This window comes from Stenotrophomonas testudinis, from assembly GCF_024499815.1.
Lineage (GTDB): Bacteria > Pseudomonadota > Gammaproteobacteria > Xanthomonadales > Xanthomonadaceae > Stenotrophomonas.
Map to the genome: position 1 here is coordinate 1 of NZ_JAMOKY010000022.1, position 55,812 is coordinate 55,812.

The 55,812-nt window shown below is 67.8% G+C and carries 50 protein-coding genes; 19 read left to right on the forward strand and 31 right to left on the reverse strand.

What is annotated here, in order from left to right; genetic code table 11:
* Positions 1–70: 70 nt before the first annotated feature.
* On the reverse strand, positions 71–1,525 hold the full coding sequence (locus NQ204_RS12735) for an MATE family efflux transporter (RefSeq protein ID WP_256644046.1): 1,455 nt from the start codon (positions 1,523–1,525) through the stop codon (positions 71–73).
* A gap of 62 nt (positions 1,526–1,587) precedes the next feature.
* Between NQ204_RS12735 and NQ204_RS12740 the strand changes: the two genes are divergently transcribed.
* From NQ204_RS12740 to NQ204_RS12750, 3 genes are all read left to right on the forward strand, one after another.
* Complete coding sequence (locus NQ204_RS12740; RefSeq protein WP_108768216.1) at positions 1,588–1,824, forward strand: hypothetical protein; 237 nt, start codon at positions 1,588–1,590, stop codon at positions 1,822–1,824.
* Between the two features lie 9 nt (positions 1,825–1,833).
* Entirely contained in the window at positions 1,834–2,241 is a 408-nt protein-coding gene (locus NQ204_RS12745; protein ID WP_108768217.1) for an RNA-binding S4 domain-containing protein, read from the forward strand.
* Positions 2,242–2,403: 162 nt separating this feature from the next.
* Positions 2,404–3,597 (forward strand): glycoside hydrolase family 5 protein, encoded by a 1,194-nt coding sequence (locus tag NQ204_RS12750; protein WP_256644047.1) that lies wholly within the window; start codon positions 2,404–2,406, stop codon positions 3,595–3,597.
* Between the two features lie 94 nt (positions 3,598–3,691).
* Here NQ204_RS12750 and katG read toward each other — a convergent pair whose 3' ends face one another.
* From katG to NQ204_RS12770, 4 genes are all read right to left on the reverse strand, one after another.
* The gene (gene katG / locus NQ204_RS12755; protein ID WP_256644048.1) at positions 3,692–5,932 is read right to left on the reverse strand and encodes a catalase/peroxidase HPI; all 2,241 of its coding nucleotides are present in this window, start codon (positions 5,930–5,932) and stop codon (positions 3,692–3,694) included.
* 146 nt (positions 5,933–6,078) lie between these two features.
* Positions 6,079–6,687: a DUF937 domain-containing protein gene (locus NQ204_RS12760; protein ID WP_256644049.1), complete on the reverse strand. Its 609-nt coding sequence runs from the start codon at positions 6,685–6,687 to the stop codon at positions 6,079–6,081.
* Between the two features lie 127 nt (positions 6,688–6,814).
* Positions 6,815–9,406: a DNA mismatch repair protein MutS gene (mutS, locus tag NQ204_RS12765; protein WP_256644050.1), complete on the reverse strand. Its 2,592-nt coding sequence runs from the start codon at positions 9,404–9,406 to the stop codon at positions 6,815–6,817.
* Between the two features lie 115 nt (positions 9,407–9,521).
* On the reverse strand, positions 9,522–9,914 hold the full coding sequence (locus tag NQ204_RS12770; RefSeq protein WP_256644051.1) for a barstar family protein: 393 nt from the start codon (positions 9,912–9,914) through the stop codon (positions 9,522–9,524).
* A gap of 146 nt (positions 9,915–10,060) precedes the next feature.
* Here NQ204_RS12770 and NQ204_RS12775 point away from each other — a divergent pair, with 146 nt between their 5' ends.
* Both NQ204_RS12775 and NQ204_RS12780 read left to right on the forward strand, forming a co-directional pair.
* The gene (locus NQ204_RS12775) at positions 10,061–10,423 is read left to right on the forward strand and encodes a glycine zipper 2TM domain-containing protein (protein ID WP_116864213.1); all 363 of its coding nucleotides are present in this window, start codon (positions 10,061–10,063) and stop codon (positions 10,421–10,423) included.
* Between the two features lie 146 nt (positions 10,424–10,569).
* Positions 10,570–11,946, forward strand: coding sequence for a hypothetical protein (locus NQ204_RS12780; protein WP_256644052.1), 1,377 nt, complete (start codon positions 10,570–10,572; stop codon positions 11,944–11,946).
* On the opposite strand, the gene NQ204_RS12785 is transcribed toward NQ204_RS12780, so the two are convergent.
* From NQ204_RS12785 to NQ204_RS12805, 5 genes are all read right to left on the reverse strand, one after another.
* Positions 11,915–13,051 (reverse strand): ABC transporter permease, encoded by a 1,137-nt coding sequence (locus tag NQ204_RS12785; protein WP_116864215.1) that lies wholly within the window; start codon positions 13,049–13,051, stop codon positions 11,915–11,917. The genes NQ204_RS12780 and NQ204_RS12785 overlap by 32 nt on opposite strands.
* The gene (locus NQ204_RS12790) at positions 13,048–14,235 is read right to left on the reverse strand and encodes an ABC transporter permease (RefSeq protein WP_256644053.1); all 1,188 of its coding nucleotides are present in this window, start codon (positions 14,233–14,235) and stop codon (positions 13,048–13,050) included. The genes NQ204_RS12785 and NQ204_RS12790 overlap by 4 nt, the downstream gene beginning before the upstream one ends.
* Positions 14,220–15,233: an HlyD family secretion protein gene (locus NQ204_RS12795; protein ID WP_116864217.1), complete on the reverse strand. Its 1,014-nt coding sequence runs from the start codon at positions 15,231–15,233 to the stop codon at positions 14,220–14,222. Before NQ204_RS12795 ends, NQ204_RS12790 begins: the two co-directional genes overlap by 16 nt.
* Positions 15,226–16,587: a TolC family protein gene (locus NQ204_RS12800; protein ID WP_488192363.1), complete on the reverse strand. Its 1,362-nt coding sequence runs from the start codon at positions 16,585–16,587 to the stop codon at positions 15,226–15,228. The genes NQ204_RS12795 and NQ204_RS12800 overlap by 8 nt, the downstream gene beginning before the upstream one ends.
* 138 nt (positions 16,588–16,725) lie before the next feature.
* Entirely contained in the window at positions 16,726–17,619 is an 894-nt protein-coding gene (locus tag NQ204_RS12805; RefSeq protein WP_116864219.1) for a LysR family transcriptional regulator ArgP, read from the reverse strand.
* Positions 17,620–17,724: 105 nt separating this feature from the next.
* Here NQ204_RS12805 and NQ204_RS12810 point away from each other — a divergent pair, with 105 nt between their 5' ends.
* Positions 17,725–18,339, forward strand: a complete 615-nt coding sequence (locus tag NQ204_RS12810) for a LysE/ArgO family amino acid transporter (protein ID WP_256644054.1) — start codon at positions 17,725–17,727, stop codon at positions 18,337–18,339.
* On the opposite strand, the gene map is transcribed toward NQ204_RS12810, so the two are convergent.
* The 9 genes from map to NQ204_RS12855 all read right to left on the reverse strand — a co-directional run bounded on the left by map (position 18,336) and on the right by NQ204_RS12855 (position 26,031).
* A complete protein-coding gene (gene map / locus NQ204_RS12815; RefSeq protein WP_256644055.1) occupies positions 18,336–19,118 on the reverse strand; it encodes a type I methionyl aminopeptidase in 783 nt (260 codons plus the stop codon). The two genes, NQ204_RS12810 and map, sit on opposite strands and share 4 nt — an antisense overlap.
* Positions 19,119–19,128: 10 nt before the next feature.
* On the reverse strand, positions 19,129–19,341 hold the full coding sequence (locus NQ204_RS12820; RefSeq protein WP_116864221.1) for a ParD-like family protein: 213 nt from the start codon (positions 19,339–19,341) through the stop codon (positions 19,129–19,131).
* A 67-nt stretch (positions 19,342–19,408) separates the two neighbouring features.
* The gene (locus NQ204_RS12825) at positions 19,409–19,768 is read right to left on the reverse strand and encodes a bleomycin resistance protein (RefSeq protein WP_256644056.1); all 360 of its coding nucleotides are present in this window, start codon (positions 19,766–19,768) and stop codon (positions 19,409–19,411) included.
* Between the two features lie 33 nt (positions 19,769–19,801).
* Positions 19,802–20,923, reverse strand: a complete 1,122-nt coding sequence (locus tag NQ204_RS12830; RefSeq protein WP_256644057.1) for a metallophosphoesterase — start codon at positions 20,921–20,923, stop codon at positions 19,802–19,804.
* A 139-nt stretch (positions 20,924–21,062) separates the two neighbouring features.
* Positions 21,063–23,225, reverse strand: coding sequence for a TonB-dependent siderophore receptor (locus NQ204_RS12835; RefSeq protein WP_256644058.1), 2,163 nt, complete (start codon positions 23,223–23,225; stop codon positions 21,063–21,065).
* A 66-nt stretch (positions 23,226–23,291) separates the two neighbouring features.
* The gene (locus NQ204_RS12840; protein ID WP_116864224.1) at positions 23,292–23,591 is read right to left on the reverse strand and encodes a DUF3325 domain-containing protein; all 300 of its coding nucleotides are present in this window, start codon (positions 23,589–23,591) and stop codon (positions 23,292–23,294) included.
* Entirely contained in the window at positions 23,588–25,174 is a 1,587-nt protein-coding gene (locus NQ204_RS12845) for a PepSY-associated TM helix domain-containing protein (protein WP_256644059.1), read from the reverse strand. The genes NQ204_RS12840 and NQ204_RS12845 overlap by 4 nt, the downstream gene beginning before the upstream one ends.
* Positions 25,171–25,506, reverse strand: coding sequence for a hypothetical protein (locus tag NQ204_RS12850; protein ID WP_256644060.1), 336 nt, complete (start codon positions 25,504–25,506; stop codon positions 25,171–25,173). Before NQ204_RS12850 ends, NQ204_RS12845 begins: the two co-directional genes overlap by 4 nt.
* A gap of 96 nt (positions 25,507–25,602) precedes the next feature.
* Positions 25,603–26,031, reverse strand: coding sequence for a winged helix-turn-helix transcriptional regulator (locus NQ204_RS12855; protein ID WP_256644061.1), 429 nt, complete (start codon positions 26,029–26,031; stop codon positions 25,603–25,605).
* Between the two features lie 81 nt (positions 26,032–26,112).
* Between NQ204_RS12855 and NQ204_RS12860 the strand changes: the two genes are divergently transcribed.
* Positions 26,113–27,282, forward strand: a complete 1,170-nt coding sequence (locus NQ204_RS12860) for an MFS transporter (RefSeq protein ID WP_256644062.1) — start codon at positions 26,113–26,115, stop codon at positions 27,280–27,282.
* A gap of 12 nt (positions 27,283–27,294) precedes the next feature.
* Here NQ204_RS12860 and NQ204_RS12865 read toward each other — a convergent pair whose 3' ends face one another.
* Entirely contained in the window at positions 27,295–28,218 is a 924-nt protein-coding gene (locus NQ204_RS12865; protein WP_256644063.1) for a hypothetical protein, read from the reverse strand.
* A gap of 220 nt (positions 28,219–28,438) precedes the next feature.
* On the opposite strand from NQ204_RS12865, the gene NQ204_RS12870 reads away from it, so the two are divergent.
* Positions 28,439–29,398 carry a cation diffusion facilitator family transporter gene (locus NQ204_RS12870; protein ID WP_116865437.1) on the forward strand — a complete coding sequence of 320 codons (960 nt, stop codon included), beginning with the start codon at positions 28,439–28,441 and terminating at the stop codon, positions 29,396–29,398.
* A 74-nt stretch (positions 29,399–29,472) separates the two neighbouring features.
* On the opposite strand, the gene nfi is transcribed toward NQ204_RS12870, so the two are convergent.
* Positions 29,473–30,162 (reverse strand): deoxyribonuclease V, encoded by a 690-nt coding sequence (gene nfi / locus NQ204_RS12875; RefSeq protein WP_256644064.1) that lies wholly within the window; start codon positions 30,160–30,162, stop codon positions 29,473–29,475.
* Positions 30,163–30,255: 93 nt separating this feature from the next.
* Between nfi and gpmA the strand changes: the two genes are divergently transcribed.
* The gene (gpmA, locus tag NQ204_RS12880) at positions 30,256–31,005 is read left to right on the forward strand and encodes a 2,3-diphosphoglycerate-dependent phosphoglycerate mutase (RefSeq protein WP_256644065.1); all 750 of its coding nucleotides are present in this window, start codon (positions 30,256–30,258) and stop codon (positions 31,003–31,005) included.
* Positions 31,006–31,134: 129 nt separating this feature from the next.
* Here the strand turns inward: gpmA and NQ204_RS12885 are convergent, their stop codons facing one another.
* A complete protein-coding gene (locus NQ204_RS12885) occupies positions 31,135–31,593 on the reverse strand; it encodes a DUF4262 domain-containing protein (RefSeq protein WP_256644066.1) in 459 nt (152 codons plus the stop codon).
* 189 nt (positions 31,594–31,782) lie between these two features.
* Between NQ204_RS12885 and NQ204_RS12890 the strand changes: the two genes are divergently transcribed.
* Positions 31,783–33,876, forward strand: a complete 2,094-nt coding sequence (locus tag NQ204_RS12890) for a M13 family metallopeptidase (protein ID WP_256644067.1) — start codon at positions 31,783–31,785, stop codon at positions 33,874–33,876.
* A 79-nt stretch (positions 33,877–33,955) separates the two neighbouring features.
* Here the strand turns inward: NQ204_RS12890 and NQ204_RS12895 are convergent, their stop codons facing one another.
* The 4 genes from NQ204_RS12895 to NQ204_RS12910 form a co-directional block, all read right to left on the reverse strand.
* Positions 33,956–34,546, reverse strand: a complete 591-nt coding sequence (locus NQ204_RS12895) for an HD-GYP domain-containing protein (RefSeq protein WP_256644068.1) — start codon at positions 34,544–34,546, stop codon at positions 33,956–33,958.
* Between the two features lie 95 nt (positions 34,547–34,641).
* Entirely contained in the window at positions 34,642–38,106 is a 3,465-nt protein-coding gene (gene mfd / locus NQ204_RS12900) for a transcription-repair coupling factor (RefSeq protein WP_256644069.1), read from the reverse strand.
* Positions 38,107–38,211: 105 nt separating this feature from the next.
* Positions 38,212–38,757 (reverse strand): GNAT family N-acetyltransferase, encoded by a 546-nt coding sequence (locus NQ204_RS12905; protein WP_079221197.1) that lies wholly within the window; start codon positions 38,755–38,757, stop codon positions 38,212–38,214.
* A 128-nt stretch (positions 38,758–38,885) separates the two neighbouring features.
* Complete coding sequence (locus NQ204_RS12910) at positions 38,886–39,743, reverse strand: 23S rRNA (adenine(2030)-N(6))-methyltransferase RlmJ (RefSeq protein ID WP_256644070.1); 858 nt, start codon at positions 39,741–39,743, stop codon at positions 38,886–38,888.
* A 35-nt stretch (positions 39,744–39,778) separates the two neighbouring features.
* Here NQ204_RS12910 and creB point away from each other — a divergent pair, with 35 nt between their 5' ends.
* The 5 genes from creB to NQ204_RS12935 all read left to right on the forward strand — a co-directional run bounded on the left by creB (position 39,779) and on the right by NQ204_RS12935 (position 45,506).
* Entirely contained in the window at positions 39,779–40,507 is a 729-nt protein-coding gene (creB, locus tag NQ204_RS12915; protein WP_116864164.1) for a two-component system response regulator CreB, read from the forward strand.
* Positions 40,508–40,510: 3 nt separating this feature from the next.
* Positions 40,511–41,971 carry a two-component system sensor histidine kinase CreC gene (creC, locus tag NQ204_RS12920; protein WP_256644071.1) on the forward strand — a complete coding sequence of 487 codons (1,461 nt, stop codon included), beginning with the start codon at positions 40,511–40,513 and terminating at the stop codon, positions 41,969–41,971.
* An 81-nt stretch (positions 41,972–42,052) separates the two neighbouring features.
* The gene (creD, locus tag NQ204_RS12925) at positions 42,053–43,372 is read left to right on the forward strand and encodes a cell envelope integrity protein CreD (protein WP_256644072.1); all 1,320 of its coding nucleotides are present in this window, start codon (positions 42,053–42,055) and stop codon (positions 43,370–43,372) included.
* A gap of 10 nt (positions 43,373–43,382) precedes the next feature.
* Positions 43,383–43,793, forward strand: a complete 411-nt coding sequence (locus NQ204_RS12930; protein WP_116864161.1) for a hypothetical protein — start codon at positions 43,383–43,385, stop codon at positions 43,791–43,793.
* A gap of 162 nt (positions 43,794–43,955) precedes the next feature.
* Positions 43,956–45,506 (forward strand): M20/M25/M40 family metallo-hydrolase, encoded by a 1,551-nt coding sequence (locus NQ204_RS12935; protein ID WP_256644081.1) that lies wholly within the window; start codon positions 43,956–43,958, stop codon positions 45,504–45,506.
* Positions 45,507–45,560: 54 nt separating this feature from the next.
* Here NQ204_RS12935 and NQ204_RS12940 read toward each other — a convergent pair whose 3' ends face one another.
* Positions 45,561–46,205: a hypothetical protein gene (locus tag NQ204_RS12940; protein ID WP_256644073.1), complete on the reverse strand. Its 645-nt coding sequence runs from the start codon at positions 46,203–46,205 to the stop codon at positions 45,561–45,563.
* A 484-nt stretch (positions 46,206–46,689) separates the two neighbouring features.
* Between NQ204_RS12940 and gltX the strand changes: the two genes are divergently transcribed.
* Together gltX and NQ204_RS12950 are read left to right on the forward strand one after the other, a co-directional pair.
* A complete protein-coding gene (gene gltX, locus NQ204_RS12945; protein WP_256644074.1) occupies positions 46,690–48,093 on the forward strand; it encodes a glutamate--tRNA ligase in 1,404 nt (467 codons plus the stop codon).
* Positions 48,094–48,127: 34 nt separating this feature from the next.
* Entirely contained in the window at positions 48,128–48,619 is a 492-nt protein-coding gene (locus NQ204_RS12950) for a Fur family transcriptional regulator (protein ID WP_079221204.1), read from the forward strand.
* A 425-nt stretch (positions 48,620–49,044) separates the two neighbouring features.
* On the opposite strand, the gene NQ204_RS12955 is transcribed toward NQ204_RS12950, so the two are convergent.
* The 4 genes from NQ204_RS12955 to NQ204_RS12970 all read right to left on the reverse strand — a co-directional run bounded on the left by NQ204_RS12955 (position 49,045) and on the right by NQ204_RS12970 (position 54,931).
* Positions 49,045–50,211 carry an HlyD family secretion protein gene (locus tag NQ204_RS12955; RefSeq protein WP_256644075.1) on the reverse strand — a complete coding sequence of 389 codons (1,167 nt, stop codon included), beginning with the start codon at positions 50,209–50,211 and terminating at the stop codon, positions 49,045–49,047.
* A gap of 10 nt (positions 50,212–50,221) precedes the next feature.
* Positions 50,222–51,895, reverse strand: a complete 1,674-nt coding sequence (locus tag NQ204_RS12960; RefSeq protein ID WP_116864157.1) for an MFS transporter — start codon at positions 51,893–51,895, stop codon at positions 50,222–50,224.
* Positions 51,895–52,461 (reverse strand): TetR/AcrR family transcriptional regulator, encoded by a 567-nt coding sequence (locus NQ204_RS12965; protein WP_256644076.1) that lies wholly within the window; start codon positions 52,459–52,461, stop codon positions 51,895–51,897. Before NQ204_RS12965 ends, NQ204_RS12960 begins: the two co-directional genes overlap by 1 nt.
* 268 nt (positions 52,462–52,729) lie before the next feature.
* Positions 52,730–54,931 (reverse strand): TonB-dependent receptor, encoded by a 2,202-nt coding sequence (locus NQ204_RS12970; protein WP_256644077.1) that lies wholly within the window; start codon positions 54,929–54,931, stop codon positions 52,730–52,732.
* Positions 54,932–55,066: 135 nt separating this feature from the next.
* On the opposite strand from NQ204_RS12970, the gene NQ204_RS12975 reads away from it, so the two are divergent.
* On the forward strand, positions 55,067–55,486 hold the full coding sequence (locus NQ204_RS12975) for a MerC domain-containing protein (RefSeq protein ID WP_256644078.1): 420 nt from the start codon (positions 55,067–55,069) through the stop codon (positions 55,484–55,486).
* A 110-nt stretch (positions 55,487–55,596) separates the two neighbouring features.
* A complete protein-coding gene (locus NQ204_RS12980) occupies positions 55,597–55,776 on the forward strand; it encodes a 30S ribosomal protein THX (RefSeq protein WP_079221211.1) in 180 nt (59 codons plus the stop codon).
* Positions 55,777–55,812: the final 36 nt, after the last annotated feature.

The following is a 55,812-nucleotide window of genomic DNA, read 5'->3' on the forward strand; positions in this document are numbered from 1 at the left end:
CCCCCCCCCCCCCCCCCCCCCCCCCCCCCCCCCCCCCCCCCCCCCCCCCCCCCCCCCCCCCCCCCCGGCGCTACCGGGTTACCGCATCCGGATCCGCCACCGGTGACGGCGGGCACGCCGGAATTTCCGACGGCGTGGCCACGTGTTCTGCCGGCGGCGGGGTGATCATCTTGGCCTTGCGCCAGCCACCCCAGCGGTAATACGCCAGCGACAGCAGCATCGACACCAGCGAGCCGGCAGGGAAACTCCACCAGATCGCATCCGCGCCCCAGTACGGCTGCAGGAACTCGGCGAACGGCACGCGCACGCCCCACAGCGAGGCGGCCAGGATCAGCAGTGGCGGAATGACCGCGCCGGTGGAGCGCACCACGCCGGAAATGACGAAGCTGACGCCGAAGAACAGGAACGAGCCGATGACGATGTGGTTGAGATGGCGGGCGATCTGCAGCGATTCGCTGCCCTGCGGCAGGAACAGCGCCAGCGAATACTGATCCAGCAGCACCAGCGGCAGGATCAGCGCGCCGGTCAGCAGGAAGTTGAACAGAATGCCCTGGCGCGCGGTGCCGCGGACGCGGTCCCAGCGCTGCGCACCCACGTTCTGCGCGGCCATCGACGAACACGCCGCACCGATCGCCATCGCCGGCATCTGCACGTAGTTCCACAGCTGCAGCGACGCGCCATAGGCGGCGCCGGTGGCCGTGCCGTACTGGTTGACCATGGTCATCAGCAGGATGACCGACAGCGAGATCAGCACCATCTGCAGGCCCATCGGCACGCCCTTGACCACCAGCGCACGCAGGATGGTCAGGTCGAGCTTGAACAGGTGCATGTCGGCACGGCCCAGCCACAGTGTGTGCCGCTTGTGCCGCATGTACAGCAGCAGGCCGGTCAGCGACAGCGTCTGCGACACCAGCGTCGCCCACGCCGAGCCGGCGATGCCCAGTGCCGGGAACGGGCCGAGGCCGAAGATCAGCACCGGGTTCAGTGCGATGTCCAGCAGCACCGACACCAGCAGGAAGCGGAACGGCGTGCGCGAATCACCGGCACCGCGCAGGGCGGCGCTGAGGAAGGCAAACGCGTACAGCGTGGGCATCGCCAGGAAGATGATGCGCAGGTAAGCCTCGGCCAGCGGCAGCGAGGCCGCCGGCGTGCCCATCGCCGCCAGCAGCGGGTGGGCCAGGAACCAGCCGGCGACGGCGATGATCACCGACAGGCCGATGAAGAAGGTGGCGCTGGTGCCGACCACGCGCCGCGCCTGGGCGATATCACGCGCGCCGATGGCCTGGCCGATCAGGATGGTCGAGGCCATGCCGAAGCCGAACACCGAACCGATCAGGAAGAACATGATGTTGTTGGCGTTGGCCGTGGCGGTCAGTGCCGCCTCGCCGAGGTAGCGCCCCACCCACACCGCATTCACCGAACCGTTCAGCGACTGGGCGATGTTGCCCGCCAGGATCGGCAGCGCGAACAGCAGCAGGTTGCGGCCGATGGGGCCGGAGGTGAGGTCAAGCGGCGCTTTGGCCATGGGCTGGTGATCGATTCACGGGAGGCGCACACTAGCATCAAGCCGGTTTGCGGGGTGTGGCAATGCATCAACGACGACAGCTGGCGCGGCACTGCGTGGGGGCCTTGATCGTGGCCACGCTGGCCGCATGTTCGACGGGTGACCGGCTGGGCGATGCCCAGGTGCGGCCCGCCGACCGCGCTGAGTGCCTGGTCGGCAACCAGCGCCAGGACCTGGCGGGCACGCCGACGTTGATGGGGGGCAGTGGCTGCCGCACCGACCCCAGCAACCCGCGACCCCTGAACAAGCGCACGGAGTAGTACCTGCCGATGTCAGAGCTTTCCCCGCTGTCGCCCAGTGTCCGCCTGGATATCTGGTTGTGGGCGGCCCGTTTCTACAAGACCCGCAGCCTGGCCAAGCAGGCCATTGAAACCGGCAAGGTGGCCGTGGCAGGGCAGCGCCCGAAATCCTCGCGCGCGGTGCGCGTGGGCGAGCAGCTGCAGGTGGACCGCGGCGAGGAGCATTTCGAGCTGCAGGTGCTGGGCATCAGTGACCAGCGCGGTCCGGCGCCGGTGGCGCAGCAGCTGTATGCCGAAAGCGAAGCCTCCAAGGCGCGCCGTGCCGAGCAGCGTGCGCTGCGCATCGCCGCCCGCGATGGTTTCCAGCCGCCGGAGCACAAGCCGGACAAGCGCGCACGGCGATTGATCCGTGCGTTGGGTGATCTGGACGCGCTTTGACGGAGAGCGTGCGAACCAACGGTTCGCACCTACCGGAGCGGGCGGGTTACGCCCGCCACAGCGAGCGGTAGCGCCGGGCCATGCCCGGCGAACAGGCCGGCACTCAGCCAGCATTCGGTTTTCACCCCGCACGTTGGATCTTCCTCTTCATGGAAGACCCTCATGTTCCTGCGCCGCAGCCTGCTGTGCCTGGCCCTCGCCACCGCCGCCCCGGCGTTCGCCGCCGACATCACCTTCTGGGACACGCCGCAGCGCGGTGGCAACAGCTTCAACGAGAATCCGCCGGACCGGGCCTACTTCCAGGCGCTGCGCGACACCGGCGCGACCTGGGTGCGGCTGACCCCGGACAAGTGGAAAGGTGCCGGCGGCAGCGACTTTCTGATGGGCGATGCCGACCACTACCAGGGGCTGGTGCCGGCCGACGTGGCAACCCTGCGGCGTGCGCTGGATGACGCGGATGCCTCGGGCCTGAAGGTGGTGCTGGTGCCGTTGTCGCTGCCCCTGCTGCGCTGGAAACAGAAGAACAATGACGTGGTCGACCAGCGCCTGTGGCAGTCGATGAACAACCACCTGCCGGCGCAGCGCTTCTGGCACGACCTGGCCACGGCGTTGAAGGGACACCCGGCGCTGGCCGCCTACAACCTGATCAACGAACCGGCGCCCGAGTACGGCACCTCGCTGGCCGAGCATGCGTCACGCGCGGCGATGCAGCAGTGGTACGCCAGCGTCGAAGACGGCCCGCGTGATCTGCGCGCGCTGTACCGGGGGCTGATCGCCAGCGTGCGTGCGGTGGATGCGGACATGCCGCTGATGCTCGATGCCGGCTGGTATGCGGCGGCCGATGCGTTCGATTATTGGCCGGCGCCGCTGGACGATACGAAGCTGCTGTACAGCGTGCACATGTATGAGCCGTACGCGGCGACCAGTGCGCCCAACCAGAAGCGCGCCACGCCACACCGGTACCCGGCCGAGGTGCCGTTCGGCCCCGGGAAACAGCGTTGGGATGCGGCGCGCGTGCGCAGTTACCTGCAGCAGCCGATGGACTGGGCGAAGACCCATGGCATCGGCGCGAACCGGATGGTGATCGGTGAGTTCGGCTGCATGCGGCGCTGGCCGGACTGCGCGGCCTATCTGCGCGATGTGCTGGCGGTGGCCGAGCAGCAGCAGGTGCACTGGGCGTTCTATGCCTTCCGTGAGGATGGCTGGGACGGGATGGACTACGAGCTGGGCGACAAGGCGCTGCCGGGGGCGTACTGGCAGGCGGTGGAGAAGGGCGAGGCGGTGCCGCCGCCACGGTCGCTACAGGCGCCGTTGTTTGCGCCGATTTTGCAGCGGTTGAAAGACGGGGTGCGTTGAAACTTCAGCGGCTGCGGAGAGCGTGCGAACCAGCGGTTCGCACCCACGATAGCGGGGTAGCGCCGGGCCATGCCCGGCGACCACCCGCATCACCTCAACCGTGCAGGTCGTAGCGGTCCAGCTCCATCACCCGCGTCCAGGCGGCGATGAAATCCTGCACGAACTTCTTCTCGCCATCGGCGCTGGCATACACCTCGGCCAGTGCACGCAACACGGCATTGGAACCGAACACGAGGTCGGCACGCGTGCCAGTCCAGCGTGCGTGGCCATCGCTACGGCCGCGGCCTTCATAGCTCTCGCGGCCCGTGGCCTTCCACTGCGTGCCCATGTCCAGCAGGTTGACGAAGAAGTCGTTGCTCAACGTGCCCGCGCGCGTGGTGAACACGCCGTGCTTGCCGCCATCAGCATTGGCACCGAGTACGCGCAGGCCACCGACCAGGGCGGTCATCTCCGGTGCGGTCAGGGTCAGCAGCTGCGCCTTGTCGATCAGCAGCGCCTCGCCCGGCACGCTGTAGGCGTCCTTGAGGTAATTGCGGAAACCATCAGCCGCCGGTTCCAGCACCGCGAACGATTCGACGTCGGTCTGTTCCTGGCTGGCATCGGTGCGGCCCGGGGTGAACGGCACGCTCACCTCATGGCCACCGGCCTTGGCCGCCTGTTCGACGCCCACGCCACCGGCCAGCACGATCAGATCGGCCAGCGACACCTGCTTGCTGCCAGCGCCATTGAACTCGGCCTGCACCTTTTCCAGCGCGGCCAGCACCTTGGCCAGCTGCTGCGGCTGGTTCACCGCCCAGTCCTTCTGCGGGGCCAGGCGGATGCGCGCGCCATTCGCCCCACCACGCTTGTCCGAGCCACGGAAGGTCGAGGCCGAGGCCCAGGCGGTGAACACCAGCTCGGCGACGCTGAGACCGGTCGCGGCGATCTTCTGCTTCAGCGCGGCGATGTCCTTGGCGTCGATCAGCGGGTGCTTGGCTTCCGGCACCGGATCCTGCCAGATGAACGCTTCGGCCGGAATCTCAGGGCCCAGGTAACGCGCACGCGGGCCCATGTCGCGGTGGGTCAGCTTGAACCAGGCGCGGGCGAAGGCATCGGCGAAGGCCTGCGGATTCTCGAGGAACTTCCGCGAGACCTTTTCATAGGCCGGGTCCATGCGCAGCGACAGGTCGGTGGTCAGCATGGTCGGGCGGTGCTTCTTCGACGGGTCGTGTGCATCGGGGATGACCGCGTCGGCGTTCTTCGCCACCCACTGGTGGGCGCCGGCCGGGCTCTTGGTCAGTTCCCATTCGTTGCCGAACAGGATCTCGAAGAAGTCGTGGCTCCACTGCGCCGGGGTGCGCGTCCAGGTCACCTCCAGGCCGCTGGTGATGGTGTCGCCACCCTTGCCGCTGCCGAAGCTGCTGGCCCAGCCCAGGCCCTGGTTTTCCAGGCCGGCAGCTTCGGGTTCCTTGCCGACGTTGTCGGCCGGGCCGGCGCCGTGGGTCTTGCCGAAGCTGTGGCCACCGGCGATCAGGGCGACGGTTTCCTCGTCGTCCATCGCCATGCGGGCGAAGGTATCGCGGATGTCATGCGCGGCCAGCACCGGGTCGGGGTTGCCGTCCGGGCCTTCCGGGTTCACGTAGATCAGGCCCATCTGCACGGCGGCCAGCGGGTTCTCCAGCTTGCGCGAGTGCACGTCGCCGTCGGCATCGTCATCGGACACCAGCACGCCGTGGTCTTCCTGCACGCCCTCGGAGCCGTGCTTGTAGCGCACGTCGCCGCCCAACCAGGTGGTTTCGCGGCCCCAGTAGACGTCCTGGTCCGGCTCCCAGGTATCGGGGCGGCCGCCGGCGAAGCCGAGCGTCTTGAAGCCCATCGATTCAAGGGCGACGTTGCCGGTCAGGATCAGCAGGTCGGACCAGGAGATCGCCTGGCCGTACTTCTGCTTGATCGGCCACAGCAGGCGGCGCGCCTTGTCCAGGCTGACGTTGTCCGGCCAGCTGTTGAGCGGGGCGAAGCGCTGCTGGCCGCGACCGCCACCACCACGGCCATCGCCGATGCGGTAGGTGCCGGCACTGTGCCAGGCCATGCGGATGAACAGGCCGCCGTAGTGGCCGAAATCGGCCGGCCACCAGTCCTGCGAATCGGTCATCAGCGCCTTCAGGTCGGCCTTCAGCGCGGCGTAGTCCAGGCCCTTGAAGGCCGTGGCGTAATCGAAGCCCGCATCGAGCGGATTGGAGCGGCTGGAGTGCTGGTTGAGCAGGTCCACGCGCAGCTGGTTCGGCCACCAGTCGCGGTTGGTCGTCGCGTCACCGACGACGGCGTGGTTGAACGGGCACTTGGCTTCGCTTTTCATGGATGTCTACCTGTGGACTGGCGAAAGGTCGAATCGGGGGAGGCCTGACCACCATAGGTGGCGCCTACTGATGGGTAAATTCGATTGATTCAACCGAAGTGATAGTGGCGACCTATCAAGGGCAGGGCTTGGACCGTTGTGCGCGATCAGCGCTTGAGCAGGCCGGCGCCGAGCTTGAGCAGGTCGCTGGCGCCGAACTGGCCGTCGCCGTCCTGGTCGAGTGCGCCACCGAGCAGGCTGCCAAGGCCGCCGCCGGCGTGCTGGGTTTCCTGGCCGAGGGCCGAGCTGAGTTCGCCGGCATTGCCCTGCTGGGCGAAGCGCTGAGCGAGGAACGACATGACGATGGGGGCGAGGATGGCCAGTAGCTTCCCGGTGGTGCCGCTGTCCAGGCCGGTCTTCTGGCCGAGCAGTTCGGCCGCCTGCGGCTGCTGGCCGCCGAACACATGGCCGAGGATGCCGGCGCCGTCGGTCGCGCCACTGCCGCCACCACCCATCACTGCGCCGAGGATGCCGCCCAGGTCGAAACCGCCACCGCCGCTGCCCAGGTGGTCGCGCTGCAGCGCATTGAGCAGGGACTGCGCGCCCTGCGGTTCACTGGCGTTCTGGCCCATGGCGCCCAGCAGCAGCGGCAGGGCGCTGCCCACCGCCTGGGTGGTCTGGCTGCTGTCCAGGCCGAGCTGCTGGGACACCTGCTGCAGGCCTTGCCCCTGCTGCAGCTGCTGGAAGAGGGACGCGGCGAGGGATTCGGTGTTCACGGCGGTCTCCGTTCTGTGAAGGAATTACCGCCCGAGCATAACGCCGGGTATACGACGGAAATGCGAAGGCAGCCGAGCGTGGGCTCGGCTCTACAGGGGTAGCGCCGGGCCATGCCCGGCGGCGCGGTTACAACAACGTCTTCAACCGGTACAGCGCTTCCAGCGCCTGCTTCGGGGTCAGCTCGTCCGGGTCGATCGCGGCCAGCGCTTCCTGCGCCTTGCTGGCCGGTGCGCTGAACAGGCCGAACTGCTGCGGTGCATCCAGCGCCTGCGGCGAGACCTCGGCGGCATGGCTTTCGCCACCGCGCTGTTCCAGCTCTGCCAAACGACGGCGGGCCTGGGCCACGGTCGCGCGCGGCAGGCCGGCCAGCGCGGCCACCTGCAGGCCGAAGCTGCGGTTGGCCGGGCCGTCCTTCACTGCGTGCATGAACACCAGCGCTTCGCCATGCTCGACCGCATCCAGGTGCACGTTGGCGATGCCGCTGCGGCCGCCTTCGTGCTGCTCGTCGGCCAGCGCGGTCAGTTCGAAGTAGTGGGTGGCGAACAGCGTGTAGCAGCGGTTCTGGTAGGCCAGGTGACGGGCCACCGCATCGGCCAGGGCCAGGCCGTCGTAGGTGGACGTGCCACGGCCGATCTCGTCCATCAGCACCAGCGAATGCGCGGTGGCGTGGTGCAGGATGTAGCTGGTCTCGGCCATTTCGACCATGAAGGTCGATTGCCCGCGCGCCAGGTCGTCACCGGCACCGATACGGGTGAGGATGCGGTCGATCGGACCGATCAGCGCGCGGCTGGCCGGCACGAAGCTGCCGATGTGGGCCAGCAGCACGATCAGCGCGTTCTGCCGCATGTAGGTCGATTTACCGCCCATGTTCGGGCCGGTGATGACCAGCATGCGACGGTCCAGATGCAGGTCCAGGTCGTTCGGCTCGAACGGCTGTTCGCGCACGGCTTCGACCACCGGGTGGCGGCCGCGTTCGATCTTCAGGCAGGGCTCGGCCTGCAGTTCCGGGCGTGCCCAGTCCAGCGCCTGCGCGCGTTCGGCGAAGGCGGCCAGCACGTCCAGTTCGCTGAGCGCGGCGGCGCACTCCTTCAGTGGTTCCAGCTGGCCACCGAGGGTGTCCAGCAGCTGCTCGTACAGGTACTTCTCGCGCGACAGCGAACGGTCGCGCGCGGACAGCACCTTGTCCTCGAAGGCCTTCAGTTCCTCGGTGATGTAACGCTCGGCATTGGTCAGCGTCTGCCGGCGGGTGTAGTGCACCGGCGCGCGGTCGGACTGGCCCTTGCTGATCTCGATGTAATAGCCGTGCACACGGTTGTAGCCGACCTTGAGGGTGGCGATGCCGCTGCTCTCGCGTTCGCGCTGTTCCAGGTCGACCAGGAACTGGTCGGCGTGGGTGGACAGGCGGCGCAGTTCATCCAGCTCGGCGTCGAAGCCATCGGCCAGCACGCCGCCATCGCTCAGCTTCAGCGGCGGCATCTCGGCGATGGCACTGGCCAGCAGGTGCGCGCACTCGTCGTGCTCGCCCAGTGCAGCGTGCAGGGCCTGCAGGCGCGGCGAATCCAGCGGCGCCAGCACCTCGCGCACGGCCGGCAGCAGGCCCAGGCCATCGCGCAGGGTGGAGAAATCGCGCGGGCGCGCCGAGCGCAGCGCTACGCGGGTGAGGATGCGTTCCAGATCGCCGAGGCGACGGAACTGCTCGCGGATGTCGGCGTCGCTGCCGCGGTCGATCAGCGTTTCCACTGCATGGTGGCGCTGCACCAGCACCTCGCGCAGGCGCAGCGGGCGGTGCAGCCAGCGGCGCAGCAGGCGGCCGCCCATCGGCGTCACCGTGCTGTCGAGCACGCCCAGCAGCGTGTTGCGGGTGTCGCCGTCCACGCGCGTATCCAGTTCCAGATGACGGCGGGTGGCGGCATTCATCGCGATCGCCTCACCGGCGGTTTCCATCGCGATCGAGGTCAGGTGCGGCAGGCGCTGCTTCTGGGTTTCCTCGACATAGCCGAGCAGGGCGCCAGCTGCGGCGGTGGCGCGCGCCTTGTCATCGATGCCGAAACCGCTGAGGTCGTGCAGTTTGAAGAAGGCCAGCAGCTGGCGGCGGCCGCTGTCCGCATCGAACAGCCACGGCGCACGGCGACGTACGCCGGTGCGCTGGCGCAGGAACTCGGGCCAGTTCTCTTCGTCGGGCACCAGCAGCTCGGCCGGCTCCAGGCGGGCCAGTTCGGCTTCCAGCGCATCGTCGGTCTCGACCTCGTTGACCAGGAAACGGCCACCGGCCAGGTCGGCCCAGGCCAGGCCGTAGCCCTGCCTGGTGCGCGACAGGGCCATCAGCAGGGTGTCGCGGCGCTCATCCAGCAGCGCCTCGTCGGTGACCGTGCCGGGGGTGACGATGCGCACGACCTTGCGCTCGACCAGGCCCTTGGCCAGGGCCGGGTCGCCGATCTGTTCACAGATGGCCACCGATTCGCCCAGCGCCACCAGGCGGGCGAGGTAGCCCTCGTAGGCATGCACCGGCACACCGGCCATCGGGATGGGCGCGCCGCCGGAGCTGCCGCGCTGGGTGAGGGTGATATCCAGCAGCCGCGCCGCCTTGCGGGCGTCGTCGTAGAACAGTTCGTAGAAGTCGCCCATGCGGAAGAACAGCAGCAGGTCCGGGTAGTCGGACTTGGCTGCGAAGAACTGCTTCATGAGCGGGGTGTGCTCGGCGGACTTGTCTTTGGACATGGGACTCGGAAATCGGGGCAGGCGCCCGCGCCGGGAGGGCGGCAGGCAGCTGCAGAACGGGAACAGGGGTGTCCATGGTAACGGGTAGGGTGGGGACGGGGGCCACCGGCGATCTCTACTCCAGCCGCAACGTGATGCGCGGGTGGCTGGCGAAAATCTCCATCACGATCTCGAAGTAGGTCTGGCCTTCGCCGCGTTCCAGCGCATCCAGCTGGCGGCGGATCACATCGGCGCTGAAGGTGCCGGGCTGCTGCAGCTTCGCCTGCAGCCAAGTGCAGGTCGCGTCCATGCCCAGCGCAACGCGGCTGAGATCGGCATCGCGCCAAGCCACCGTTGCCGTCGCGTGCCCCCGCAGTACGCCGTAACCGGCGTACAGCAGGTCGTCCAGCGCATCCAGGCTGGAGCCGAGCTGCCAGTCTTCGCCTGCCATGAACACGCGGTTCATCTCGGCATAAAAGCTGTCTATGTCGGTGATCGCACGTCCGTCGATCTGCAGCTGCAGGGGCATGCACGCACTGTAGGGCACGCGGTGCAAACGCCAACGTCGCAACGCTGAACGTCGCATGGCCGGTCATGCGCCGACGGCCGATATTTCACCTTCAGTTGGCGCTGCGGCCAGGAGACTGGACCTACATCGAATCACAGGAGATCGCCATGAATACCTCCCTTCGTGTTTTGCTGCTCGGCAGTCTGATGGCGGCTTCCTCGGTCGCCAGCGCACAGAGCTATGGCCCGCGCGATGAAGGTCGCAAGTTCAACGATGGCAGCCGCGTGGTCTGCAAGAACGTGGAAGTGCAGCGCAACTCGCGCGATCCGAACCGCATCGCCGGTACTGCCACCGGTGCGGTGGTCGGCGGCCTGCTGGGCAACCAGGTGGGTGGCGGCAACGGCAAGAAGCTGGCGACCGTCGCCGGTGCCGTGGCTGGCGGCGCCGCCGGCCGGCAGATCCAGGGCAACCACCAGAACAAGACCGGTGACCGCGTGGTCGAGCGCCGCTGCGAGCGCGTCTACCGCTGAATACCCGCACGACCTGATACCCGCTCCCTTCCACGATGCGGTACCTCGAACGCCGGCCCCTTGGGTCGGCGTTCGCCGTTGTGGGAGCATATCGCGAAGCGCGGCGCGGACCCTATACTGCGCCGAACTCCACGGATGAACGCCCTGTGAACGAATCACCTGCTGCCGAACCGGTCGTGACCGCTGCCGATGCCGATGAGGCGCAGGAGGCGAGCACCCGCTTCGGCCGGCTGCGCGAGCGCACTGATGAGCTGGAGCTGTTCATTTCCGGCCTGCTGGCCTTCGCGCTGCTGGCCGTGCCGGGCTATCTGTTCGACATCTGGGCACGCAGCAGCCTGCACACCGAGGGCATGTACTTCCAGGTGCTGTGGTTCGTCTTCAGCATCAGCGTGGGCATGTGCTACGTGATGGCGGTGGCGCTGATCGCGCACCTGACAGTGCGCGGCTACTGGATCGGCCTGGTGGGCTTGAAGTCGCACTTCCCGAAGGGCATCGACTGGGACCACCTGCCGAAGATGGGCCCGGTCTCGCGTGCCTTCATGCGTGCGCGCGATGGCGGCCTCGACGGCAGCATCCAGCGCGCCGACCGGTTGGCGACGATGCTGTTCTCGACCACGTTGATGTGCGTGCAGACCCTGGCCGGCACGCTGGTGATGGCGATCATCATCCTCGGGCTGGCGATGCTGGTCGGCGCGCTGTGCGGTGGCTCGGATACGGCCGCCACGATTTTCGTGGGTGTGGTGATGCTGGCCCTGCTGATGCTGGGGCTGCTGCCCATGCTGATGGAGAAGTCCATTGCGCGCCGGCAGGCGCGCGGGCGGCCGAGCGAACGCCAGCAGCACGTACTGCAGTGGGTGCTGGGAGCTCTGCAGCGGGTACCGCTGATGCGCCTGATCCAGACCATGCAGCTGACGATCCAGAGCAACCTGCGCTCGAAGTTCTTCATCGTGGCCTACCTGGGCGCGATCATGGTGGCGATGCTGCTGGGTGGCCTGCAGGTGGCCGGCTCGGTGAAGTTCTCGCTGTTCAACCGCTACCAGATCATCACCGGCGAAGCGGTGGACCACGGCATGCTCAGTGCGCACTACGAATCGATGCGCTCGGCGCACGACCAGCTGCTGCCGTACCCGATGATTCCCGCTGACACCATCAGTGGTTCGCAGATGCGTCTGTTCATTCCACACCGCCCGCAGCGCGACAACACGGTGGCGCGCACGCGCTGCACGCAGCTGCCGGGTGGCCGCAACGATGCGGAAGGTGCGGCGGCCGCAACCGCAGCGGTTGGCTGCCTGGCCCAGCTCTGGACGGTGCAGCTGGACGGCAAGCCCATTGACCTGCACGCCTTCGTGCCGATGGAGCGGCGCGACCTCGATATGCGCGGTCTGGCCGGTTACCTGCCGATGGCCGGACTGGCGCCGGGCCGGCACGACCTGCACCTGCTGTGGAACAGCGAGGGCCCGGAGCGCGGCGCGGATCGCCGGCGCGAGTACTTCATCCCGTTCTGGTACGCCCCGGACCCCTGATCGAGGCGCCGTGCAGGCGCCAGAGGGCGAGGCTGCCGTAGAGCAGCAGCAGTACCCCCAGGGTGACCAGTTCGTGGCTGACATCCGCCAGGCTGGCGTCCATCTGGGTCAACCGCACCATCAGGTTGATGCCCGACGTGGTGGGCAGCAGCTGCGACAGCCACACCAGCGGCGGCGGCGTCATCACCGTGGGCCAGGACAGGTTGGCCAGGAAGAACAGCGGGATGGACGTGGCGATGATGTACTGGAACGCGCGTTCGCGGGTGCGGAAGAAGCTGCCGACGAACAGGCCGAAGGCCACCGTGGCGGCGATGAACAACGTGCCGCCGCACAGCTGGCCGACTGGATTGCCGCCCCGCGGGTAGTCCTGTACCCAGGCGGTGAACCCGGCATAGTAGAACAGCCCGAACAGACCGATCAGGCCGAAGCCCAAGGCCATGCCGGCCAGCGTCGGCAGGTCGAAGCGCAGCCGCCGGCCGAGGGCCAGGCGTCGCCCGCCGAGCAGCACGCCGATGCCCATCAGCAGGGTCTGGTGCACGATCAGTTCGGCCACGCCCGGCACGATCGCGCTGCCATAGCCTTCCTGCGTGTTGTACAGCGGCCGCTGCACCAGCGTGACCGGCGGCGCCTGCGGAACGCCCATGAAGGCGGCCTGGGTGACCGCCGCCTCGCGCCCGAACGATCCCAGTGCATCGGCCACGCTGCCCAGCACCCAGCTGGCTCGGCCCAGGTAGGCACCGTTGCCGAGCAGGACCAGCTTCGCCGGATGGCCACGGAGGATGTCGCGCTCTAGGTTGGCCGGGATCAGTACGATGCCTTCGGCATCTCCGGCTTCCAGCTGACGGCGCGCGCTGTCGATGCTGGCAGGCTGGCCGACCACGCGGGCCACGCGCAGCGCGTCCAGCTTGCGCAGCAGTTCGCGGCTGGTGGCGCTGTGGTCCTGATCCACCACCAGGATCGGCAGGTTGCCCGCGACCTGGTGCCGATACGCGGCCGGGTAGAAGAACGAGTACAGGATGACCGCGCCGACCATCACCACGATGGCGTAGCGGTCCAGCAGCACCGCCAGCAACGTCTGCCGCAGGCTGGCCCAGACCGCGCTCATGCGTCGGCCCCGGCAGGTCGCGTGGCCTGCGGGCTGCGGGCGAGCGCCAGCAGGCGCCAGCCACCCAGGCCACCGGCGATGATGATCATCAGCAGCAGCGTGGCCAGCGGCCACAGCGATACCGCCAGCGGTGCACCGACGAACTGCTGCTGGGTCTGCAGCTTGACGTAGGCGCTGAGCGGCAGCAGCAGGTGCCAGATGCGGGTGAACAGCGGCGCATCGATGACCGGGAAGGTGGCGCTGGAAAAGGCCAACGCGGTGCCGATGCTGAGGCCGACGGCCGACAGCGCCGTGCCCATGTCACGGGTGACGCCGACGAAGAACAGGGCGTAGGCCGCGGTGGCCAGATAGAACAGGGGCTGGCCGAGCAGCAGCAGGAACACGCTGCCGGCAATGCCGTCGCCGCGCAGCCAGGCCAGGTAGGCCACGCCCAGCGCGCCATACAGCGAAAACAGCAGGACATACGGTGCGATCTTGCCGGCGAGGGCCGGCCACGGCGTGCGCCCAAGCCAGTCGGGCAGGGTGCCATCGCGGATCTCGCGGCCCAGGCTGCCGGCCACCGCCAGCGCCAGCACCAGCGAAAGCACGGCGGGGAAGATCAGCGGCAGCAGGAACAGCTCGTAGCTGCGCGCAGGATTGTAGAGGATGTCCGACTGCACGGCGATCGGCGCCGCGCGCAGCTTGCCGGGGCCGACCTGCAGGGCGATGCGTTCGCGCAGCAGGCGTGCATTCCATGCGGCCACCGCATCACCGATGTCACGCGCGGCGGACTGGCCGGTGGTCATGTAGGTGGCGTTGTAATAGGCGAACACCGTGCCCTGCTGGCCTCGCAGCGCCTGCCGGGTGACATCGCGTGGTACCAGCACGATGGCGTAGACCTGCAGCTGGCGCAGCTGCGCACGGGCCTCGTCCATGTCCACCGGCTGGCTGGCCACGCGGACGCCGGGGCTGGCGTCGAGCATGCGCAGCAGCAGGCGGCTGTCGCTGCTGTGGTCCAGGTCCACAACGGCAATCGGCACATCGCGCATCGCCGCAGGACTGAACATCCACGCCATCAGCACCAGCATCAGCAGCGGCAGCGCGGTGACCAGCAGCAGGTCGGCCCGATTGCCGCGCAGCGTGCGCAGTTCGCGCCGCCACGACGCCGCAAAGCCGCCGTTGCCCGGGCTCAGTGCGGGGGCCATGCGAACAGCACGCTCATGCCGGGGCGGAAGCCCTCGATGCGGCGTACCGGGCGCACCCGCACCTCGAAGCTGCGGACGTCGTAGCCGGAGGACTGGCGGGTGGTGCGCCAGGTGGCGTAGTCGCCGGCGGGATTGATGAAATACACCTTGAATTCGGCCTCCTGGTCCAATGCCGGGATGCTGCCGCGCAGGGTGCTGCCGACCTTCAGGCCCTGCATCTGCGACTCGCGCAGGTTCATCGACACCCACATGCGGTCGATGTCGACAAGGGTGAACACCGGATAGCCCGCCGGCACCAGTTCGCCCGGATCGGCCATGCGCTTGTTGATCTCGCCGGCCACCGGTGCGCGCCCTTCCACTTCGACGCGTGCGGCATTGACCTCGGCCACCGCACCCTGCGCCTGCTGGACCTGGCCCTTCGCCGCGCGCTTGTCCTGCTCGCGTGCCCCGGCCAGCGCCATGTCGTACTGCGCGCGCGCGGCGCGGGCCAGTTCGCGCGAACTGGTGGCCTGGGCCTGCGCCTCATCGCGCTTCTGCCGGGTCATCACCCCTTCGTTGAACAGGTTCTGCACGCGGCGCGCAGTCGCTTCGGCCAGGGTGGCACCGGCCTCGGCCCGCTTCCAGTTGGCTTCGGCGGCGCGGATGTCCTCGCTGCGCGCGCCCTCGTCGGCCTTGTCGGCCACTGCCTGCGCGGCGGCCAGTGCGCCGTGGGCCTGCTGTTCCTTGGCCGCCACTTCCGGGCTGTCGAGCAGGAACACGATCTGCCCGGCCTGCACGCGGTCACCTTCGCGCACCTTCAGTTCGGCCACGCGGGCGGTGATCTTGGCGGCGACGTTGAGGGTATCGGCGTCGGCCATGCCCTGGATCTGGTCGGCCGGCCGGCGCCAGGCCAGCCACAGGCCCAGCACCACCACGGCCAGCAGCACCACCACCAGGATGATGCCCACGCGGCGCTTGCCGGGCGGCGTGGTGGATTCGTCGTGCAGCACGTCACTCATGGTCGATCACCTCGTCCGCACGGCGCCGATAGTCTTCGAAACGGTCCATCTGTCCACTCACTTCCAACAGTTGCGCCAGGGCGATGTCGTACTGGTAGGCGGCCTGTGCGCGTTCGACGCGGGCGCCACCCAGGCCCAGCCGCGCGTCGATCACATCCAGCGAAGTCGCCTGGCCCTCGCGGAAGGCCAGTTCCTGCAGGCGCAGGTTTTCCTGTGCCTGGGCGATGCTGCTGTCCAGCAGCACGAACTGCTGGCGCGCGCTTTCCAGTTCGTTCCATGCCTTGCGCACGCCGAGGGCGACCTGGTTCTCGGCTTCGCGCAGGCCGGCTTCGGCCTGTTCCTGCTGCGCGCGTGCCGCACTGATCTGCGCCGGCCGCGAGCTGGGCGACAGGAAGGTGTACTTCAGGCCGATGCCGAAGGCCCAGTCCGGATCGGTCAGCATTTCATCGCGGCGGCGGAAGTCGTACTGGCCGAAGGCGAAGATCTGCGGCTTCAACTTGGCCTGCTGCACGCGCACGCCCTGTTCGGCCTGGGCAACCATCGCCTGCAGGCGGCGGATCTGCGGCTGTCGTGCCTGCGCGGCGCGTTCGAAGCTGGCCACCGGTTCCAGTGGCGCGCGCTGCACGAACAGCGGCGACAGCGGGCGGACCTCGCCACCGCTGCGCAGCAGGGTGGCCAGCGCGGCCTGCAGCGTGGCGAGGTCGTTGAGGGTCTTCTGGTACTCACGCTCGGCCTTGTCACGGGCCACGGTGGCCTGCAGGCGCTGCGCGCGGGTGGCGAAGCCCTCGCGTTCCAGTTTCTCCGCATCGGACAGGTGGCGGTTGAGGCCGTCGCGTACGTCGCGGCGCACGTCGACCGCCTGTTCGGCCAGGCGCTGGCCGAAATAGGCCTGGGCCAGCTGCACGGTGAGCGACTGGCGCTGCGCCTCGCGTTCGGCGCTGGCCTGTTCACTCGCAGCGCTGGCCGCACGTTGCGCCGCCGGGATCACCCCGCCGGTGTACAACGGCAGCACCGCGGTCACCACAGGGCGGGTGCGCCAGTCGCGTTCGGTGAAGCTCAGCGGCGAATCGATGCCATAGGCTTCGGCCACCGGTGCCAGCGAGCCCAGCGGCAGGGTGAGGGTCTTCTGGAACTGCAGGCGGCGCACTTCGCCGGTGATCTCGGGCAGGCGCAGCAGGCGCGTGGCTTCCTGTAATTCCTGCTTGTTGCGCACACCGGCATCGGCCGCCGCCAGCGCATCGGAAACCTGCTCCAGCCGCTGTCGAGCCTGTTCCCATTGCAGGGCAGGGGCCGCGGCTGGGTCGGCTGCCGTCTGCGCGACGCTGGTGGCCGTCAGCAGCGTGGCGCAGACCAGCAGCGGCCAACGTGCGCGGTGCCGTCGCGGGCAAGGGCGTTGCAGGTGCACGTCGGGTCCGTCATCCGTAAAGAGTCCGGGAAAAACTAGTGGATGTGCCGTGAAGCTGTTGTCGGCGCAGTGCACGTCGCAGCTGCTTCAGCGCAGACAACCCTCCGCGGCGCTGCGCAGCGCCTGGGTGATCTGCTGCAGCGTGCTGGAACGCACCGCGGCATGTTGCCAGTACAGGGGCACATCCAGCCATCGGTCTGGTTCCAGCACAACTACGTTCCCTGCGGCCAGCGCCGGCTCGATCAGCGTTTCCGGTGCCAGGCACCAACCCAGTCCGCGCGCGGCGGCTTCGACGAAACCGGTGGAGGAGGGCAGGTAGTGCGTCGGCGGCTGCAGCCGCGCACGCGTGAGGCGGCGCAGGAAACGCGCCTGCAGTTCGTCCTTGCGGTTGAACACGATCATCGGTGCCACGGCCAGCGCATCTGCTTGCATGCCCTTGCCGAACCAGCGGCGGGCGAAGGCCGGCGAGGCGATGGCGTGGTAGCGCATCGCCCCCAGCGGGTGCACGTTGCAGCCCTTCAACGCGTGGCCTTCGGCGGTTACCGCGCCGAGGACGCTGCCATCGCGCAGCAGTTCGAGGGTGTGGTCCTGATCGTCCATGCGCAGGTCGAACAGGTAGCCATGGCGCTGGTGCAGTTCGGCGATGGCGGCGACGAACCAGGTGTCCAGCGAGTCGTCGTTGACCGCCAGCGGGATCGGCGTGCGGGTGGCGTCGTTGCCGCGCTCGGGCAGCAGCTCGGCCAGTGCCTCGGCCTGCAGGGCCTGCATTGGCCGCACGCTGCGCTGCAGGACCTCGCCGGCAGCGGTGGGGCGGCACGGTGCCTGGCGCACCAGCAGCACCTGGCCCAAGCGGTCTTCCAGCGCCTTGATCCGCTGTGACAGCGCCGACGGGCTGATCGCCAGGCGGCGTGCGGCGGCTTCGAAACTGCCTTCTTCCAGCACCGCGGCGAAGGCGGCCAGTTGCGGGTGTACCAGGTCCATGCCGGGCCTCTTCAGTTTTTCTGTACAGGATAAAGAAAAACCAGCTGGCCTTAACCGGCCGCAGGCACCACCCTGCGCGTCCTTTCCGATGTGATGGCAGTACTCATGTGGATTACCGCGGCCCTGGCCGGCCTGTTTGCGGGCGCCGGCCTGATCATCGCCATCGGCGCGCAGAATGCCTTCGTCCTGCGCCAGGGGCTGCAGCGCCGCCATGTGGGCATGGTGGTGCTGGCCTGCATGGGCGCGGACATCGCGTTGATCCTTGCCGGCGTGGGCGGCATGGGCGCGCTGGTGCTGCAGTGGCCGCTGCTGCTGCAGGTGCTGCGCTTCGGCGGTGCGGCCTTCCTTGGCTGGTACGCGTTGCAGGCCGGGCTGCGCGCGTGGCGCGGCGGCAGCGCATTGGCGGCCGCCAGCAGCGAGGGCGGCAACCGGCGGCAGGTGCTGCTGGCCTGCCTGGCTTTCACCCTGCTCAACCCGCACGTCTACCTGGACACGGTGGCGCTGCTGGGCAGCCTGTCCACGCGCCATCCCGGCGAGCTGCGCTGGGCGTTCGCCGGTGGTGCCTGCGTGGCCAGCGTGTTGTGGTTCTGCGCGCTGGGCTATGGCGCGCGGCTGCTGCAGCCGCTGTTCCGCAATCCGAACGCGTGGCGCGTGCTGGATGCAGGCATTGCGCTGTTCATGGCGAGCCTGGCGTTGTTGCTGCTGCTGCGCCCGCTCTAGGCCGCATCAATCACGCACAGCGGCGTTTCGTCCGCGCGCAGGGTCAGCACGCGCACACCCTGCGCGGTCACTGCCACGGTGTGCTCGAACTGCGCCGAGAGCTTGCCGTCGCGCGTGTACACCGGCCATTCGTCCGGCAGCTGGCGGATGGCCGGCTTGCCCTGGTTGAGCATCGGTTCGATGGTGAACACCATGCCTTCCTGCAGCTCCAGGCCGGTGCCGGCATGGCCGTAATGCAGGATCTGCGGGTCCTCGTGCATTTCCTGGCCGATGCCGTGGCCGCAGTATTCCTTCACCACGCTGTAGCCGTGGCTGCGCGCATGGCGGGCGATGGCGTGGCCGATATCGCCCAGGCGCGCGCCGGGGCGCACCGCGGCAATGCCCTTCCACATGGCCTGGTAGGCCACCGTCACCAGCTTGCGCGCGGCGTAGTTGACCTCGCCCACCAAGTAGGTGGTGCTGGAGTCGGCGATGTAGCCGTTCTTTTCCAGGGTGATGTCGAGGTTGACGATCTGCCCGCTGCGCAGCAGGTCCTCATGATCGGGCACGCCGTGGCAGATGACGTTGTCGATGGAGGTGTTGAGGACGTACGGGAAACCGTACTGGCCCTTGCTGGCCGGCCGCGCGTGCAGCTCGTCGACGATCATCCGCTCGACGAAGTCGTTGATGTCCATCGTGCTGCGGCCTTCCAGCGGCAGGGCGTCGAGTGCGGCGAACACCTGCGCGAGCAGGCGCCCGGACTCGGCCATCAGCGCGATCTCGTCGGGGCGCTTGACCATGGCCATCGGCTCAGGCCTGCCCGTGAGGCAGCAGCGGCGGCTGCACGCCGGCCGCGCGCAGTTCGCTGGCGACGATGTCCTGGAAGCTCAGGGTTGGGTTCAGTTCGCACAGCATGCCGACCCGGATCCAGAAATTGGCCTGGGCGTTGATCGAGCGGCTGGAGACGGTGCAGGCACGACGCAGCTGGTCGTGCAGGGTGTCATCGATGTTGACGATGCCCATGGCGGACTCTTGAGAGGGGATATATGAAGCGTATATGTTTCGTATAATCCACTCAAGTCCGCGCCGTTCACTCGCTGTGGGTGGCAAAGCGCAGGCGGTTGCCGTCCGGGTCCACCAGCAGCATCTCGCGGGTACCCCAGTCGGTTTCGTGCGGCGGCTGCGGGATGGGCACGCCGGCGGCGCTGAAGGCGCGGAACACCGCGTCCACGTCATCGACCTTGAAGTACACCGCGCCGCCGGGCTGGCAGTCGCCGGCATGTTCGCTGAGGAACAGGGTCTGGCCCTCGCGGGTGAGCTGGGCGAACAGCGGCATGCCCGCGCCGAAGCGATGCTCCCAGTCGACGGAGAAGCCCAGGCCCTGCACGTAGAACGGCAGGGTGGTGTCGGCGTGCAGCATGCGCAGCTGCGGGATGACGGTCTGGGACATGGCGGCGGTTCCTGATGGGAGGCCGGCTCGACTCTACTGGCCGGGCACGCCTTCGGCCAACGGCACGCGCGTACCGTCCAGCAGGCCGCGGCTGAGCCTGCCATCTTCGATGAACAGCAGCTCGCCGTTCTCTCCGTTCTTGATGCTGCTGTCGATAGCGATCACGCGCCCACCATGGAAGGTACTGACATGCGGCATCGAGGTATGGCCGACCACGATGCGCTTCAGTTGCAGCTGGTTGAGCACGGCCTGCACGCCGTTGCTGTCCAGCTGGCCATCGAAGTAGCCGCGGTACCAGATCGGGCTGGTCTTGCCGTCGTACAGCGGTGCGGTGGCCGGGTCTGCCTTCACCTCGGCCTTGGGCGTGCCCAGCGAGGCCTGGTAGGCGGCATTGGTGGTGGCCGGGTCCAGCGCCAGCTGCACCGCCTCGGGCGAGATGCCGCCGTGCAGGAACAGGGTGTCACCGATCTTCAGCAGCACCGGGCGGGTGCGCAGCCACTGGCCGATCACCGAATCGCCCGCATACAGCTGCGGGTAGCTGCGGCCCAGCAGCTGGGCGCTGCGCAGGTACTTGGGATTGACGTAGCGAAGGTCGTCGTAGAGCACCATGGTTTCGTGGTTGCCGAGCACGAAGTGCACCGCGCCGCCGGCCGCCGCGGCCTGCTGCTGCAGCCCGTACAGGAGCCAGAACGCCTCGGTCACCTGCGGGCCACGGTCGAACACATCGCCGGCGATCACCAGAGTGTCCTTGCCCAGCGCCCACTGGTCCTGCGCGTCGATCACCTTGTTGGCGCGCAGCAGCCGCACCAGCAGGCCGTACTGGCCGTGGATGTCGGACACCGCAACGATGCGCGGCGTGGCCGGCAGCACCGACACCGAGGGCGCCACCGGCGGCAGCACGTGCACGCTGCGGGCGTAGCCGCACTGCGGCGTGAAATCGGTGCCTTCGGCATCGGCCGGGAGGGTGCGCATCTGCACCTGGTCGCCGCAGATCCACTTCGCCCGCATCTGGTCGCCAACGCGGAACACGTAAGGGCCATCGGCGTCGACATGCTCGGCCGGCGTGGCCACCTCGCGTGCCTGCAGCGACGGCGCGCCCAGCAGGGCCAGCGGCAACAGCAGCAGGGCAGGGTGGAGCAGGCGGCGGTGCAGCATGGTGGGTTCCTCGGCGGGCAACAGAAAAAGGCGGGCCCGAAGGCCCGCTCCTGATGCTACGCCGTTGCCGACCCCGGCAGCATGCGCCGAAGGTGGGGGTCACTGTGCGGAATCGGGTGCCCGACGCCGCGCGGCGACCTCAGAACTTCGCGCGCAGGTTGAACAGCACGCGGCGCGGTTCGCCCCAGTAGCCCGCGTTGAAGAAGCCGACGTTGCGGTAGTAGACCTTGTCGAACAGGTTGGTGATCGTCACGCCCACGCTCAGGGTGTCGTTGATGCGGTAGCGGCCCATCAGGTCGAACAGTACGTAGCCGCCCTGGCTCATCTTGCCGGTGGCGGTAACCGGGGTGCCGTTGGCATTGAAGCGGCCGGTGGGGATCGGCTGCATCTGGTAGATCTCGCTCTGCACGCTGAAGCCGCCGCCGACCGTCCACTGGCCGTGGCTGTAGGTGGTGTTGAAGCGTGCCAGGTGCATCGGGCTGGTGCTGGCGAAGCGGCTGCCATCCGGGTTGCTGCTGTAGCTGTAGGTGTAGGCGCCGGTCATGCTCCAGTGGTCGGTGATCGAGCCGGACACTTCGAACTCGCCGCCTTGGGTGGTGATGCCCTTGCTGGCGATGTAGGGCGAGCTGCCATCGGGCAGCTTGATCTCGCCGCCGTTCGGGTCGAGCTCGGCCACGTTGTCCTGCTTCATGTAAAAGCCGTTCAACGAGGTGTACAGGCGGCCGCCGAAGAATTCACCCTTCAGGCCGTACTCGTAGTTGCCGCCGGTGGTCGGGTCGAGCAGCTGGTTGTTGATGTCGCGGCGCGCGGTGGCCTGGAACACGTCGGAATAGCTGACGAAGCCGGTGATGCTGCTGCTGAGGTCGTACAGCACGCCCACGTACGGGGTCAGTTCGTGCGCGGTGGTGCGCGCGCTGCGGCTGGTGAACACACCGTTGACGTCATAGTTGTCGGTGGTGGTGCGGTAATCCGAATAACGCGCACCGGCGATGATCTTCAGCGGATCGATCGGGTTCAGGCGCACGGCGGCGTAGTACCCGGTCTCGGTGGTGTTCACCGTGTTCGACGGAATGCCGTAGTTGTAGGTGGTCGGCTTGCCGATGTTGCCGTCCCACTCGTAAATGCTGGGGAAGGCAGCGACGTTGTACGGGCGCGAGGTGATGCCGGCGCGGATGGTGTCCAGGTCGCGGTCGTAGTGGTTGATGCCCACGACCAGCTCATGCGAACGGCCGAACAGCTGGAACGGGCCGGAGGCGTACAGGTCGAAGGCATCCTCGCGCGTCTCCGACACCGAATACGTGTCGGCGATGCGCAGGCCCAGGCCGGTCACTGCATCGGCCCAGTTGCCGGTATTGGAGCCTGCCATCAGCAGCGAGTCGGTGTCGGTGGCGCGGTGGTTGTAGGCCAGGCGACCGCTCCAGCCGGCGCCGAGCTGCTGTTCCAGGGTGGCGAAGTAGTTGGTGCTCTCGCGGTTCCATTCGTTCCAGCGCGCCGCGGCGCTGTAGGAACGCGGCATGTGCGCACGCGTGCCGTCGCGGAAGTACAGCGGCGAAGCGCTCCACGCACCGCCATCGGAGCCGGTCTTCAGGTAATCGATGCCGGCGCGCAGGCGTGTGCTGTCGGTCAGGTCGGCTTCGATGACGCCGTACAGGCTGGGCGACTTGTCATGCTGGAAGCGCACCCAGCTTTCCTTGTCGGTGTAGGCGCCGACGAAGCGCCCACGCACGCGGCCGCCCTTGCTGAGCGGGCCGGAGACATCCACTTCGGCACGCTTGTAGTCCCACGAACCGGCGCTGAGGCTGGTGCTGGCCTGGAAGGTCTCGGTCGGGCGCTTGCGCACCATGTTCACCGTGGCCGACGGATTGCCCGAGCCGGTGACCAGGCCACTGGCGCCGCGCACCACTTCGATGCGCTCGTAGATGGAGGTATCGCTGAGGATCGAGTTGCCGCCTGCACCGGTGGTGTAGTTGGTGGGGATGCCATCGAACATGAAGTTGTTGATGGCAAAGCCGCGCGCGTTGAACAGCGTGCGGTTGCTGTCGTAGGACTGGATGGTGACGCCCGGGGTCTGCTGCAGCACCTCGGAAATGGTGATGAGGTTGAAATCCTCGATGCGCTGGCGGGTGAACACGGTCAGCGACTGCGGGGTTTCGCGCAGGGTCAGCGGCAGCTTGGTGGCGGTGTTGGTGCCGTACACCTGGTAGCCCTCGGTGCGCTGGGTGACCATCACCCGGTCCAGTTCGGTGGTGGTCGTCGCGCTGTCCTGGGCGAAGGCCGGCGCCACGGCGCAGGCGAGCGACAAGGCGAGGACGTTCCGGCGCAGGGCGCCAGAGGAAGGCTGATACATGGTGGAACCTCGGTTTCTAGATCAGGAACGGGAAGACGGGCGTGGCGCCGGCTTGGCCGGGCTGCGGAAACTGAGCCAGAGCACCATCGCCCCGGCACCGGCGGCGAGCACGCCGCACCAACCAACAAACCCCTGTGCGATGCCCCACGCGGCAATACTGGCCAGCAGGCTGGCGAACAGCCCGAGCACGCCCAGCACCTGCAGCAGGCGACGGCGCGGCGTGGGCGGCGCGTGGCCGGCCACATCGCGGTGATGGCGCTCCATCGCCATCGCCAGGCAGGCGAAGGCGGCGGCGGCCAGCAGCAGGGCGAGCACGCTCATGCGCTGGCCTCGGCAGCGGCGGGGGCGCCCGTGCGTGCGGCGCGCGGCTTGCGCTGCGCCGGCACGAAACGATGCACCATGCGCGCGGCCCACAGCAGGCCGGCGCCGATCAGCATTAGGCCGATATCGATGCCGGCCTTGGCGCCATCACCGGCAGCGAGCGCGGATACCGCGCCACCGTGCCAGGCGACCAGGTTGTACAGCGGCAGGCCCAGGGCCAGCACGCCGGCCAGCGCCAGCTGCTCGACCCAGCCGCGACGCGGTGCGCGCAGCATGGCGTGTACCACGCAGGCCGCCCAGGCGTAGAAGAACACTTTCACTTCGGCATCGCTGCGGTTGGCCACGTCCAGCGGCAGCAGGCGGTTGCCCCAGAGGAAGGCCAGCATCGCTACCGGCAGGCCGGTGACGAAGCCGATGTTCAGCCGCTCGACAATGCGGAAGCCGAGGTGCGGGCGCGCCGGATCGGGCAGCTGGGTGCGGCGCTTCACCGTCCACAGCACCAGTCCGGTGGCCACCATCAGGGTGCCGGCGACACCGGACAGGAAGAACAGCCAGCGCATGGTGGTGGGCGCGAAGCGCGCTGCATGCAGGCCGATCATGCCGTCGCGGGTGATGACCGCGGCCGAGCGCGGTGCAGCGGAATCCAGCAGGTTGGCGCGCGCATCGAAGCTAAGCGCGTCGGCGGCACCGGCAATCTTGTCGCCCTGCTGGCGACGTACGCTGATGCGCATCGCCGCATCGGAAGGATGTTCGATCTGCAGCGAGGCCGCGTGGCCGCCGCCCCACTGCACTTCGGCACGGCGCAGCACCTCGGCCAGTGCCGGCGGCGTCGCGGCCACGCCACTGGCCGAGGCCTTCTCGGCGCGCGGGAACAGTTCGGCGAAGAACGCATCGCGGCCGCCGGGGTAGTTGGCATCCACCGCCCACGGCATGTACAGCGTCATCAGGGTGATCAGGCCGGTGTAGGTGATCATCAGATGGAACGGCAGCGACAGCACCGCCAGCGCGTTGTGGCCATCCAGCCAGCTGCGCTGGCCCTTGCCGCGGCGGAAGGTGAAGAAGTCGGTGAAGATCTTCTTGTGGGTGATCACGCCGCTGATCAGGGCGATCAGCATCAGCATCGAACACGCACTGATGAACCAGCGCGCCCACAGCACCGGAACGTAGTGCAGGTCGAAGTGCAGGCGGTAGAAGAAGTTGCCACCGCGCGTCTCGCGCACCTGCACCGGCTTGCCGTCTGCATCCAGCGTGGCCTGGTTCGGATTGCGCTGGCCGCGGCGGCGTTCCTTTTCGCCCTGCGGCTGCCAGCTGACCGAGGTCGCGCTGCTGCGTGCGTCGGGCAGTTCGATGCTCCAGCGCTGCGCGTCGGGCGCGGTGCGGGCAAGGAACTGCTGGGCCTGGGTGACCGCGGTTGCGCTGCTGGCGGGCAGGCCGATTTCCGGCTGCATCCAGCGGGTCAATTCTTCCTTCCAGTACGCGGCGGTGCCGGCGATGAAGATCAGGAACAGCACCCAGCCGACCACCAGGCCCGACCAGGTATGCAGCACCGACTGCGATTGGCGGATGCCACCGAGATTGCTCATGCCACACCCCCGCGCAGCAGCCAGGCCAGCAGCGCGCCCAGACCACCGGCAAGCAGCAGGCCCAGCGTGGCGCGCAGGGTGCTGCGTGCGGCATAGGCCCAGATGGCGGCCAGCGCGTAGACCACGAAAGCGGCCATGGTGGCGACCAGGGTGGCATCGGCCTTGGTGCCGGGCAGCAGGCGCGCCAGTGCGGCGGCCCAGCAGGCGGCCACGGCGTACCCGCCCAGCAGGCCGAGCAGGCCGCGGGCCCACAGCAGGGCATGGCCGTTACCGCGCGGCACGCGCTTGGCCGGCGGAGTGCCGGTGGCAGGAGAGGAGGAAGATGCGGCCATGGCCGATGTCAATAGGAATCGTATGCAATTGCGAGTGAATGCTATTTGACGCCGGTAGCTGTGTCGAGTCCCCCATTCGGGGGATGTGACCTTCTGTCAGAGCTTGCGGACGACCGTCTGCTCGGGGGCGACGGCGTGGCCGGCTGCGTCCCGCGGCTGCATGCGGGGCACGGCGGCGCCGCTGGTGCGTTCGATCAGGGTGGAATGCGCTTCGCCGGGGGCAAAGCGATGCCGTTCGCCCCATTGGCGCAGGGCGACCAGCAGCGGGAACAGGTCGCGACCTGCGGCCGTCAGCACATAGTCCTGGTAGGCGCTGCCATCGGCCGCTGGCTGCTGCACCAGCAGGCCGGCCTCGACCAGCCGGCGCAGGCGGTCGCTGAGGATGTTGCGGGCCGCGCCGAGGCTGCGCTGGAAATCACCGAAGCGGGTGATGCCATCGAAGGCATCGCGGATGACCAGCAGCGCCCAGCGGTCGCCGAGCAGGTCGGCGCTGCGGGCCACGGGGCAGGGGCTGTCGGCATGCATGGCGGGCTCCATCGGGGTATCTGGTTGCAGTTTAAAACCAGCAGGGCTACCGTGCATCAGTTTCAAAATGCAACCACGAAGATGAGCCTCCCCGTATCACGGCCACTGCTCGGCCTGCTGGCGGTCGCCGCCGGTGCCAGCGTGGCCAATGTCTACTACGCGCAACCACTGCTGGAACGGTTGGCCCAGGCCTTCGCCCTCGACACGGCCGTGGCTGGCGCAGTGCTGGCGGCGACCCAGGCCGGCAGCGTGCTGGCCCTGCTCGGGCTGTTGCCGCTGGCCGACCGCGGCGACCGCCGGCGCCTGCTGAGGATGCAGCTGCTGGCTCTGGTGGCCGCGCTCCTGCTGCTGGCGGCTGCGCAGACAGCGGCGTGGTTGCTGGCCGGCATGCTGCTGGCCGGGCTGCTGGGCACCGCGCTCACCCAGGGGCTGATCGCGTATACGGCCCAGCTGGCCCCGGCCGACCAGCGCGGGCGCATGGTCGGCGCCGTGCAGGGCGGGGTGTTCATCGGCCTGCTGGCGGCGCGCGTGCTGTCCGGCAGCGTGGCCGCCGTGGCCGGCTGGCGTGCGGTCTACCTGCTGTCCGCCGTGTTGATGGCGGCGCTGGCGCTGCTGCTGTGGCGACGCCTGCCGGCCCTGCCGGTGCCGGTGGTGCCGCCGTCGTGGCGCACGCTGCTGGCGTCGATGGCCACGCTGCTGCGTGACGACCGCACGCTGCGTGAGCGCGGGCCGCTGGCGCTGCTGTTGTTTGCCGGCCTCAACGTGTTCTGGGCGGCAGTGCCGCTGCCGCTGTCGGCACCGCCGTTGCACTGGTCCACCGCTGCGATCGGTGCATTGGGCCTGGCGGGCATCGTCGGTGCGCTGCTGGCGGCCTGGGTGGGCCATTGGATGGATCGCGGTTTCGCGGTGCGCGTCAGCCTCGCCGCACTGCTGTTGATGCTGGCAGCGTGGTGGCCGCTGCTGGGGTTGCCGCACTCGCTGGGGCTGCTGTTGCTGGGTGTGGTGCTGCTGGATCTGGGCGGGCAGGCGCTGCACGTGTCCAACCAGGCACTGCTGCTGCGTGCACCGGTCGAACAGCATGGGCGCCTGGTGGCGTTGTACATGCTGTTCTACGCGGTGGGCAGCGGCGCCGGTGCAGCTGCCGGCACCTGGGTGCAGGCACGCCACGGTTGGAACGCGGTATGCCTGCTGGGTGCCGGCATCGCGGCGTTGGCGCTGCTGTGGTGGGCGCGCGGGCGCCTGCGCCGCTAGCCGTGCGGCGGCTTACTTCACCTGGCGGCAGTCGCGCAGGTGGATGTGGCCGGTGTCGATGTTGTCGACCACGCCTTCCAGCTTCACCCAGTCTTCCAGCCGCAGGGTGGCACCCAGGGCGCGCTGGTCGTTGGCCAGTGCGCAGTGCACGGTGAAGTTGGCGTTGTTGTCACCGGATGACTGGCGCCCACCGATGCCACCGATGCCCTTCATCTTGGTCACCAGGTAGCCGACTTCGAAGGTCTTGTTGATGTTGTTGGCCTGGGCGGTATACACCTGCCCATCGATGATGAAGCGGCGCCCGAAATACTTCACGAACATCGGCTGGTACAGCGAATCGGTATCCGGCAGCGGGCCATCGGAAAACAGATTCTTCAGCGGCATCGTGTTGATGTTGCGCTGCAGTTTCTTCGCTTCCTTGCCCAGCACGGTGGACATGCCCACGGCAGTAGCCGGGGTCGGCTTGTCAAAGCCGCTGGAAATGCGCACCGCCTCGGCGATGGCCTCGCCTTCCTTGCCGGTCTTGAGCTGGTTCAGCCAGCCGCAGAACGCGCCGCGCACGTCCTCATCCTTGGCTGTCTGCCCACGGGCAAGTTTGGTGCCGAGCAGCACGGTGCCCTTGTTGCTGATGGACACCGCCGTCACCAGCGGCACCTTCAGATCCGTCTGCATGATGTACATCTGGCCTTCGGTCTCGGTGATGACATCACCGCTGACGAAGTTGTTGCCTTCATCCAGCGCCAGTTTGCGCAGCTGGCCGAGGCCGCTGCTGGGCTTCAGGCCGGGGATGGTGACTTCGGTGAGGTAAGTCTGGCCGTTGCGCGGGTCACCGACCGACTTGAAGTTCTGTTCGCAGGTGGCCGCCGTGGCGCTGGCGGCGGCACCCAGGGCGCACGCAGCGGCGAGGGTGACGGGGAGAGTCCTTCTGTTCCACATGTGGCCGGTTCCTTGTGCTGGCAGTTCCATCTGGAGGCCGCGGCGTCCGGCGGCCCGCCCCGGGGTGGCGGGGATGCCGGCCATCATAAAGCGCTTGGCGTGACAGGCAAAACGACGCCTGGCCGCGCGCCGTGGCTCCGTCGCTGCAATGTTATAAACAGCGTAATAGTCTCCCGCGGCCACTGCGCGTAGCCTGACCGCATTGCACAGGAGCTTTGCCATGGGCCACGACCACGACCACCTGCCATCGGAAATCCGCCACGAGAAACCATTGTGGTGGGCGCTTGGCCTGACCACCACGTTCCTCGTGGTGGAAGTGGTGGGTGCCTTCTGGACCAACAGCCTGGCCCTGCTGTCCGATGCCGCGCACATGGCCACCGATACGCTGGCCCTGATGATCGCGCTGGTTGCGGTGCGGCTGAGCCGGCGCCCGCCGGATGCACGACGCACCTACGGCTATGCCCGCCTGGAAGCGCTGGGCGCGATGATCAACGGCGCGATGCTGTTCGTGGTGGCCGGCTACATCCTGTGGGAAGCCATCGCGCGCTTCCGCCAGCCGCAGGAAATCGCCTCCACCGGCATGCTGGTGATAGCGGCTTTCGGCCTGGTCATCAACCTCATTTCCATGCGGCTGCTGCAGGCCGGCAGTGGTGAAAGCCTCAACGTGAAAGGCGCCTACCTGGAAGTGTGGGCTGACATGCTGGGCTCGGTGGCGGTGATCGTCGGCGCGCTGCTGATCCGCTGGACCGGCTGGAAGCCGATCGACCCGATCCTGGCCGTGCTGATCGGCCTGTGGGTGCTGCCGCGCACCTGGGTGCTGATGCGCGAAGCGATCAACGTGCTGCTGGAAGGCGTGCCCAAGGGCACCGACGTGGCCAAGGTGCGCGCGGGGTTGACCGCGCATGCCGCCGTGCTCGATGTACACGATCTGCACGTTTGGGCCCTGGCATCGAGCACCCCGGCACTGACCGCGCACGTGGTGATGCGTGATGGTACCGACCCCGATGCGCTGCGCCGCGAACTGGGTGCACGCCTGCACGAAGAATTCGACATCGACCACGTGACCCTGCAGATCGAGGCGGATCATTGCGGCGAAGCGTGCGGGCAGCCGGTGAAGCACGCGCATGATCATGACCATGACCATGATGTGCAGGGCCATCATGGCCACGTGCATCGGTAGCAGGTCCTGGCTGGGTCGCGTCGGCTGCTCTTTGCGGGAAACCCTGGAAATCCCGCGCTGCGCGCGATAGTCGACTAGCAGTCGACTCTACCCTCGTCGCGGCGCGAAGCCAGCCGGTCGGCCAGCCGCGTCGGCTCGGGCAGCCGATAGCCGCGCAGCGTGCGCTGCACCCAGGCCAGCGCGGTATCGGCGCTGACCCGGTGCCCGCCAGCCACGAACAGCGGCTTGCAGCGGACCTTGCTGCGCAGCACCCAGCCAAGCTGCTCGTCGCCGTACAGCAACGGCGTGTGTGCGCCGGTTTCTGCACCGGGCTCTTCAAAGCGCCCCACCAGCTTCGACTTGGCTACGCCGATAGTGGGCAGGTCGGTCACCACGCCCAGGTGTGACGCCACGCCCAGCCGCCGCGGGTGGCTGATGCCATGGCCATCGACGAACACCAGGTCCGGCGTGCGCGGCAGCTGTGCCAACGCGGCCAGCAGGGCCGGCAGTTCGCGGAAGCTGAGCAGGCCGGGGATGTAGGGCATCACCGTGGGAATGCGGGCGATCTCCCGCGCCACCGGCTGCAGGGTGCGGGCATCCAGCAACACCGCTGCGGCGCGGGTGGTGGCGCCGTCATCCTCGAAGCCCACGTCCAGCCCGGCCAGCCAGCGCGGCTTGACCGGCAGGCGGTCCTGGCGCTCCACGCGGCTGGCCAGCTGCAGCTGCTGTTCGCGGGCGGCGGCGACGCTGCCTTGCCAATGGCCCGGATCGATCACGGTCTTCATCGCCCGCAGCGTGGCATGGCCGCTGCCACGGCGCGGTGAGCGCGGGCGGGGCTACAATGTCCGCCTGCCTTTCCTCGCGTTGGAGATCCTGCAGTGACCCGTAAACTCGTACTGTTGCGCCACGGCCAGAGCCAGTGGAACCTGGACAACCGCTTCACCGGCTGGGTTGATGTCGATCTGACCGACCAGGGCCGCAGCGAAGCCGCCAACGCCGGCCGCCTGATGCGCAAAGAAGGCCTGCAGTTCGACGTCGCCCACACCTCGGTGCTCAAGCGCGCCATCCACACCCTGCAGGGTGCGCTGGCCGAACTGGGCCAGGACTGGCTGCCGGTAAACAAGTCCTGGCGCCTCAATGAACGCCATTACGGCGGCCTGCAGGGCCTGGACAAGGCCGAGACCGCTGCCAAGCACGGCGAGGACCAGGTCAAGGTGTGGCGTCGTTCCTACGACATCCCGCCGCCGCCGATGGAGCTGGAAGACCCGGGCCACCCGATCCACGACCGTCGTTACGCCGGCCTGGACCGCAACGCACTGCCGGGCACCGAATCGCTGGCGACCACGCTCGACCGCGTGCTGCCGTACTGGCACGACGCCATCGCGCCGCAGCTGAAGGATGGCAAGACCGTTATGGTCACCGCCCACGGCAACTCGCTGCGCGCGCTGTACAAGTACCTCAACAATGTCTCGCGCGAGGAAATCCTCGAGCTGAACATCCCGACCGGCATCCCGCTGCTGTTCGAACTGAACGACGACCTGACCGTGAAGTCGTTCCGCTACCTGGGTGACCCGGAAGCCGCCCGCAAGGCCGCTGAAGCCGTGGCCAATCAGGGCAAGGCAAAATAAGAACGAAGGGCCGGCGCAAAGCCGGCCTTTTCTTTTGTAGAGTCGAGCCATGCTCGACTGCTTTCATGTCGTGCAAAAGGCGCAGTCAAGCATGGCTCGACTCTACAGGGACAGGCCCCGTGACCTTTGCTAGACGATGCCCAGCGCTTCGCTGACGTCAACGTATGCGTAGCCATCCTCCCAGGGGTAGCGGTGATCGGCATCGGGAAGGAACATCACCACGGCATCGAGCGCTGCTTCCGGCGCGTGTCGAAGGGCCACTCCGAGGTACTCTTGGTGGAACCGGGGATCGACGCGCCTGAAGATGACGTCGTATCCCCCTGACAGGACGTCGCCATTCCTGATGCCAGGCTGTATCCGATGCCCCTCGGCGAGCAGCGCGGCGCAGGCACTGAGCAGAGCATGTGCCCTGTCACGGGGCATGTTGAAGACCATGACTTCGGGGGCCTGATGGCACTGGTTGAAGCCGATGGTGTAGGAAAAAGGAGCTTGGTCGGGGTGATCTGGTTGGACATGCAGGCAATGCCACCCGTAGCGCCGGATATGCTCGGCCACGGTCTCATCGCGGCGTGTCGGACTGTCGGCCATGTGCTTCAAACGGGTGTCGTGGGGGCGATACCTGCCAGTCTGGCATAGCGCCGCCACTGTGCGGCATGGGTGAAACCCCTCGCACCAGGGACGAATGCATCCGCAGCCCAGTCCCCCTGTGACCTTTGGCCGGTCCCCGGCACCGCCGCGCCCGCTACGCTGGACGATTCGCCGTCGGAGAGAGACTCCATGAACGTCCGCAACCTGGTCCCGCTGGGCCTGACCATCGCCATCGCTGCGTCGCTGGCTGCCTGTGGCAAGAACGAAACCGCGCCGGCCGCCACCGCCGATGCCAAGCCGGCCTTCGATCAGTCGCAGATCAAGACCCCGCTGATCTCGCTCAACAGCGCCGACCTGGATCCGTCCATCGCCGCCTGTACCGACCTCAACGGCTTCGTCAACAGCAAGTGGCTGAAGGCCAACCCGGTGCCGGGCGACCAGACCACCTGGGGCAGCTTCGAGATCCTGCGCGAGCGCTCGCTGGAAGTGCAGCACGCGCTGGTCGAGCAGGCCGCCGCCAGCCAGGCCAAGGCCGACTCGGTGGAGGCCAAGATCGGTGACATCTGGAAGACCGGTAACGACGAAGCCAAGATCGAGGCCGCCGGCCTGACCCCGCTGCAGCCGCAGCTCGACAAGATCACCGCGCTGAACGACACGGCCGCCATCACCCAGTACCTGCGCGACAGCCAGGCCGAGGGCAAGGGCGTGCTGTTCTCGCTTTTTGCCAATGCCGACTACAAGGATTCGGCCAACGTCATCGCCTACGTCGGCCAGGGCGGCCTCGGCCTGCCGGAGAAGGGCTACTACTTCGACGACGCGCAGGCCAAGATCCGCGATGCCTACGTGGCCTACATCGCGCAGGTGCTGACCCTGTCCGGCGTGGACGCCGCACAGACCGCCGAGCAGGCCAAGGCCGTGATGGCCTTCGAAACCCGCTTGGCCAAGGCCTCGATGTCGCGCATCGAAATGCGTGACCCGGCCAAGCGCTACAACCCGCTCAGTGCCGCCGACGCCGACAAGCTGACCCCGAACTTCAGCTGGACCGCGCTGTTCGACACCCTGAAGGTGCCGGCCGCGCAGAAGTTCTCGCTGGCGCAGCCGGGTTTCTTCGGTGAGATGGACAAGATGCTGGCCGACGTGCCGGCCAGCACCTGGCAGGCCTACCTGCGCTTCCACACCGTGGATGACGCATCGCCGTACCTGAGCAGCCAGTTCGAGAAGGCCAACTTCGACTTCTACGGCACCACCCTGCGTGGCCAGAAGGAAATGCAGCCGCGCTGGAAGCGCGTGCTGGAATCGGTGAACGGCGGCATGGGCGAAGCCCTGGGCCAGCTGTACGTCGATGCCGTGTTCCCGGCTGAATCCAAGGTCGCCATGCAGCACCTGGTGGAAAACCTGTCGCAGGCGCTGAAGGCGCGCCTGGAGCAGCTGCCGTGGATGGGCGAGGAAACGAAGAAGAAGGCACTGGAAAAGTGGGCCAGCTTCACCCCGAAGATCGGTTACCCGGACAAGTGGCGTGACTGGGCGGGCCTGCAGACCAACGGTGACAGCTACCTGGGCAACATGCAGGCGGCGCGTGCGTTCAACTACCGCTACATGCTGGACAAGATCGGCAAGCCGGTGGACAAGACCGAGTGGGGCATGACCCCGCAGACCGTCAACGCCTACTACAACGCCACCAAGAACGAGATCGTGTTCCCGGCCGCCATCCTGCAGGCGCCGTTCTTCGACGCCAAGGCCGACCCGGCGCTGAACTACGGCGGCATCGGTGCGGTCATCGGCCACGAGATGATGCACGGCTACGACGACTCGGGCAGCCAGTTCGCCGCCAACGGCAACTTCGACAACTGGTGGACCGACGGTGACCGCAAGGCCTTCACCGGGCGTACTGACAAGCTGGTCGCGCAGTTCGACGGCTATGAGTCGGTGCCGGGCGTGTTCGTGAAGGGCAAGCTGACCCTGGGCGAGAATATCGGTGACCTGGGCGGCCTGACCGTGGCGTACGACGCGCTGCAGATGGCCCTGAAGGAAGACCCGAAGGCCAACGTCGAAGTCGACGGCCACAGCCAGGACCAGCGCTTCTTCATGAACTGGGCCACCGTGTGGCGCCGCAACTTCACCGATGGCGAGCTGCGCGTGCGCCTGAACACCGATCCGCATGCACCGGCCAACTTCCGCGCCAACGGTGCACCGTCGAACATGCCGTCCTACGCCGCTGCGTTCCAGTGCAAGGCCGGTGATGCGATGGTGCGCGCCGACGACAAGCGCGTGGTGATCTGGTAATCGCCACGGCGGTTGTCTGAGTGCAGAAGGCCCCGCGAAAGCGGGGCCTTTTTTGCTGTGGTGGGCCGGGAGGTCGACGCTACCCGGCCAGCATGTCGCGGAAACGCCTCAGCACGTACGGGTCAATCAACCCGCCGGCCTGCTCATCGAGGATGCGCAGCACCGCATCATGCTCCATCGCCTGGCGGTAGGGGCGGGCGCTGGTCATCGCGTCGTAGGCGTCGACCACGGTGAGGATGCGTGCGCCCAGCGGGATCGACTCGCCGTGCAGGCCATCGGGGTAGCCGCTGCCGTCGTGGGCTTCGTGATGGGCGCGGATCAGCCGCGCCACCGGCACCGCATCGCTGCGGCCGGTGGCCAGGAAGATGTGTTCGCCGCGCACCGGGTGCTCGCGCATGATCGCGCGATCCTCGTCGGTGTGCCGGCGCGGGCTCAGCAGCACGTCATCGGGGATGCCGATCTTGCCGATGTCGTGGAAGCGCGCGGCCAGGCCGACGTGCGCGCGGCTGTCGTTGTCCATGTCGCAGTGGACGGCCAGGCGCTGCGCGAGCAGGCCGACGCGGTCGCAGTGATGGCGGGTGTAGGCATCGCGCATCTGCAGCGACATCGACAGTGCATCGACCAGGCAGGCATCGGTGTGCAGCAGATCGGGAGGGTTGGAATCAAGCATGGGGTGGCGCCGCCTTGGCACGCAGAAACAACAAGGCCCGCGTCTGCGGGCCCGGATGGGGTGGGGTGGTGCATAGGGTAACGCGTGCGCCGGGGTCAGCGCAGCGCCAGGGTCAGCAGCAGCGCACGGGCCGCGTTGAAGCGGTCCTCCGGCAACGGCAGCGGGTGCTTGATGCGCAGCTTGTCCGGCCCTTCCATGGCATACAGGTTGGGCTGCTTCTGGATCAGCTGGATCACCGCCATCGGGTCGATGTTCGGCCTGGATTCGAACACGATGCGGCCGCCGTTCTCGCCCAGGTCCAGCTTGCGGATGCCCAGGGTGTTGGCCTGCAGCTTGAGTTCGGCAATGGCGAAAAGGTGCTTGGCCGCATCCGGCAGCAGGCCGAAGCGGTCGATCATCTCCACCTGCAGCTCGCGCAGTGCCTCGCTGTCACGCGCGCTGGAAATGCGCTTGTACAGGGTCAGGCGGGTGTGCACGTCCGGCAGGTAGTCTTCCGGGATCAGCGCCGGCACATGCAGTTCCACTTCGGCACCGCGTACTTCCTCGCCGGCATCCAGGTCGGGCAGCTTGCCCTGCTTGATGCTGCGCACCGCGCGCTCCAGCAGCTCGGTGTAAAGGCTGAAGCCCACTTCGGCCATCTGCCCGCTCTGGTCCTCGCCCAGCAGTTCGCCGGCACCGCGGATTTCCAGATCGTGCGTGGCCAGGGTGAAGCCGGCACCGAGTTCGTCCATCGAGGCGATCGCTTCCAGGCGCTTTTCCGCATCCGGGGTGATCGAGCGACGGTCCGGCGCCACCAGGTAGGCATACGCACGGTGGTGCGAACGACCGACGCGGCCGCGCAGCTGGTGCAGCTGGGCCAGGCCGAAGCGGTCGGCGCGGTTGATGATGATGGTGTTGGCGTTGGGGATGTCGATGCCCGATTCGATGATCGTGGTCGACAGCAGCACGTTGAAGCGCTGCTTCTGGAAATCCAGCATCACCTTTTCCAGCTCGCGCTCGGGCATCTGCCCGTGGGCAATGCCGATGCGTGCTTCCGGCACCAGCTCGGACAGCTCGCGCTGCATGCGGCCGATGCTTTCCACGTCGTTGTGCAGGAAGTACAGCTGGCCACCACGCGCCAGCTCGCGCTGGAAGGCTTCGCGCAGCAGCGCGTCGTCCCACTGGGTGATGAAGGTCTGCACCGCCAGCCGGTTCGGCGGCGGGGTGGCGATGATCGACAGGTCGCGCAGGCCGGCCATCGCCATGTTCAACGTACGCGGGATCGGCGTGGCGGTCAGGGTCAGCAGGTGCACGTTGGCGCGCAGCGCCTTCAGTGCCTCCTTCTGGCGCACGCCGAAACGCTGCTCCTCGTCGACGATGACCATGCCCAGGTCCTTGAACTTCACGTCCGGCTGCAGCAGGCGATGGGTACCGACGATGACGTCGATGGTGCCGGCGGCGACCTTCTCCAGTTCGGCCTTGATTTCCTTGGTGCTCTTGAAGCGCGACAGCACTTCCACCTTCAGCGGGTAATCGGCGAAGCGGTCGCGGAAATTGCGGTAGTGCTGCTCGGCCAGCAGCGTGGTCGGCACCAGCACCGCCACCTGCTTGCCGGCGCTGGCCGCGGCAAACGCCGCGCGCACGGCCACTTCGGTCTTGCCGAAGCCGACGTCGCCGCAGACCACGCGGTCCATCGGCTGGCTGCTGGCCAGGTCGCGCAGGGTCGCGTCGATGGCGGCCAGCTGGTCGGGGGTTTCCTCGAACGGGAAGCCGGCGGCGAACGGTTCGTACATCGCGCGGTCCACCTGCAGCGCCAGGCCGGCACGCGCCTGGCGGCGGGCCTGGATCTCCAGCAGCTCGGCGGCCACGTCGCGCACCTTCTCGGCGGCCTTGCGCTTGGCCTTGGTCCACTGCTCGCCACCCAGCGAATGCAGCGGCGCGGTTTCCGCCGATGCGCCCGAATAGCGGCTGATCAGGTGCAGCTGGGCCACCGGCACGTACAGGCGGTCGCCCTTGGCGTATTCGATTTCCAGGAACTCGCCGGGCATGCCGCCGACGTCCATCGCAATCAGGCCACGGTAACGGCCTACGCCATGGTCTTCGTGCACGATCGGCGCGCCTTCGGTCAGCTCGCCGAGGTCGCGGATGATGGCTTCCGGCTCGCGGCCGGCACGGCGCGTGCGGCGGGTGCTGCCGGCGCGCTCGGGGAACAGCTGGCGCTCGGTGAGTACCGCGATGCGCGGCTCATCCAGCGCGAAGCCGTCTTCCAGCGGCGCCACGGTAATTGCGAAGCGCGCATCGTCGGCGAGGAAGCTGGGCAGGTCGGCCACCACCGGTGGCTTCAGCTCGGCGGCCTGCAGGACTTCCAGCAGGGCTTCGCGGCGGCCCGGTGAATCAGCGGCGATCAGCACCCGGCCCGGGTAGTGGCCGAGGAAGGACTTCAGTGCATCGCCGGCCGGTGCTTCGCGTGCGGCCACCGGCAGCGGCGGCAGCGGCTGGTCACCCAGCGCATGCGCATCGGCGATGCGTGCGTGCTCGGGTGCCCACACCTCGATGCGCGCGGCATCGTTCAAGCGTTCGCGCAGCAGTTCCGGCGACAGGTACAGCGCCGACGGCGGCAGCAGCGGCCGTTCCACATCGTGGCGGCGCTGTTCGTAACGGTCACCAGTCTGCGCCCAGAAGGCGACGGCCGCTTCATCCGCACCGGTGCACACCACCGGCAGGCTGCCGGCGGGCAGGTAGTCGAACAGGGTGGCGGTGCGGTCGAAGAACAGCGGCAGGTAGTACTCGATGCCGGCCGGGGCCAGCCCGGATTTCAGATCCTGGTACAGCGAGCTGCGCCGGGTATCGACATCGAAGCGCTCGCGCAGCGTGCCCAGCACGCGGGCGATGCTGGCATCGTCCATCGGCACTTCGCGGCCAGGCAGCATGTGCACCGACTCGACCTTGTCCAGCGAGCGCTGGCTTTCCGGATCGAAGGCGCGGATCGAATCGATGTCCTCGTCCAGCAGTTCCACCCGCAGCGGCTCGTCGGCGCCCATCGGGAACACGTCGAGCAGGCCACCACGCACGGCGAAATCGCCCGGGTCCATCACCTGCGGCACGTTGCGGTAGCCGGCGCTTTCCAGGCGCCGCTTCTCGGCCTCCAGGTCCAGGCGCTGGCCGACCTTCAGGTCGAAGCTGCCACCGATGACGTAGCTGCGCGGAGCCAGCTGCTGCAGCACCGTCTGCACCGGCACAACCACCAGGCCGCGCTTGAGCGTGGGCAGGCGGTGCAGGGCGGCCAGGCGCTGCGAAATGATGTCCGGGTGCGGGCTGAAGCGGTCGTAGGGCAGCGTTTCCCAATCGGGGAACGCCACCACCGGCAGGTCCGGATCGGTGCCGATCAGGGTCTGCAGGTCGGCTTCGAGCTGGTTGGCGCCGTGGTTGTCACGGGCGATCACCAGCAGCGGCGCGTCGTGCGCGCGCGCGGCCTGGACCAGGTACCAGGCCAGGGCGGTCGGCGAGGCGGGGGCGCGCCACCAGGCGCGGAGCTGGCCGGCGCGAGGCAACGGCGGGGCGGGGTATGAGGTACGCGACATGGACCGCCGATCTTAGCAGAAGGGTTTGTCGCGACCGTGTGCGCAAGTAGAGTCGAGCTTGCTCGACTGCCGGTGAATCTGCGCCGGCCAGCGGCCGGCGCTACCTCAGTTGTCCAGTTCCAGCACCATGCGCACCAGGCCATCGGCGCCATTGGGGTGCGGCACCGGCTTGAAGCCCAGCGAGGCGGCCAGCTGCTTCATCGGCTCGTTCTCGGCGGCCACGTCGCCATACAGGCGGTCCAGGTACTTGCCTCGGCCCCATTTCACCAGCTTGCGCATCAGCTGGCGGCCCAGGCCCTGGCCGATCAGAAAGCGGCTGATCAGGATCGCGTACTCGGCTTCACGGGTGCCGGGGATGATCGAGGCACGCGCGACCGCGCCCACCACCGCTTCACCGGCAGGCAGCGATTCAGCGGCTACCAGGGTGATTTCGGTCTTCGGGTTGGGGTGGGTCAGGCGCTGGGTGGTGTCCGGCGAAAGCTCGGTCACCGACTGCAGGAAACGGTCACGGATTTCTTCCGGCCCGAAGAGGCTGAAGGCGGCCTGCAGCGGCGCGCCGTCTTCCGGGCGGATGGGGCGGATCAGCAGCTCGTGGCCGCTGGGAGCCTTGAAGATCTCATGCCAGGGCGGCATGCGGTTGCGAGTGGCCATACCGGGTGATTCCTTGGTGGTCCATCGATTGTGGCATCACCGGGGCTGCATTCCGTGAACGAAAGGCTCACGGGCGTACAGCCTCGTGAAGGCGGCAGATCGTCGCCCGATCGACGCTTGCGCGTGGGCTATTCGGCCGCCTTGAGCCAATCCAGCCGGGTGGTGGCACCCGGCTCGCCCAAGTGCTGGCGCAGCGCCGGCAGGGCCGGGCCGACCACCCGGTCGAACTGCCAGGGGGCATTGAGCAGCAGCATGCCGCTGCCGTTGAGGCGCAGCGGGGAGTCGTCCGGACGCACCAGGAACTCGATGGTCATGGCCGATTTCACCGGCAGGGCAGCCGCCTTGCGCAGGAAATGCAGGATGGTGCGGCGCTGCTTGATCGGGAACCAGACCGCGCAGGTGGCCTGCGGCCAGCGCGCCAGGGTCTCGGCCAGGGCGGCCAGGATGGCCTGGTACTCGGCATCCTGTGCCTCGTACGGCGGGTCGATCAGGACCAGGCCACGGCCGATCTTGCTGCCGTTGACCTTCGGCGGCAGCTGCGAACGCAGCAGCGCGTAGCCATCGCCCTGGTGCACGCCCACGCGGTTGTCGTGGGCAAACAGCGCCTTCAACTGGGCCGCTTCGTCGTCCTGCAGCTCGCAGACCGCCATCCGGTCCTGCGCGCGCATGGCCTGGGCACTCAGCAGCGGCGAGCCCGGGTAGGTGATCATCGCGCCCACCGGGTTGTCGGCCTGCACGGCCTTCAGGTACCGCTCGATGACCTCCGGCAGCTTGGGCTGGGCCATCAGGCGCATGATGCCGTCTTCGGCCTCCAGGGTCTTGCGGCCCTCTTCGCTGGCCAGCAGGTAACGGCCGGCACCGCCATGGGTGTCGAGCACGAAGAACGGGCTGTCCTTGCGCTTGAAGCTGTCGATCAGGGCCAGCTGCACGATGTGCTTGAGGACATCGGCATGGTTGCCGGCATGGAAGGCGTGGCGATAGTTCATGGGCGGCAGTGTACGGGGCGGCGGCCGCAGCGGCTATGCTGCGCGCCATGACAGCCCCCGTTGCCCAGGTCCTGGTAGTCGAGGACGAAGCCGCCATCGCCGAAACCGTGCTGTATGCCTTGCGCAGCGAAGGCTACGCGGCCAGCCACTGCCTGCTCGGCGGGCAGGCCCTGCAGCGCCTGCAGGAGGGCGATGTGGACGTGGTGGTGCTGGACGTGGGCCTGCCCGACCTCAGCGGCTTCGAGGTGTGCCGCCGGCTGCGCGCTCTACCGGGGCCGCAGGCGCAGGTGCCGGTGATCTTCCTGACCGCCCGCAACGATGAGCTGGACCGCGTGCTGGGCCTGGAACTGGGCGCCGACGATTACATGGCCAAGCCCTTCTCACCGCGCGAGCTGGTGGCCCGGGTACGCGCCCGGCTGCGTCGGGTGGCGCCGACCGCCCCGGCCGTGGCGGCGGTCGAGCCTGGCTGGCGCGAGCACGGTGCCTTCGCCATCGACCGCGAGGGCCGGCGCATCCGTTACCGAGGCCACGCCCTGGACCTGACCCGCTACGAATACGCCCTGCTGGAAGCGCTGCTGCAGCGCCCCGGCGCCATCCTCAGCCGCGCCCAGCTGATGGACCGCGGCTGGGACAGCAGCGCCGACAGTACCGACCGCACCGTCGATACCCACGTCAAGACGCTGCGCGCCAAGCTGCGTGCCGCCGGTGCCAGCGACGACCCGATCCGCACCCATCGTGGCCTGGGCTACGCGCTGGAGACCTGAGCCATGCGCCTGGTACTGAAGCTGTTCCTGGGCTTCTTCCTGATCACCGGCATCGCCGCCTTCTTCGTCATGCGCGTGTTCGTCAACGAGGTGAAGCCGGGCGTGCGCCAGGCGATGGAATCGACCCTGGTCGATGCGGCCAACGTGCTCGCCGAAATGGCCGCCGCCGACGTCAAGGCCGGCACGATCGGCAATGGCAGCTTCACCCGCAACCTGGCCAAGGCCCGCCAGCGCGATCTGAAGGCGATGGTCTGGCGCTTCCCAAAGCGTTCGCTCGATTACCGGGTAACCATCACCGATGCGCGCGGCATCGTCATCTACGATTCGCTGGGCCGCGACGTCGGCCGCGACAATTCGCGCTGGAACGATGTCTACCGCACGCTGCGCGGCGAGTACGGCGCGCGCTCCAGCCCGGAAGTGCCCGGCAGCGAGGGCGACACGGTGATGCACGTGGCCGCGCCGGTCTATGATCCCGCCGATGGCCACACCCTCATCGGCGTGCTGAGCCTGGCCCAGCCCAACCGCAGCATCGATCCGTTCATTGCCGCCAGCCAGCGCGCCATCATGGAGCGAGGGGCGTGGCTGATCGGCCTGTCCGCGCTGGTCGGCGTGCTGGTGACGATGTGGCTGACCACTGGCCTCGGCCAGCTCAGCCGCTATGCACGCGCGGTCACCGCCGGCGAGCCGGTGCCGCCGCCGCGACGCCGCCGCGATGAGATCGGCGATCTCGGTCAGGCCCTGGAAACCATGCGCCGCAAGCTGGAAGGCAAGGCCTACGTCGAGCAGTACGTGCAGTCGCTGACCCATGAGATGAAGAGCCCGCTGGCCGCCATCCGCGGTGCCGCCGAGCTGCTGCAGGAACCGATGCCCGATGCCGACCGCGCGCATTTCGCGCGCAGCATCGTCGACCAGCAGGAGCGGTTGACCGAGACCATCGACAAGCTGCTGGCGCTGGCCGAAGTGGAACAGCATGGCTGGCTGCAGACCCGCGACCCGATCGCGCCGGCCACGCTGCTGGACGATGCCGCGGCCGCCGCGCAGGTGCGTGCACAGGCAGCCGGTGTAGTGGTGCGGATCGGTGCGGTGCCCGACCTGCGCGTGCACGGCGATGCCTATCTGCTGCGGCAGGCGCTGCAGAACCTGATCGACAATGCGGTGGCGTTCTCGGCGCCCGGCGGCGAGGTCGAGCTGGAGGCGGTGGCCGATGGCCAGGGCGTGTGCCTGCACGTGGCCGACCGTGGCGCGGGCGTGCCCGAGTACGCGCGTGACCGGGTGTTCGAGCGCTTCTATTCGCTGGCGCGGCCCGGCAGTGGCCGGCGCAGCTCCGGCCTTGGCCTGCCGTTCGTGCAGGAAGTGGCGCGCCTGCACGATGGCCGCGCCAGCCTCGAGCCGCGGCCCGGCGGCGGCACGGTCGCAAGCCTGTGGCTGCCGCTGGGTGCACTGGCGCAGCGCGCCCGTCGCTGACTTCACATTCGCTTCAAATTCGCCACAAACCCTGCTCACCGCCGCCGTCCATCCTGCAGTCCTCTCCAACGAGGACGGACGATGAAATCCCTGAAGATGCTGTTGCGGTTCGCCATCGTCGGCGGACTGATCCTGCTGCTGCTGATCCCGCTGACGATGATCCGCGGCGTCATCAACGAACGCAGCGCGTACCGCGACGAGGCCTTCGCGCGGGTGGCCGACAACCGCGCGGGTGCGCAGCGCCTGGTCGGCCCGGTGCGGGTGGTGCCGTGGGTGGAACGCCGGCAGGTCGAGGTGGTCGACGCCAAGGGCAACAAGAAGACCGAGGAGCAGGTGACCGAAGGCCACTGGCTGCAGATGCCGGCCTCGCTGGAGGTGGGCGGCGAGATGCTGCCGAGCCAGCGCGAGATCGGTCTGTTCAAGGTGCCTGTCTACAGCTGGAACGGCCAGTTGAAGGCGACCTTCGCGGCCGACGATTACCCGGTGAAGCCCGGCCGCAGCTATGGCCAGCCGTACGTGGTGCTGGGCGTGTCCGATGCGCGTGGCCTGGTCGGCACGCCGGACCTGCGCGTGGATGGCAAACAGGTGCGGCTGCTGCCGGGTGTCGGCGCGGCCAGCGAGGTCGGCCGTGGCCTGCATGCGCCGGTGGCCGGTTTCGCCGAGAGCCACGGCGGCACCCTGGCCGGCAGCAGCATCGAACTGGACCTGCGTCTGGACGGCAGCCGCGCGCTGTCGGTGGTGCCGGTGGGTGATGACACCCGGATCGCCCTGCGCTCGAACTGGCCGCACCCGTCCTTCAGCGGTGCGTTCCTGCCCAACGAACGCCGGGTCGATGCGCAGGGCTTCAACGCGCAGTGGGCGGTCTCCTCGCTGGCCTCGGATGCACAGGCGCAGCTGCGCCGTGACGGTGCGATGGATTCGCAGGCGGTGACCGTGTCGCTGGTCGATCCGGTCGACACCTATACCCAGGCCGACCGCGCTTCGAAGTACGGCATCCTGTTCGTGGTGCTGACCTTCGTCGGCTTCATCCTGTTCGAACTGATCAAGTCGCTGCGCATCCACCCGCTGCAGTACCTGATGGTCGGCCTGGCGCTGGCGATCTTCTTCCTGCTGCTGATCAGCCTGTCCGAGCACATCACCTTCTGGAAGGCCTACCTGGTCTCGGCCGTGGCCTGCATCGGCCTGCAGGCGGTGTACCTCGCCCATGTGCTGGGCCACTGGAAGCGCGGCCTCGGCTTCGCCGCGCTGCTGACCCTGCTGTACGGCGCGCTGTATGGCCTGCTGGTCTCGGAAAACAACGCGCTGCTGATGGGGTCGCTGCTGCTGTTCGTGATCCTGGCGCTGGCGATGTGGGTGACCCGGCGGGTCGACTGGTACGCGCTGGGCGCGGAACTGAAGTAAGGAGCACGCCATGGGCTGGCGCCAGGGATTGTGGCAACGGGCACGGCAGGGCGTTCCGACGCTGCTGGAAGTGGATGCACTGCTGCAGGCACATGGCGTGCTGGCGGCCCTGCCGGGGGCACGGATCGCCCCCGGCCTGGTCCGCTTCCAGCTGGCCGCGGTGACCTGTGAGGGATTGCAGCGCAAGGGGCTGGACTGGCTGGTCGGCGCGCGGCAGGGACGCGGCGCGCTGGCCGGGCGGGTGCCGCGCTACCGGCCATGGAAGGCCGGCGCGGCGGCGCTGTCGGAGATCGGCATCGACGGCCTGCCGCCGGATTGGCCCGCGCATGCCGCGGTGTACGGCTGCAGCAGCGTCGACCAGCGCCACTGGCTGTTGCTGCTGCCGGAGCGCGCGCAGCTGTGGTTGGGGTGGCGTGGGTGATCGCGGTGCGGCCCATGACCGATGGGACGGGGGCGCCGCGCTGCTGCTGGCTAGACTCGATGGGTTGACGATCGAGCCGAAGGGCAGGGGTGTGGCGTGTTGAAATGGAACGGGCTGAAGTGGGGCGCGCTGAAGTGGGGCGTGCTGGCCGCATCGCTGGCGATGGGTGGCAATGCGATGGCGCAGCAGCGCGAACCGGTGGACCTGGACATGGTCAGCCGCATCCGCCAGGAGGCCTTCCACCGTTCGCAGGTGATGGACACCTTCAGCTACCTCACCGAACGCATCGGCCCGCGCCTGACCAATTCGCCGGCAATGGGCCGCGCCAATGCCTGGACCCGCGGCAAGTTCAGCGAATGGAAGCTGGACAACGTGCACGACGAAGCCTTCGATGATTTCGGCCGCGGCTGGGAATTCACCTCGGCCAGCGTGGAAATGCTGGGCGACCGCGTGCAGCCGCTGCACGCCCTGCCCAAGGCGTGGACGCCCGGCACCCGCGGCCCGGTCGAGGGCGAGCTGGTGCACGTGGAGATCAAGAAGCCCGAGGACATCGAGCAGTACCGCGGCAAGCTGCGCGGCAAGATCCTGCTGCTGGGCGAGGCGCGCGAGTACAAGCGCGGCACCGAGCCGGACTCGCACAGGCACGACGCCACCTCGCTGGAAGGCCTGCAGGAATTCACACTGCCCAAGGACGTGGCCGCCGAGCGGGCCAAGCGGGTGAAGGAATACAAGGAACGCCAGGAGCTGGCCGCCAAGGTCAACGCCTTCTTCGTCGAAGAGGGCGCGCTGGCCTCGATCAGCATCAGCAGCTGGGACAACGGCATCATCCGCGTCGCCGGTGGTGGTTCGCGCAAGGCCGGCGAATCGGTGGGCATCCCGGAACTGGCGATGATCGCCGAGCACTTCAACCCGCTGGTGCGCGCGCTGGACGCCAAGCAGCCGGTACGCCTGCGCGTGGACGTGGCTGCGCGCTTCACCGACGAGGCCGACCAGCCCGGCTACAACACGCTGGCCGAGATCCGCGGCAGCAGCAAGCCCGACGAAGTGGTGATGATCGGCGCCCATCTGGATTCCTGGCACAGCGGCACCGGCGCGGCTGACAACGCCGCCGGCGTGGCGGTGATGATGGAGGCGATGCGCATCCTCAAGGCCACCGGCGCCAAGCCGAAGCGGACCATCCGCGTGGCGTTGTGGAGCGGCGAGGAGCAGGGCCTGATCGGCTCGCAGGCCTATGTGGCCAGGCACTTCGGTCGTTTCCCCGAACCCACCGACCCGGCCCAGAAGACGCTGCCGGCGTCGCTGCGCGACCCGACCGGTGCCCTGCAGAAGACCCGCGATTACGGCAGGTTCCAGGTCTACTTCAACATGGACAACGGCTCCGGCCGGTTCCGGGGCATCTACGCCCAGGAAAACCTGGCGGCGATGCCGATCTTCGAAGCCTGGCTGGCCCCGTTCCATGACGTGGGCGCCACCACCGTGGCCACCCGCAACACCGGCAGCACCGACCACATCAGCTTCGACCGCATCGGCCTGCCGGGCTTCCAGTTCATCCAGGACCGCCTGGACTACTTCACCAACGTCCACCACAGCCACCTGGACACCTGGGACCACGCCGAACCGGATGACCTGAAGCAGGCCGCCGCCATCGTGGCTTCGTTCGCCTACAACGCAGCGATGCGCGAGCAGTCCTTCCCGCGCAAGGCTGAACCGTGAAAAGAGGGCACGGAGGGGATAAATCGTTTCTCCCCTCCGTCGCCGCAGATTGCATCATTCTGGGATCGAGACGATCTGGTTGATGGCCGGATCGATGGCGAACACTGCCCGGATCGATGGTTTACCGTCGAGTGTCTTTACCTGATTGGACAGACTTGCAGCCTGGAAGTAGGTCGTTCCGTCGTGCTGCATGAGCGGTCGGATATCCAACGGGTCTCTGACCGGATCTGACAGCTCTGCCAGGCACAGTTGCCGGCCGCAGCTGAAGTCCAGCACTGTGCGTTCGCGGCCTTCCTCCGACAGGCCGCTCTGGAGGTGGCTGGAAAACAGAGCGGTCGACTCGGACAGTTCCCTGTCTGTCGAAGCTGCAGCGTGCATGGCGTTGATCATGGCAGAGAAGGCGTCGGCGTCTGCTAGCAGCTCGTCAATTCGGCTCTCATCCAAGGCAGTGTCGTAAATCAGATTCGCCTCATTGGGCGCGTCACCCCGATGAAGATTCGGCAGGAGAGGCTTTGGACCCGAATGAGAGACTGTGCCGGCGAGTTCCCGCTCGGCGGCGTCTGGCGCGGTTCTTGAGGCACGGCTGGAGTTCTGCGCGGAAGGACTGTGCGGAGGGCCATTTGTCGAAAAATGCCATGCCAGTGCGCCGACCGTCACTCCAGTCATGAGTAGCCACAGAGCAGTCTTTCTTGCATTCATTTGAAGTGCTCAGGTCACTGGCCCGGTTTCTACGAGTGCTTCCCCCGGGGCGGAGGTTTTGGTTACCCAGCCGCCTTTGCTGTCCCAGACCGAGAAGCCTCCCCCCGGTCGTGTGGACACCACGCACGAGTTCTGGCAGGTGTAGTAGTGGCTGTTGATTTTGACGGTAGTTGAGGCCCTGGACTCAGATAGGCCGAAAAGACTGACAATGACCAGGCCAGCAACCCCGTATGCGGTCTTCATCGGCCAAGATCTCTGGAGGCCTTGCCGCAGGAGGCTGCCCTTGTTTGCTGTGGCGATCGCGCACGGTTGCGGCAATGCGGCATCTGATGAAAAGGATGGATGGCTCATGTAGAAACGTCCCTGCTTCGTTGAGGTATGTTCAGGTTACATTCGGGTAGGACGACGAGATACAGGACGATTTGTAATTTTAGCGGTATGCAATCCGGTAAAATCTGGAGGATTCCCGTTCCCCGAGCCCTCCATGATCTGCCGCACCCGCTTCGCCCCCAGCCCCACCGGTTACCTGCACATCGGCGGTGCCCGCACCGCGCTGTACTGCTGGCTGGAGGCCCGCCACCGCGGCGGCGAATTCGTGCTGCGCATCGAGGACACCGACCGTGAACGCAGCACCCAGGGCGCGATCGACGCGATCCTGGAGGCGATGGACTGGCTGGGCCTGGACTACGACGTCGGCCCGATCTACCAGACCGACCGCGTCGCCCGTTACCTGGAAGTGGCCGAGCAGCTGGTGGCCGACGGCAAGGCGTACTACGCCTACGAGACCCGCGAAGAGTTGGACGCGATGCGCGAGGCCGCCATGGCCAGGCAGGAAAAGCCGCGCTACAACGGCGCCGCTCGTGAGCTGGGCCTGCCGCGCAAGGACGACCCGAACCGCGTCATCCGCTTCAAGAACCCGCTCGACGGCACCGTGGTGTTTGACGACCTGATCAAGGGCCGCATCGAGATCGCCAACAGCGAGCTGGATGACATGGTCATCTTCCGCCCGGACGGCTACCCCACCTACAACTTCGCGGTGGTGGTGGACGACTGGGACATGGGCATCAGCGAGGTCATCCGCGGCGACGACCACATCAACAATACCCCGCGCCAGATCAACCTGTACGAAGGCATCGGCGCCCCGGTGCCGAAGTTCGGCCACATGCCGATGATCCTGGACGAGCAGGGTGCCAAGCTGTCCAAGCGCACCGGCGCGGCCGACGTGATGCAGTACAAGGACGCCGGCTACCTGCCCGACGCGCTGCTGAGCTACCTGGCCCGCCTGGGCTGGTCGCACGGTGACCAGGAGCTGTTCAGCCGCCAGGAACTGATCGACCTGTTCGACGTGACCAACTGCAATTCCAAGGCCTCGCGCCTGGACATGGCCAAGCTGGGCTGGGTCAACCAGCACTTCCTGAAGACCGAGGAGCCGGCCAGCATCGTGCCGCACCTGGTCTACCAGCTGGAAAAGCTGGGCCTGGACGTGGCCGCCGGCCCGGCGCCGGTGGACGTGGTGATCGCCCTGCGCGAGCGCGTGCAGACCCTGAAGGAAATGGCCGAGAAGGCCGTGGTCTGGTACCAGCCGCTGACCGAGTACGACGACGCGGCCGTGGCCAAACACTTCAAGGCCGGCGCCGATCTGCCGCTGGGCAAGGCCCGCGAACTGCTGGCGGCCCTGCCGGAATGGACCGCCGAAGCCGTGGGTGTGGCCCTGCACGACGCTGCCGCTGCCCTGGAAATGGGCATGGGCAAGGTCGCCCAGCCGTTGCGCGTGGCCATCACCGGCACCCAGGTCAGTCCTGACATTTCCCATACCGTGTACCTGGCCGGCCGCGAGCAGGCCTTGAAACGCATCGATGTGGCCATCACCAAGGTAGCAACGGCCTGAGCCCTGCCGCCCAGACCTGAACCGGAGAACGCGCATGCCCGCCAAACCAGCTTCTGCCTGTACCGCCCCGCACCACCACGTCCACGACGCATCGGATTTCGTGGCGGTGGTCGAGCGCGTCTCGCGTGAGCGCGGGCTGCGCCTGACCCCGATCCGCGCCAACGTGCTCAAGCTGATCGCCGAGGCCGGCAAGCCGGTCAAGGCCTATGAACTGCTGGAGTGGGTGCGCAACGGCAAGGGCGTGGGCGCGGATGCCCCGCCCACCGTCTACCGCGCGCTCGACTTCCTGATGGCGAACGGCTTCGTGCACAAGCTGGAATCGGTGAATGCCTTCGTGGCCTGCCACCACCCCAGCAGCGCGGCGCATTCGGTGCCGTTCCTGATCTGCAACAGTTGCCACAGCGCGGTGGAGCTGGAAGACCGCGAGATCGTCACCCAGCTGGAAAAGCGCGCCAAGGAGCTGGGTTTCCAGCCGCAGGCGCAGACCCTGGAAGTGCACGGCCTCTGCGCGCGCTGCGCCGGCTGACAGATCGGGATCCTGGGGTCAGATCCGTTTTGCCAAGGCGATAGGGAACTGACCCCGAATGACGACCGGCCCGACCTCACAGACGCTGGCGCAGCCGCTTCAACGCCACCTTGCGCGCAGCACCATTTCTTCCTCTTCCAGCGCCTGCTGCGAGCGGGGTAGTGATCGTTCCTGACCAGAAGCAGTCGAGCATGGCTCGACTCTACAAAAACAAAGCGGAGCCGCAGGCCCCGCTTTTGATTCTATTCCTTTGATTCACGTGGCTGATGCGCACGGAGAATGTCCGGGGCCGGCCCTGCGCAGCCCACCCACCCGGCCCATCCAGCAATCCCACCGCAACGATCAGCCACGAGGGGCTCCGCCGTTCGCCGCCTACGGCGAAGCCGCGCGGTTGGGCAGCAAGAGCAATCGACCAACGGTCGACTCTACCGCGCAGGCGCAGGCTCCGCCGCCGTATCCACCCGCGCGATCACCGACATCCCCGGCCGCAGCCGCGCCGCCAGCTCCTGCCCCGGATCAATCGAAATCCGGATCGGGAGCCGCTGCACCACCTTCGTGAAGTTGCCGCTCGCATTGTCCGGGCGCAGCACGCTGAACTCCGAACCGGTGGCCGGCGCGATCTGCTCCACGTGGCCGTGCAGGCGCTGGCCCTTGAACGCATCCACCGAGAACGTCACCGGCTGGCCGATGCGCATCTGCCAGGTCTGGCCTTCCTTGTAGTTGGCCACCACCCACTGCGCCTCCGGCACGAGGAACAGCAGCTGCGAACCGGCTGCCACGTATTGGCCCACGCGCACGCTGGCCTCGCTGATCTGCCCGTCGCGCGGTGCGTGGATGACCGTGTTGGCCAGATCGATGCGCGCCAGTTCCAGCTGCGCTTGTGCGCTTTCCACCTGCGCCTCGAGTCCCTTGCGCGCCACCTGGGTCGACACCAGTGTTTCCTCGGCGATACGGATCTGCGCCTGCGACTGCTGCACGCTGGCTTGCGCCGATGCCTGCGCGGTGCGGAACTTGTCGCGGTCGTTGACCGAGACCAGTTGCTGCGCGGCCAGTTCTTCGTAGCGCTTGGCTTCGTTGCGCGAGCGCTGCAGCTCGGCCTGGCCGGCCGACAGCGTGGCGCGTGTCGAAGCAATCTGTGCGCGGTTCTGTGCCTGCGACTGGTCCGAGTTGGCCAATGCCGCGCGCGCGCTGTCCAGCGCCGCTTCGGCCTGCGCCACCTTCTGCGCGTAGATGCGGTCGTCGATGCGCAGCAGCGGCTCGCCTTTCTTGACGTGCTGGAAGTCCTTCACCAACACCTCGGTGACATAGCCGGCAACCTGCGGCGCCATCACCGTGATCTGCCCGCGCACGTACGCGTTGTCGGTGACCATTACGCTGCTGGTGAACGGCCACAGGTTCCAGGCACGCAGGATCAGGGCGATGCCCAGCAGCGCCACCACCACCATCACCACCACGCTGCGCGAGGTGGGCTTGAGGTATTTCGGCGCCGCTGCCGGCGCGGCGGGCGTGGGTGCAGGCGCGGCGTCGGTCGGCGGCGCTGGGCTGACGTTGTCGGGGGCGTCGCTGTCGGGGCGAGGTGGTAGCGGGGACATGGCGGCGGGCTCAGTGGGGCGGGGCGGCGGTGGCCGCAAGGGGAGGGGACGGGTGGCGCTTGTGCCATTGCTTGAGCACGGCGGTACGCAGCGACAGCAGCAGCAACCAGCACAGGAAGCCGATGGCCAGCCAGCCGCTCAAAGTGAACACATCATTGAAGGCGCGCACATTGGCCTCGCGGCGGGCCGTGATCGCCAGCTGCGCGGTTCCTTGTGCGCTGCGCAGCACCGGGTCGGTGATCTGCGCGGCGTAGATCTGCTGCTGGATGCGCAGGCGCTGCGCGACCACGGGGTCGGCCGGGTCCAGCTGGCTGGTGATGGCGCTGGAATACAGCTGCTCGCGATGCAGCTGGAAGGTGCCCAGCACCGCCGAACCGGCCAGGCCACCCAGGGTCTGGGTGATCGACAGGGTGACCAGGAAGGTGATCATGTGGTCTACGCCCTGTTTCAGCGCGGCGGAAATGCCGAGCATGATCAGCGGGCCCATGAACATGCCGGCACCGACCGAGGCCAGGAACTGGCTGATGTAGAAGTCGTGCGGCCGGTCCAGGCTGGTGCGGCTCTGGTCGAAGAAGGCGGCGGTGCCCAGCAGCAGGATGGCCATCAGCAGCTGTGCGATCAGCCGCTTCGGCCCGAAGGTGAGCGAGGCACCGGCGATGCCGACGATCACCCCGGCCAGGATCACCACGAACAGCGGGCGCATCTGGTCCGGGCCCATGCCCAGCGTGCGCATCAGGTTGACCACGCCGTAGGACTGTTCGGTGGTGAGGAAGCGCAGCAGGAACGCGCCGACGATGAAGTGCAGCACCGGCAGCGTCGACAGCCAGCGGATCTGCAGCAGCGGGTTGCGCCGGTAGTGCTCGATGACCAGTGCCGTGGTGGCCAGCGCAATCGAAGCGACCAGCGCCCAGCCCAGCCACGGCGTGTTCAACCACCAGCGTGTGTAGCCCTGCGCCAGTACCACCACCAGCAGCGCCACGGCCGGTGCGAGCAGAGTGAAGGTGAGGAAATCCAGCGGTTCGAACGCCTTGATCTGCATGCCCGGCGGCAGTTTCAGCACCACCACCGCGGCGAACGCGCACAGCGCGAGGCCGGCCTCGAACGAGTACAGCTGGTGCCACTGGCCGGTATCGACCAGCGCCGGCGAGACGATCCAGGCGAGGGGCACCGCCAGTTGCGACAGACCGACACCAATCACCAGCAGATTGCCGGTGAAGCGGCGCGGCAGCGCCTGCAGCATGTACAACGTGCCGAGCGTCGAACATGCGGCGCCGGCAAAGCCGCTTGCCGCGCGGGTCAGCATCGTGGTCTCGAAGCTGCCGACGAACAGGTGCAGCACCGCCAGCGCCGCATACAGGCCCAGACCGATCTCGGCGAACAGGCGGATGCCGTACTGCTGGCGGAACTTGAAGGCCAGCAGGTTGGCGGTGACGTTGACCATGGCATAGGCCGCCACCAGCCAGCTGCCCTGGGTGGGCGTCAGTGCGAGCTGGCCCTGCAGGAAGGGCAGGTTGGCGGTGACCAGCGCATTGCCCAGGCCGCCGGTGATGGCCACCAGCAGCGAGACCAGCGCGTAGGCCGCGCGACGGTACGGGGGGTGCCAGGGCATCGAGGCCGAACCGGGCATGGTCGGCTTCTCGTGCTCCTCCCAGTCCGGAACCGGCTTGAGATACGGCTGGACCATCAGCGCCCCTGGTTGGCTGCTCCCTGGAGGCCGCCGCGCAGCAGCTGCAGGGCGCGCCCGGCGAGGTGGGCACGCTCTTCGCGGGTCTTGCCGCGCAGGGCTGCGCCCAGCATGCCCGAGATCAGTGAAATATCCGTCTTTTCCAGGTCCGACCGGCACAGGCCGGCGGCTTTGGCGCGGGCGATGGGCGCTTCCAGCAGGTCGCGCACGGTCTCGCGCGCGATGCGCATGGCGGGCACGTCCGAATCCACCGCGCGCCAGTAGTCGGCCAGCGCCGGCGAATCGATGATGCGCTGGGCCATGCCTTCAAAGACCTCGAACAGGGCGTCGTCGCGGTCGCCCAGCTGTTCCACCTGGCGGCGGATGCGGTCGACGGTCCGCTGCAGCAGCGCCTGGATCAGCGCGGTGCGGTCGGGGAAGTTGCGGTACAGGGTGGCGCGGCCCACCTGGGCGCGTTCGACCACCAGGTCCAGGGGCGCGGTGACGCCGTGTTGGCCGAACACATGGTCGGCGGCATCAAGGATGAGGGCACGGCGGGCAGCAGCATCGGCACGTTGGGCGGTCATGGCTTCATTATCGGACACGCGTGTCCGGTTGGCGAGACAGTGAGTGACGGGAATGTCCGTTTGTTGCTGTACGCACATCTTTGTAAATGCGGCGTGAAGAAGATGCCCGTGGGAGCGCGCCCACAAAAAACGGGGGCCATGAGGCCCCCGGGAGAGAACGGCGATGAACGTCGCCAGGAAATGGTTGGCTGGGGTCGGATCCCTTTCCGCAGGAAAGGGCTCTGACCCCGCAGGCCTCAGTAGCTCCACGCCATGCGTGGATGACCGATCAGAAGTACGCGCGGATGCCGAAGGCGACACCGCGGCCCGGCAGCGGCGAATAGTCACGCAGCAGCGAGGTGTGCGGACGCACTTCGCGGTTGGTCAGGTTGCTGCCATCCAGGAATACCTCGTAGCTGTTGCTGTCGCTGCGGTCCCAGCGGTAGGCGAAGTGCGCATCGACCAGGGTGTAGCCGTCGCTCGGCGCCTCGTTCTGGGCCACGTCCTTCTGCCGGCTGTAGCGCACCGCGCCCACCGAGGCACGCCAGCCGTCCTTCGCCCAGCGCAGGTCGGCGCCGACGCGGGCCGGGGCGATGCGCGGCAGGTAACCGGTGTTGACCAGGTCCACGCTGTAGTTGTGGTTGTGGTCACCGTGCGGCACGGCGATGTCCAGCGTGCGGCTGCCGCTGCCATCCAGCTTGGCCTGCACGTAGTCACCGAACACGCGCAGGTCCCAGTCGCCGGCGTTGCCTTCGAACAGGTGCACCAGCGCCTCGGCCTCGGCACCCTTGAACACCGCATCCTGCTGCGTCCAGGTACGCACCGGCAGGCCTTCGGTGATGCCGGTGTCGGCCAGGTAGATGAAGTCCTTGAACTTGGTCTGGTAGATCGCGGCGGAGAAGTCCAGGCGGTCGCTGTGGGTGTGGATGCCCAGCTCGACGCGCTGGCCGCGCTCGGTCTTCAGGTCGGCATCGCCGATTTCCAGCGAACGGGTGGCGATGTGCGCGCCGGCCGCGTACAGCTCTTCATTGGTCGGTGCACGCTCGGAGCTGTCCACGCCGATGCGCAGGTCGACTGCATCGTTGAGCTTCCAGATGCCGGCGGCGGACAGGTTGGTGGCGTCGAACTTGCGGCGACGGTAGTCACCGGTCGGGTCCAGCTTCACTTGGTCGTGGCGGCCACCCAGTTCCAGCTTGAACGGGCCGAACTGCTTTTCCTGCAGCACGAACAGGCCTGCGTTCTTCGTGTTGGTGTCCGGTACGAACGCTTCTTCGCCGATGGCGCCGAAATCGCTGTTGCCGAACTGCACGCCGAACGCGCCGTCCCAGCCGCCGATCTGCTGCTGCACGGCTTCCAGGCGGGTTTCGATGCCACGGTTGGTGAAGCGGGTGGACGGCGTGCCGGCTTCCAGCTCCACGTGTTCGTAGTCGGTGTAGGCCACGCGCGCGTTGACGTTCTTCAGGAACGAGACCGGGTTGTAGATGCCGGCCTTGGTCTCGAAGCGGTTCTGCACCATGTCGATGCGGACGTCATGCTCGTCGCCTTCCTCCTCCTCCTCGCCATGGTCGTGGTCATGGTCGTGGTCATCGCCATCGGCATGCACGTGGGCGCCGTTGGGGATGCCGTAGTTGGTGCGGTAGGTGCTGGCCGACACGCCGAAGTATCCGCCTTCGCCCAGCCAGGTGGCACCGATGCCACCGGCGCGGGTACGGATGGAGCTGTTGTCCAGGCGGCCGCGGCGCGGCTCTTCGCCTTCCTCGCCTGCGTGGTCGTGGTCGTGGTCTTCGTGGTGGTCTTCCAGGCTGTCGATCACCGCGTAGCCGGGGATGCGGTAGTCATCGCCGTTGCGCACCAGACCGTCGACGTGCAGCACGACGTTGCCGCTGACGCCGTCGAGGCGGAACATGCCGCTGCGCTCGTCGTTGACCGAGTTGCCACGCACTTCGGCGCGGCCGCTGAGCGGACGGTCCGGCAGTTCGCGGGCGATGCGGCCATCGACCACGTTCACCGCGCCGCCGATGGCGCCGCTGCCGAACAGCAGGGTGGCCGGGCCCTTCAGCACTTCGATCTGGTCCGCCAGGAACGGCTCGATGCTGGCGGCGTGGTCGGCGCTGACGGTGGAGGCATCCATGTTGCCCATGCCGTTGGACAGCACGGCCACGCGCGGGCCTTCCTGGCCGCGGATGATCGGGCGGCCGACGCCGGGGCCGAAGAAGGTGCTCTGCACGCCGGGCAGCTTGGCCACGGTGTCACCCAGGGTGCCGGCCTTCTGCTCGTCCAGGCGCTCGCCGGCCAGCACGTCCACCGGGCGGGCCAGCGACTCGGCATCGCCCTGCAGCGGCGAGGCGGTGACCTGCACCGACGACAGCTCGGTCAGGTGGCGGTCACGATGGGTGTCCTGGTCGGCAGCGGCAAAAGCGGCCGATGGCAGCAGGGCGGCAAGGGCCAGAGCCAGGGAATGCGGCTTGAAACGTGGGGCGTGAGAGGGCATCCGGTGCTTCCTTTGTTACATTGTATCAATAGGGTGGCGCACGTATCCCGTCGTGGGACAGGGGGAGGGAAACCGTGCGGGTCGGGGACGGATGTTATATTATTCCATAACGATTCGCCGACCCTGCTGGAAGTCATGTCCCTGTCCTCCTCCTTCCGCCGCCTGCTCGACCGCTTCGGCGCCACCGGTTCGATGCTGTGCGCCGTGCACTGCGCGGTGATCCCTGTGCTGCTGGCGATCGCCCCTTCGCTGGGCCTTTCGTTCTGGCTGAGCGACGGCGTGGAAATGACCCTGGTGGTCTTCGTGACCCTGCTTGGCCTGTTCAGCCTGGTCATGGGCTACCGCCGCCATGGCGCCCTGCGCGCACTGGGTTTCCTGCTGCCGGGCCTGGTCGCCCTGTGGGCGGGCGTGCTGGTCGACGCGTTGCACCACAATGCCGTGCCGCATGCGATGGTGATGACGCTCGGCGGCCTGCTGGTGGGCGTGGCCCACCTGGTCAACCTGCGCCTGAACCACGTCCACGTCCACGTCCACGACGCCAGCTGCGCGCACTAGGCGCGTCGTGTTAGGCTTTGTGATCGTGCGCGGGGGCGTCCAGCAAGACGGCCCCGCCGAACCCGTGTCAGCACGGGGTAACCAGATTTCACACTTTAGGAGTTGAAGACATGGGTAAGGGTGACCGCAAGACCGCCAAGGGCAAGCGCTACAACGCCAGCTACGGCAATGCCCGTTCGCACACCGCGAGCAAGGTCGCTGTAGGCGCCGGTGCCCCGGTTGCCAAGAAGACCGTGGCCAAGGCTCCGGCCAAGAAGGCCGTGGCGAAGAAGGCTGCTGCCAAGGCCTGATCCGGCCGGGTTAGTGGTCCAAAGAAAAACGCGGCG

What these genes read in the sequence shown, in the direction of transcription:
- creC (WP_256644071.1), top strand. Translation starts at nt 40,511, where the DNA reads ATGCGCCTGGTACTGAAGCTGTTCCTGGGCTTCTTCCTGATCACCGGC.
- NQ204_RS12955 (WP_256644075.1), bottom strand. Translation starts at nt 50,211, where the DNA reads ATGTCCCCGCTACCACCTCGCCCCGACAGCGACGCCCCCGACAACGTC.
- NQ204_RS12845 (WP_256644059.1), bottom strand. Translation starts at nt 25,174, where the DNA reads ATGAGCAATCTCGGTGGCATCCGCCAATCGCAGTCGGTGCTGCATACC.
- NQ204_RS12865 (WP_256644063.1), bottom strand. Translation starts at nt 28,218, where the DNA reads ATGTGGAACAGAAGGACTCTCCCCGTCACCCTCGCCGCTGCGTGCGCC.
- katG (WP_256644048.1), bottom strand. Translation starts at nt 5,932, where the DNA reads ATGAAAAGCGAAGCCAAGTGCCCGTTCAACCACGCCGTCGTCGGTGAC.
- NQ204_RS12855 (WP_256644061.1), bottom strand. Translation starts at nt 26,031, where the DNA reads ATGCATGCCGACAGCCCCTGCCCCGTGGCCCGCAGCGCCGACCTGCTC.
- NQ204_RS12745 (WP_108768217.1), top strand. Translation starts at nt 1,834, where the DNA reads ATGTCAGAGCTTTCCCCGCTGTCGCCCAGTGTCCGCCTGGATATCTGG.
- NQ204_RS12785 (WP_116864215.1), bottom strand. Translation starts at nt 13,051, where the DNA reads ATGAGCGCGGTCTGGGCCAGCCTGCGGCAGACGTTGCTGGCGGTGCTG.
- gltX (WP_256644074.1), top strand. Translation starts at nt 46,690, where the DNA reads ATGATCTGCCGCACCCGCTTCGCCCCCAGCCCCACCGGTTACCTGCAC.
- mutS (WP_256644050.1), bottom strand. Translation starts at nt 9,406, where the DNA reads ATGTCCAAAGACAAGTCCGCCGAGCACACCCCGCTCATGAAGCAGTTC.
- NQ204_RS12970 (WP_256644077.1), bottom strand. Translation starts at nt 54,931, where the DNA reads ATGCCCTCTCACGCCCCACGTTTCAAGCCGCATTCCCTGGCTCTGGCC.
- NQ204_RS12895 (WP_256644068.1), bottom strand. Translation starts at nt 34,546, where the DNA reads ATGCTTGATTCCAACCCTCCCGATCTGCTGCACACCGATGCCTGCCTG.
- NQ204_RS12940 (WP_256644073.1), bottom strand. Translation starts at nt 46,205, where the DNA reads ATGAATGCAAGAAAGACTGCTCTGTGGCTACTCATGACTGGAGTGACG.
- NQ204_RS12885 (WP_256644066.1), bottom strand. Translation starts at nt 31,593, where the DNA reads ATGGCCGACAGTCCGACACGCCGCGATGAGACCGTGGCCGAGCATATC.
- NQ204_RS12830 (WP_256644057.1), bottom strand. Translation starts at nt 20,923, where the DNA reads ATGCTGCACCGCCGCCTGCTCCACCCTGCCCTGCTGCTGTTGCCGCTG.
- NQ204_RS12960 (WP_116864157.1), bottom strand. Translation starts at nt 51,895, where the DNA reads ATGGTCCAGCCGTATCTCAAGCCGGTTCCGGACTGGGAGGAGCACGAG.
- NQ204_RS12980 (WP_079221211.1), top strand. Translation starts at nt 55,597, where the DNA reads ATGGGTAAGGGTGACCGCAAGACCGCCAAGGGCAAGCGCTACAACGCC.
- NQ204_RS12890 (WP_256644067.1), top strand. Translation starts at nt 31,783, where the DNA reads ATGAACGTCCGCAACCTGGTCCCGCTGGGCCTGACCATCGCCATCGCT.
- NQ204_RS12735 (WP_256644046.1), bottom strand. Translation starts at nt 1,525, where the DNA reads ATGGCCAAAGCGCCGCTTGACCTCACCTCCGGCCCCATCGGCCGCAAC.
- NQ204_RS12965 (WP_256644076.1), bottom strand. Translation starts at nt 52,461, where the DNA reads ATGACCGCCCAACGTGCCGATGCTGCTGCCCGCCGTGCCCTCATCCTT.
- NQ204_RS12810 (WP_256644054.1), top strand. Translation starts at nt 17,725, where the DNA reads ATGTGGATTACCGCGGCCCTGGCCGGCCTGTTTGCGGGCGCCGGCCTG.
- NQ204_RS12795 (WP_116864217.1), bottom strand. Translation starts at nt 15,233, where the DNA reads ATGAGTGACGTGCTGCACGACGAATCCACCACGCCGCCCGGCAAGCGC.
- mfd (WP_256644069.1), bottom strand. Translation starts at nt 38,106, where the DNA reads ATGTCGCGTACCTCATACCCCGCCCCGCCGTTGCCTCGCGCCGGCCAG.
- map (WP_256644055.1), bottom strand. Translation starts at nt 19,118, where the DNA reads ATGGTCAAGCGCCCCGACGAGATCGCGCTGATGGCCGAGTCCGGGCGC.
- nfi (WP_256644064.1), bottom strand. Translation starts at nt 30,162, where the DNA reads ATGAAGACCGTGATCGATCCGGGCCATTGGCAAGGCAGCGTCGCCGCC.
- NQ204_RS12935 (WP_256644081.1), top strand. Translation starts at nt 43,956, where the DNA reads ATGGGTGGCAATGCGATGGCGCAGCAGCGCGAACCGGTGGACCTGGAC.
- creD (WP_256644072.1), top strand. Translation starts at nt 42,053, where the DNA reads ATGAAATCCCTGAAGATGCTGTTGCGGTTCGCCATCGTCGGCGGACTG.
- NQ204_RS12860 (WP_256644062.1), top strand. Translation starts at nt 26,113, where the DNA reads ATGAGCCTCCCCGTATCACGGCCACTGCTCGGCCTGCTGGCGGTCGCC.
- NQ204_RS12805 (WP_116864219.1), bottom strand. Translation starts at nt 17,619, where the DNA reads ATGGACCTGGTACACCCGCAACTGGCCGCCTTCGCCGCGGTGCTGGAA.
- NQ204_RS12790 (WP_256644053.1), bottom strand. Translation starts at nt 14,235, where the DNA reads ATGGCCCCCGCACTGAGCCCGGGCAACGGCGGCTTTGCGGCGTCGTGG.
- NQ204_RS12910 (WP_256644070.1), bottom strand. Translation starts at nt 39,743, where the DNA reads ATGAACTATCGCCACGCCTTCCATGCCGGCAACCATGCCGATGTCCTC.
- NQ204_RS12825 (WP_256644056.1), bottom strand. Translation starts at nt 19,768, where the DNA reads ATGTCCCAGACCGTCATCCCGCAGCTGCGCATGCTGCACGCCGACACC.
- NQ204_RS12840 (WP_116864224.1), bottom strand. Translation starts at nt 23,591, where the DNA reads ATGAGCGTGCTCGCCCTGCTGCTGGCCGCCGCCGCCTTCGCCTGCCTG.
- NQ204_RS12770 (WP_256644051.1), bottom strand. Translation starts at nt 9,914, where the DNA reads ATGCCCCTGCAGCTGCAGATCGACGGACGTGCGATCACCGACATAGAC.
- NQ204_RS12850 (WP_256644060.1), bottom strand. Translation starts at nt 25,506, where the DNA reads ATGGCCGCATCTTCCTCCTCTCCTGCCACCGGCACTCCGCCGGCCAAG.
- NQ204_RS12905 (WP_079221197.1), bottom strand. Translation starts at nt 38,757, where the DNA reads ATGGCCACTCGCAACCGCATGCCGCCCTGGCATGAGATCTTCAAGGCT.
- creB (WP_116864164.1), top strand. Translation starts at nt 39,779, where the DNA reads ATGCTGCGCGCCATGACAGCCCCCGTTGCCCAGGTCCTGGTAGTCGAG.
- NQ204_RS12740 (WP_108768216.1), top strand. Translation starts at nt 1,588, where the DNA reads ATGCATCAACGACGACAGCTGGCGCGGCACTGCGTGGGGGCCTTGATC.
- NQ204_RS12820 (WP_116864221.1), bottom strand. Translation starts at nt 19,341, where the DNA reads ATGGGCATCGTCAACATCGATGACACCCTGCACGACCAGCTGCGTCGT.
- NQ204_RS12775 (WP_116864213.1), top strand. Translation starts at nt 10,061, where the DNA reads ATGAATACCTCCCTTCGTGTTTTGCTGCTCGGCAGTCTGATGGCGGCT.
- NQ204_RS12975 (WP_256644078.1), top strand. Translation starts at nt 55,067, where the DNA reads ATGTCCCTGTCCTCCTCCTTCCGCCGCCTGCTCGACCGCTTCGGCGCC.
- NQ204_RS12950 (WP_079221204.1), top strand. Translation starts at nt 48,128, where the DNA reads ATGCCCGCCAAACCAGCTTCTGCCTGTACCGCCCCGCACCACCACGTC.
- NQ204_RS12750 (WP_256644047.1), top strand. Translation starts at nt 2,404, where the DNA reads ATGTTCCTGCGCCGCAGCCTGCTGTGCCTGGCCCTCGCCACCGCCGCC.
- NQ204_RS12870 (WP_116865437.1), top strand. Translation starts at nt 28,439, where the DNA reads ATGGGCCACGACCACGACCACCTGCCATCGGAAATCCGCCACGAGAAA.
- NQ204_RS12930 (WP_116864161.1), top strand. Translation starts at nt 43,383, where the DNA reads ATGGGCTGGCGCCAGGGATTGTGGCAACGGGCACGGCAGGGCGTTCCG.